The following is a 57,671-nucleotide window of genomic DNA, read 5'->3' as shown; positions in this document are numbered from 1 at the left end:
TAAGTCGTTATGGGTTGCCCATTCATGAAGCAACGGGGTAAACCGACCGAAAGTTATGAATTTTTAACAGGGTCCTCATGCTATTTTCTGCCAAACGGTTCAACTTTATACGTTAGCAGGTTTTGCACTGGAAGCTACTGGCGCTCAGTAGCTTCCAGTGCCAGCATCATAAAAAAATCCTATTTTCGCCATACGCCACTTCTTATATATGATTGATTATCAAGGCACTAAACAGACCCCATCACCGTTATCATTCATTACCATCCTCAATTTAGTTTTGTTAAAGCGTATTGGATTTTCAGTTTTAATGGCCGCTTTACGTCCGGCTGTTGCGATTGCCGCGAAGTTCATTCCAGTGAATGCGGCCCCAGCGTCTCTCCTCTCCAAAGCCAGTATTGTGGCCAAATCGGATGCAACGGCATCGAGCCAATTCCACCCTACTGCGGAAGTATTTTTTAAACCGACACTGGCTTTCGCGCCCGAACTCCCATTGCTCGATGTTAATTTTTGTGGGGAATGCTTACCGCTCGATCAATCCGACGTTGTAGATCGGTGGAAACACGTATTTACGCTGTTTCGCTCGCACACCAGTGACCTGGGCAACCTCCAGCAACGTGCCGATTCGTTTTTTCCATTAATCGATCCGATTCTGGCGAAATACGACATTCCTGATGATTTCCGCTACATCCCATTGGCCGAAAGTGCCCTCCGCCCCAAAGCCATCTCTCGGGTAGGCGCGGCTGGCTATTGGCAGCTTATGCCCGGTACGGCCCGTGATCTGGGTCTGAAAGTTAGTAAACGCGTAGATGAACGTTTCAATGTACAGAAAGCTACCGATGCAGCCTGCCGCTATTTACGGGCCCTATACACCCAATTAGGCTCCTGGTCGTTGGTAGCAGCTGCGTATAATGCAGGACCGGGCCTGATCAAAAATCAGCTTAAACGGTACGCCCATCGGGATTATTACCGCATGAACTTACCCCGCGAAACCCGCTACTATCTATACCGGGTGTTGTTATACAAGGAAGTTATGTCGCGCCCGAATGATTACTCCTCTTTTCTGTCACGAGCTTCCCAAACGGCTTACCGGGCCTGGCAACCAATTGGCTTTCAGCAGGCAGCTTAACCCGTCAGCATAAACTTTAGGGAATTGAGTAGTCGAAGCGCAACAACGTGTTGCGCTTCGACTACTTTTGCCAAAATAAAACCACGGCTCAACAAATCAGTTATATGGGTATAGGTAACCCTATGTTACTGACCAGCCTGCTTTTGGCATTAATCTAATTTCCACCAGTTGAATGCAATCGGACGCCAATAAATCCCAACAGGCTACTGGCCGGCCTGTCACTACACGAAAGCTAGACCAGCTTTTTTTAAATCTGGGTGATGTAGCCGCTTTCATAGGGCGCTTCTTTCAGGAGGTTTTTGTTCCACCCTATGAATTCAAGGAGATCATCCGCCAATGCTATGAGGTTGGCTATCGATCACTCCTGTTAATATCGACAACCGGATTCATTACCGGAATGGTTTTCACCAACCAGTCGCGCCCATCGCTTTCCGAATTTGGGGCTACTTCCTGGCTACCTTCCCTCATTGCCATCGCGGTTGTTCGGGCCCTGGGTCCGCTGGTAACCGCTCTGATAGCAGCCGGTAAAGTCGGGTCAAGCATCGGTGCTGAAATCGGCTCGATGAATGTTACCGAGCAGATCGATGCAATGGAAGTGTCGGGTACTAACCCGTTCAAATTTCTGGTTGTAAGCCGCGTGCTGGCCACCTCGTTTACGATTCCACTCCTGACGATGTACACGGTCTTTGTAGCGCTGATCGGTGCTTTTCTCAACGTAAACGTCAATGAACAAACGAGTTTCACCTCGTACATTCAGGAGGTTTTTGGAGCCATTACCTATCTCGATATTTTCTCGTCGGTTATCAAATCCATTGTGTTTGGCTTCACCATTGGCATGGTTGGCTGCTACAAAGGCTACCATTCCTCGAAAGGAACCGAAGGCGTTGGAAAGGCGGCAAACTCATCGGTAGTCACAGCCATGTTTCTGGTATTTATTGAAGAATTGCTCTCACTGCAAATCGTGAGCGCCATTCGGGGCAGTTAAACAATTTTGAATGAGTGAATGATTAAATGATTGAATCAAAACAGGCGTCAGCTATTCAATCATTCTATCATTCACGCATTCAATCATTACGTATATGAGCGAAAAGAAAAATGAACCCGTTATTGTGATCAAAGGGCTGAAAAAGTCGTTTGGCAGTTTGCACGTACTGCGTGGGGTTGATTTGGAGGTGAATAAAGGTGAAAACGTGGTGGTGCTGGGGCGGTCAGGAACGGGCAAATCGGTGTTGATCAAGATTATGGTCGGCCTGCTCAAGCCCGATGCCGGTAAAGTGATTATTCTGGGCGAAGACGTCGAAACCCTACACGGCAAAGAACTGGATGCGTTCCGGCAGAAAGTAGGATTTTCGTTCCAGAGCAGTGCCCTGTACGACAGCATGAGCATCCGCGAAAATCTGGAGTTTCCGCTGGTTCGAAACGTCCGGAACCTGAGCCGGGCAGAAATCGATAAGGCTGTCAAGAAAGCACTCGACGATGTTGGTCTGTCACAAACCATCGACCAGATGCCCGCCGAACTCTCGGGTGGACAGCGAAAACGGATCGGTATTGCCCGAACGCTGATCCTGAAACCGGAAATCATGCTGTACGACGAACCTACAGCAGGGCTGGACCCCATTACCAGCGTCGAAATCAACAACCTGATCAACGATGTGCAGGAGCGACTGGGAGCGACGTCCATCATCATTACCCACGACTTGACCTGTGCTAAAACGACTGGCGACCGAATAGCGATGCTGCTGGATGGCAAATTTGCACGGGTCGGTACATTTGACGAGGTATTTGCCGATAAAGACGAACGTATACAACAATTTTACGATTACAAGTTTGTGGATTGACCTTATTGCCTGAAGAATTAAAACATTTTGCAGGCTTCACCGATTACACTAACGCATATACTACACCACTTTCACTGACTCCACTTACTACTAGAAATGAGTACTGAATCGACAAAACGCTCCGTGGTCGTAGGCATCTTTGTCCTACTGGGCATAATTATTCTGATCGCGGGAATATTTGTACTGGGTGGCCAGCAAAAACGCTTTACCAGTACTGTTCGCCTGATTGCCCTTTTTAAAGATGTAGGCGGCCTGAAAAATGGCAATAACGTCTGGTTTTCAGGGGTAAAAATTGGCACGGTCAAGCGCATCAGCTTCGTAAGCAACTCGCAGGTAGAGGTCGACATGAACATCGAGGAAAGCTCCAAACAATTCATTCGGAAAGATGCGTCAGCTTCCATTAGCTCCGATGGACTTATCGGAAACAAAATCGTCGTGATTTCTGGGGGAACGACCCGCCAGCCTGAAGTTGAAGACGGCGACCGGCTTAAAACCACCGAAGCCCTGAGTTCCGATCAAATTATGGCGACCCTGCAGGAAAACAACAACAACCTCCTGAAAGTGACCAACGATTTTAAAGAACTGGTTGGCAACCTCCGACGCGGGAAAGGCACCGTTGGGGCCGTCCTGACCGATTCCATTGTAGCGGATAATTTCAAACGGGCCATGGTCAATCTGGAAAAAGCGTCGGATAATACGGTGCGGGTGACGGGGTCAGTGGCTCAATTTGCCGCGAAACTGAATACCAAAGGAACACTGGCCAATGAGTTAGTAACGGATACAACGGTATTTCGGCGACTGAGCCGGGCAGCTACCCGATTTGAATCGACGGTAGCGGCTGCCGACCAAAGCGTGGCTACGCTACGGCAAACATCGATTAACCTGAACCGGGCTTCGGATAAACTAAACAATACCAACAGCCCGCTGGGTATTCTGCTGACCGACAAGGAAACGGCAACCAATCTGCAGGTCACGCTTCGTAATTTGAGTAAGGGTACGGAATTACTGAACGAAGACCTTAAAGCCGCACAAAGCAACTTCCTGTTACGAGGCTTCTTTAAGAAGAAAGCGAAAGCTGAAGCCAAACAAAAAGCCGATAGTACTGCGGCTGCTACGCCAAAACCGTAAAGGTTTTTTTTGTCATTCCGCTCTTCGGGCGGAATGACAAAAAAAACCCTGGCAATCACCTCGACCAGGTGCACTTCTTTCCTTACCAAATAGGTCAGGCCCTACAATTCGTTCTGTACCGTACTGGCTCCGCTTACCCGCTGGGCAACAGCCGGTTTACCACGGTAGCGAACCGAACTGGCTCCACTGGCTTCAACGACCAGACTACTGCTAACGGTCACATTGGCTTTGCTGGCTCCCGACAGGCCCAGCCCTGCATTATCGACCGGATAATCGAACGCCTGTAAACTGGATGCGCCGGATAAATCGGCCGTCAGAAAGGTCCCTTTCCCATTCATTCGAAGCACCGAAGCCCCCGACAGATTAACCGTTGGGCGGGCCGCCTGTACGTCAAACTGCCCTTCAGACGCACCCGACAGCGTAACATCGAACCCATCCAGATTTGTAAACCCTGTGATTGTTGACCGAACAGCACCCGAAAAATCTACGCCACGGAGGCTAGGCATTGTAATGCGAAACGTTGTGGTATATTGACGATTCCGGGAAACGCGGTACTGAGCTTTGAGCGTGCCATTGCGCGTATACACATCCAGGTCATCCAGGTTTCGGCGGTCACCCTCAACAGTAATGCTGTAGGCAGGTCCCTGTTGAACCGTAATCACAAAAGCACTCCCCATATCCAGTCGGTCGAAATTGGTAAATCCATAGCTTTGCTGGGCACTCTGGTAAGGGCCAACATCTTCCCGAATTAAAGAACAGCCCGTTAATGAAAGCGAGAGAGCAACAAGGGTAATGGCTAAAAATTTTGAACGTGTCATGGTATACTTGTCGTTTTAAAAGTTTTCGGAACTAGTCAGGTTGTAATACTAGCTCCTTTGAAGGCATGACAGCCAGAGGGTCCATCACCCCTACGCAACGACAAAACTTTTTCTAAAAAATTGCATCGTGCCGCCTAACCGGGCAATAGGCTGAAGGTTTTAAAAGAACCGCAGGCCAACCTGGCATCCGATCCACCCCCAATGACGCGTATTTCTGAAGTTGGCTGGCTGATCCGACACCAGCAGGATTTCGGGTTGCAGCAGCGGAATTGGGCGGTTGTCGTTGCTGAAATACCAGTTGGCCGACGGTCCGAATGCCAACGCCAGATGGTTACCGAATCGAGTCTCAATTAGCGTGTTCAGCCGAATGTGATTGTTCCAGCCTTCCGGATAGGTTCTATCGAAATAAAACAGGTGCTGATCGATGAGTTCGAGATTGAATAAGGTAGCTTTCGACACCCGAAAGGCCGTTCCCAGACCATAACCGGCACTCAGCCGGGGGCTACCTATTCGGTCGAAACTGTGCCCGGCTGTCAGAATATTATACAACCGCTGGACACCCGTACGGAACGTCACATTCAGCAGATTGACCTCATTAGCGGCAATTTCAACACGCTTGTACCCTCCTTTCCGGACAAAGCTCAGCAGCCCAATCGGCACGCTCCCAACCGTGTCGGCCAGGTTTATCAACCCAATCTGTGGGCCGTTGGCCACTCGCTGGGCCACGTTCAGGACGCCACTGATCTGCAAGCCGCGCACCTCTCCCCGAGCCACGTTTACCAATCCGGCCAGTTGAATCCCATTGACTGATCGGCCCGATAGATTGATCAATCCGGCAACCTGCCCACCCTGAACTCCCTGATTCGCGTAATTGATTAACCCAGCCAGCTGGGCACCCGTAACTGACCGACCGGCGGTATTGATGAGGCCTGCCAACTGCGCCCCCTTCACCGTATGGTTGGTGTAGTTAATTAGACCAGCCGCCTGAACTCCGTCGACGTGGCCACCAATCACGTTGGCTAAACCAGCCGCCTGAAACCCATCGACATCCGTTCGAACCAGATTCATTAGTCCACCAACCTCAAACGCCCGAACCCCAAACGAATACCCCATGAGCATATTGACCGAAAATCGGTTGCTGATACGCCCACTCAACCGCCCATTGGTTCCCAGAAACGGCACAAACGACACCTGCCAGTCGCGGTAAAGCGTATCGCGGTTCAGGTTTATGTCGTGGATAGTCTGTTGCGCTGATACAAAAAATTTCGATATACCGGCCCACCCTTTATCGACCACCGACAGGGGTTGATGCGCCGTTGAATCGAGCATAGGTGCTGGCGCTTCGACCGAAACGGAAGCTAAAGGTGGCTCTGCGGAGCGCATGGTATCTTCCGTCACCCGAATCGGTAGGGTTTGAATCGACGACGGGGTTGTAGGCGGCAGGGGGGTCATACGGATATTGACGGCATGGGAAACCCGCGATCGGATCAGCACCGTTTCACCCAGATAAGCCTGTTTACGAACATCCAGACGTACGTTGGCAAGCCCGGTCGGTAACTGGAGCTTATAATAGCCAAATGGATTGCTGACCGTAGAGGCTAACGTTGTTTTTTCGAAAATACTGGCCCTGGCAATGCGTTCGCCAGTTTGCTCATCCAGAATATAGCCATCCAGCAGAAAACTCTTTGGAGCCGATTCTGGCGGATCGACACGGACCAGAATGATGTGGTTTCCCCGCGATTTAAACGTGACCCGATTCAGAAATACCCGGTTCAGTACCTCCCGAACCGGGGCATTCGTGAGCCGTAAGGTAATGGATGTGTTGCCATCAATCCGGGTTGGATCGTATGAAAACTCAAACCGCCCGGCCCGGCTGATTTGCCGAAGTGCATTGTCGAGCGTAGCGTTCCGAATATCTACTGAAATAACCCGGTCCAGTGGGGGTATCGTCTGCGCCGACAAGTGTAGGCTGATAAAGAAGCAAAAAAGAAAGTAACGCATTGGACTTACTAACAGTGGTTTAACGACAAGACAGCCATCTGGTCGCTTACCCCTATTCATCGGCACCCGGCACCGTCTAAAATAATCGACTTCCCTTCATGACGAACCTGTAAACCAAGCGTTTCGGCCGTTACGGCAACCACTTCATCGAGCGACATTTTATCGAAACGGGTTTTCAGACGGCAGTTGTCCAGCCGGGTACTGGCCAGTTGAACGTCGGCACTATAAAACTGATTGATGGTCTGCACTACCTTCACCAACGGTTCATTGTCGAACACCAGCAGGCCCGTTTTGTAGGCAAAGGCATTGGGAGCTAACTGCGCAGCCCGACGAATGGTATCGGTCTGTTCGTCGAAGGTAGCTTGCTGATCTTTTGTAAGCAGCAGTGCTTTGTTCCCGCTCGAAAACCGCACTTTACCCGTCTGGACGGCTACGCTGACATTATTATCATACGCCCGAACGCTGAACGATGTTCCCAGTACCTGTACCACCGTTGGGCGGGCCTGAATGCGAAACGGTCGGTCTGGATCGGGGGTTACGTCGAAAAACGCTTCCCCATTCAGGGTTACATCACGTCGTTCGTCGGCAAAAGCAGCCGGATAGGTCAGCGTAGAATGTCTGTTTAGTACAATTCGGGAGCCGTCGGGCAGCGTTTTTCGAAGTTGTCGGTCGCCCGTCACCAGCGTGACCGTATGGATAGCCGGATTATCGTGGCCCATATACCGGAATTGATACACCAACCAGCCCAGGCTCATCACCAATGCCAATACTGCCGCCACTCGATAGCTTGTCTGCCGCCAGAAACCGTCCGATTCTGTGCGCTGGCTGGGCAATGCCCTGACTGTGGGGGCATCTTCGGTACGTCCATCAATGATGCGCATTTTTTGTTGCACTGATTTCCAGGCGGCATCGGTATCCACGTTCTCTACCAACGAGGTACTTTTTCGCGATTTTCTGGACGAAGCAGGTGCTTGCTCCTGTTTGGCAGCATTCCAGATGCGTTCAAACTTGGCAAAATCATCATGCGATGGTTCAGAAATTCCCGCATTACGGCTGATGAGCCATTGTCGTACCCGCGCCGATTCGGCCGGATCAGTTTCACCTGCCAGAAACTTGCCCAGTAGGGCATCGTCGATGGGTTGTTGATCGGCCATGAGTTAAAGACAATAAGTAATGAATACCAGATTAGGCGTAATGGTCAGTACGGATACCAGGCCGGCTTCGTTTAGCCAGCGCACCGTATTCAGCAGCCACTGGCCATTACCCATACCAAGTGCCAGTACGATGGGCAGATACTCACTCAATTCGGTCCGTAAGATACGCAGGGCTTTGCCAATCTGATTCTCAACCGTTTTAATTGAAATGCCTAGTTGCTCTGCAATTTCGCCGTACCGAAGTTCTTCATAGCGGCTCAAGGTAAAGACCAGACGACACTGTTCGGGTAGTTTCTGAATCGCTCGCTGGATCTGATGGGCCAATTCCTCACCAATGACTCGTTGGGCGGGTGACTCGGCCATTTCTTCACCAACATGATGCACGTAATCGCGATGTTCGTCCCGGACAGCCGCGTGCTTAAGTCGATTCAGGCAGCGATTATGAACCGACCGATACAGATACGATTTGAGGGATACGGTGATTAGTAGCCCTTCGCGTTTTTCCCAAATAGCGAGAAACATCGCCTGGACTTCCTCTTCGGCTTCGTCGGGGTCGGGCAATAACTGACGGGCATAGCGACATAGCGACGCGTAATGCTGCCTGAAAATGGCCTCAAAGTCGCGCTCGCTACCGGCCCGGATAGCCGCAACGACATCCTCTTCGGTTGGTGGCACTGGTGTAGTATGGTAAATGACAGGTGACTGCAAAGCTATCATTTTCGGCAAACATCCGGTTGTTCATCTGTATGACAGTTAGCAGGCGGTCGACCCCTACGCTGTTTTAAAAAAAAATTTCAGTCCAATAGCTAGTAATTCTCGATCATTCATGCTCGGCAGTAGCCAGATAGGGTGTATACGGACCAGGATTCGATTCCGCTACAACAAATGGTTTTGCCCGATTGGCGGGGTAAAGCTGCTCCAGAAACCACTGAGCGGCATAATGATACCCTACAATCGCCAGTACAAACACCACCATGAACAGGTATTCCTGAAAAGGATGAGCAGCCTTCGCGAGTTGAAACAACAGGGCGATGGCCGGTGGATGGACCGACGAAGCGGAAGCCATCAGGGCAACGGCCAGTACCATCATACCCATCAATCCAAACAGAGTATTTCCCCAAAAAACATAGTCGAGTAAACCCAGATGCCCCACCAGTATGTAAGCCGCTAAAACCGTACGGGGTTGCGCAAAAGCCCCTTTCGGATTAGCAGCCAGCAGCATACAACTTGCCGCCAACGGAGGCACTAGCGACAAATGCTGCACCTTTAATGCAACCAGAAACAGGATTTCGATGCCAAGAATGTACAAGGCCCAGCGAATTGCGGTCTGCATAACGAGGGCGTTTAGGAATTCAATGGAACATACGCCGATGGCTTAGGCGATGGGCCGGACCGGATTGTTGACAACCACCAGAAAAACAGAAACCCACCAACTACCGTACCGAAGCTGATCAATACGACAACCGTTGGCGGCCGCAGCGCGATCAAGGCCCCGATATACTGAACAACGGTGGTGATGTACAGGAATTTGGCAATGGCCTCCCGCGTCAGGAAATTAATGATATAGGCCCCCAATGGAGCCATTAGGATAGCAACTGGAATGGCACACATCCAATACTGAAAGGTCATCGGCTGGAAATCATGCAAAACAAATACGTGCAGCAAAAAGCCAACGATCGTATGGATGGTCATGATTATAATGGATGTGGGCGTGGCGACCTTCTCACTGGTTGAGTAGTACAGCGTAAACAGGCAGAAGGTGAAAATATTTATCCCATCGCCGAAAATAGCCGTGATGACTCCCCCAACAAAGCCAAAGCCAACGATGCGCACCAGGTCAACGACCTTCAACGGCCCCAGCCCATTGGTGGTTACGCGGTCCGTTTTCCGATTGGCTAAATACAACGCAAACGCAAAACTCAACCACAACGACACAAAGAAAATCTTGGTCATGGGTCCACTGATCAGCGGCACAACGAAGAAAGCGCCAAACAGCAACCCAGGAATACCACCAATGGTTACGGTACGGATAGCGCGCCAATCGACCGGAATTTTCAGACTGATAATCAACAGACTGGCAGACGTCATCCCGATACTTTGTATGGCAAATGAAAAGTTACGGGCTACGGGTGGCGGAAGTTTGAGCAGCAACGTGAATACTGGAAACGCTACCGCTCCACCCCCTTCCGATGTGGCTCCGGCCACGAACGATCCAAAAAACATGGTGACAGGAGCGGCCCAATGGTCGTTGTAAAACGAAAAGCCGTTTTGGGTAATCATGTATATGAGCCAGATAGGCATCACCAGGGCGAAAAAGAGCAAGTAGGCGGTGGGTAACCTTTTCATAAACGAGGTAGTTTAATAGTCACCTAATTACCATTATCATGCCAAGCTTATTGTAAATACTCTATCTAAATTGATTTACAATAAAAAACCAATTTATTCACGGCGAATTGCCATGCCCAATACCGTTACCTGCTTGTAGAGGCACAGATGCTGTTTAACCAGATTCACGACCATGTCCAATCCTGATCTGTAACTTTTAGCACGCAGCATAGGGGTCAACGGCTCATCGGCTGTCAGGAAAGCGAACCATCGTTTTCCAAGCTGCTATGCAATTTCGCTCACCATTCACCTTACTGGCTATTTTTCTGCTCTCTTTTCCTCTGAATGCCCAGCCGCTAACCCAAACCATTCGGGGAACAGTTATCGATCAGAGTCTGCAAACACCTCTGCCCGGTGCCTCGGTCATTCTTCTCAACGCGTCGCCCATTAGAGGAACCAGTACCGATGCGACGGGCCAGTTTCAGCTTACGCAAGTACCCGTTGGTCGGCAAAGTCTGCAAATCAGCGTAGTTGGCTATAAAGTAGCTACGCTTCAAAACATAGCGGTCGATGCCGGAAAAGAGCTGGTCCTGAGCATTTCTCTCGAAGAAGCCGTTAGCCAGCTAGGCGAAATAACCGTAAAGCCAAGCACCGACAAAGACAAACCAATCAACGAAATGGCGACGGTATCGGCCCGGACGTTTTCGGTCGAAGAAACGCAGAAATTTGCGGCTGCCGTCAACGACCCGGCCCGTATGGCAACGGCCTATGCCGGTGTGGTCGGTGCCGACGATGGGGGCAATTACATCATTATCCGGGGCAACACGCCCAACGGACTGCTGTGGCGTATGGAAGGGGTCGAAATTCCGAATCCGAACCATTTTTCCAACCTGGGTACAGCGGGTGGGGGCATTTCGATCCTTAGCGCCCAGTTGCTGGCCAATTCGGATTTTCTGACCGGATCTTTTCCCGCTGAATACGGCAACGCGCTATCAGGGGTGTTTGACCTGCGCTTACGACGGGGCAATACCACCAAACGCGAATACACCATCCAGGCCGGTTTGCTCGGCATCGACCTGGCCGCCGAAGGCCCAATAGCAAAAGGATATGCGGGTTCGTTTCTGATCAATTACCGCTACTCTACCCTGGGCTTACTTTCGAAACTGGGGGTTAATATCGGTACAGGCGACCGGGTGTTTCAGGATCTGTCGTTCAATATCTACCTGCCTACCCGAAAGGCTGGAACATTTACGGTATTTGGCTTTGGTGGCCTCAGCAGCAGCAAAATCAATGCACCGGCCGATTCGGCAAAGTGGGAAAACGACTATGATCGGTATAACGAAGATTTCCGCTCCAATACGGGCGCGGCCGGCCTTACGCATTCGCTCCCCATTGGGCGGAAAGCCCTGCTAAAAACCGTGTTGCTGGCCTCGGGCTATGAAAATAGTTTTCGCAACGCGCTTTTGGAACCAGCCAACGGCTATGCCGCTTCTGAACGGAATGATGCCTCCTACACCATTCAAAAGCGGATTCTCTCGTCAACACTGACCTATAAACTCAACGCTCAGCACACCTTTCGGGCCGGATTGATCGGTACGCAACTGATTTACAATCTGCATCAAAAATCGTGGGAACCCGAACAACGTCGATTGCTAACGCGGGTGGAGGTTAGCGACCAAACGCAAACCGCACAGGCATTTGGCCAATGGAACTACCGGGCTTCGGAGCAACTGACAGTCAATGTGGGGATGCATTATCTCTATCTGGCCCTCAACGGAACCTCGGCCCTGGAGCCACGAGGTTCGATCCGATGGGCCTTTTCGTCTGATCAGTCCGTCAGTCTGGGGTATGGCCTACACAGCCAGATTCAGAATCCGGCCACCTATTTTATGATGCCGACCGATCCATCGGGTAATCCTGCCGGAATATCCAACCGGGCGTTGGGCTTTACCCGCTCGCATCAGTACGTGCTGGCGTATGATCGACGACTTAATCATCGACAAACGGACTCTCCGCTGCGGCTGAAACTGGAAACCTATTACCAGCATCTGTTCAATATTCCGGTGAGCGCCACGGAGAAAAACTCGTTTGCAATCATCAACCGATTTGATGGCTTTACCGACCAGGTACTGACCAACGCCGGACACGGGCGTAACTACGGGCTGGAACTGACGCTGGAGCAATTCCTGCTCAAAGCAGCATCGGGCAACAGCTACTATTTTCTGCTCTCATCATCGCTCTATAATTCCGACTATCAGGGGTCGGATGGTGTATGGCGCAGTACCCGCTGGAACGGGCGTTTTGCGCAAAGTTTGCTGGCCGGAAAGGAATGGGTATCGGGCTCCAGCGTGTTCGGGCTCAATCTGAAACTCAGCTACTATGGCGGCTACCGCGACACCCCTATCGATCTGGCCGAATCCAAACGCCTGGGCGAAACGGTTTACATCGAAAATCAGGCCTTTACCGAACAACTACCCGCCTATTTTCGTCCCGATATCCGGCTAAGCTGGAAGAAAAACCGTCCACACTCAACCCGTACCCTCTCGCTGGATGTACAGAATGCCATCAATCGTCAAAACATCTATGGACGCTACTATGACCCGTCCAGCGGTACGCTTAAAATCAGCTACGGAAGCGGTCTGATCCCAATTCTTAGCTATCGGGTGGTATTTTAAGGCCTGGAGCCAGCTATACCGGCAGTCGGATAATGAATTCGGTCCCTTCGCCTTCCTGGCTTTCGACCGTTAGTTCACCCCCATGCCCTTTGGCAATAATATCGAAACTCAGGCTCAAACCAAGCCCTGTCCCTTCGCCCGTAGGCTTTGAAGTAAAAAAAGGTTGAAAGATTTTCGATTTTATTGTTTCTGGAATCCCTGCACCATTGTCTTTCACGCGGATTTCAACGCATCCATTTTGCTGGCGCGTACTCACCCATAGGGTCGGTCGATAGTCGCCAGCGAATTGGGTGCGTTTCTGATGCATGGCATAAAACGAGTTGTTGAACAGGTTCAGCAATACCCGACCTACATCCTGAGCAACGAGTTGTACTATGCCCACATGATCACCAAAATCCGTTTCCAATTGACACGTGAACTCTTTGACTTTGTTTCGGTAGCCCTGAAAGGCCAGATGCAGATGTTCCTCGACCAGTTTATTCAAGGGCGTAGGGGCTTTTTCCCCCGTCGATGTCCGGGAGTGCTCCAGCATGCCCCGTACAATGGCATCGGCCCGTTTCCCATGATGATTGATTTTTTGGAGGTTCACCCGCAAATCCCCAATAATTTCTTCCGCATACTGTTTATCAGCGTCATTGAGTTGCTGGAAAGGACCTTGTCCTAATTCATCAATCAGTTCAGTGCTGACTTCGGAGAAATTAGTCACGAAATTCAGAGGGTTCTGAATTTCGTGGGCTATACCTGCCGTAAGTTCGCCTAAGCTCGCCAGCTTTTCGCGCTGAATTAGCTGATTCTGCGTGGCCTTCAATTCCGTCAGCGCGGTTTCCGCTTTTTGTCGCTGAATATTGATTTCATCCCGCTGCTGTTTCAGAATCACATTCGCTTTCTGCTTGATCCGGTTGTTACGGTAGAGTATAAACGCAATGGCTATGAAGGTGCCAATGGCCCCAATGAGCAGGTAAATGGTGATTCGAGTCCGGTATTTTTCTTCCAGCCGCTGCTCATCTTCATGCCTCATTTTCTCGTTAAACTCGATATTCTGAAAGTTTTTAATTTTTTCGGCATTAACCAGACTGTCTTTGGCTACGGTGGCAATTTTCAAATAGGCCATTGCCCGTCTCGGGTCTGTTGGCTCGTAGGTATCGGTCAGTAATGAGCTGGCTTTGATAATATTCAGTTGTAGGGCGCTTTGCTGCGCTACATTCAGCGATTGGGTAGCATAATAAATTGCCGAATCGCGCTGATTCATTTTTTTAAAGACGTCGGCCATTTCATAATACGTCTGGCTCAGTACGCGGGCATTTTGCAATGTTTTTCCATTTTCCACACTTAGTCTGAAATACCGCAGGGCTTCTTTGTATTTACCAAGCTGGCCGTACACATTACCCAGATTCATCAGTTCGGCCTGCTTATCGGCATTATTAAGCTTCACCGCTTCCTGATAAGCCATGGTCGTATACTTCAGGGCCGAATCCAATCGGCTTTGCGAAATGTAATCATAGCCCAGGTTAGTAATCGCTATTTGCTTTAAATCGTTGTCTTTCAGCTCTTCGGCCAGTACAAGAGCTTTTTGCAGATAGCGGATGGCCTGCGCCCAATTATTCTGTTCGATATACAGGTTACCCAGGTTATTATACGTTCGGGCCAAGGCGTCCTTATCCTGATTCGCTTCGGCAATGTTGATGGAGGCCAGATGCGCTTTTAAGGCCTGATCGTAATTACCCGTCAGGCGAAAAATGGTACCTATCCGGTTTTGAATCCGAGCCTCTCCCCGTGTATACCCAATGCGCTGGGCAATTCGTAACCCATCCCGGGCATATTGCATGGCATCAAATGGTTTTGAATACATCAGTACACGACCTAAGCGGTCGAGCGTCAGCACTTTGGTGGTATCGGGTATGGGCTGGTTCAGAAGATGTTGCAGACTATCGGCCAGGCTGATCTGGGCAATCGTTGGGTACGAAACGACTGACAAACCAATGAGCAGGAAAAGAGGCTTCATAGGGATATGAGTTGGCTAACAAATATATATATTCGTTGCACATTGATTATCAGCCGAAACGGCATAATCACATAATCTTCCTACCTTACCTCACTCGATGAAACGCATTGGTTTACTAGTCTTCTTTTGCTATTGTACGATAGCGGTTTTTGCCCAGATCCGTTTTCTGGGAACGAGTACGCCCGAGTTGAGCCATTCTGCCAATTTGCTGCCCAACCAACAACCCACTCCGTTACCCCGCCCACCGGCCAGCCAGCCACAACTTCATGTCGTTTATGTTGAAGAACAGAATGAGCTTGAATTGGCCCGCATCAACATGGAGAACGACAGCCTGCTGGCACAGGTCATCAATAAAATTGCCCGTGGACTGACCTATCAAATCCAGTACTGGCGGGTACCGAAAGAGCACTTTACCAGTCAGAACCTAAAAGAAACCGTTTCGTCTCTCCAAACAAATCCAAAGGATATTATCATCGTCTATTTTTCAGGTTATGGTATTGCCGCAACCGCCCCTAATGCTAACCTGGCCAACTGGCGACTGGACGATGTACCCGAACGGGGCTTCGCAGTCAGTGAACTGGAAAAATGGTTGAAAGCCCAAAAAGCACACCTTAGCCTGATTCTGGCCGATTATAAGACCGAAACAACCCTGAAAGAAGGAGCCATAGCTGGCACTGTAGTTTATACCGTTAATCTGGAACGGGAAATCCTCAAACGACTTTTCGTACAAAACTGTGGCATCGTCAAGTTTGGCAGTTCCTTAAATCCTAAATTTCGCTATCAGGGGAATGGAAATGCAGGTTCGTTGTTTACAAATGCCTTCAATAAAGCCTTTCTTACTATACTGGACAATACCCGGCCAGCAGAGCTTTCGACTGTATCGTTTCAGCAGGTGCAAGCCATTACGGACATATACATGCCCGATAACCGACAAAGCACGATTCTTGCTATAGCCCCCTGCAACGAACAACAAAAATTAGCCCGCAATCCAGCTATCCCCCCCCCCTCAGGCAATGCCTCGCAAGGGGCAACCTGGCAGGGCTTTCGAGTGGATGAGGAGAAGTATAATGCGCTGCTCCAGAAGCCCATACTCAAGTTGGGGAAGCCCATTCCTCCGTCCATCGACTTATCGAAGTATACGCCCCCGGTTGTCGATCAGGGCAATGAGGGGATGTGTGTGGCGGTTGCGATTGGCTATTATATGCGCTCGACGCTGGAAGCGATAAAACGTAACCTCACCGATAAAGCAGCGATACGTAAGCATAGTTTTTCGCCGTCGTATCTCTACAATTACATCAAAGATGCAGGGGACGGCAATTGCACATTTGGCGTTTTTGCAGAGAGCGCCTTCGACTTTTGTCAAAAATTTGGGTTGGCCAGTTTTGCGAGTTATCCCGATGTAAACGCCTGCCTTGGCCCTCCTTCTGCCAAACCGGCTCCCAACTCAAAACTACTTGACTATGTTAAACTGTTCAGCATTACCGACGACAAAACCGATAAAGTGTTGGCAACCAAGCAGGCTTTGGCGGAGCGTTCACCGGTTGTAATCGGCCTGGAGCTAACCCCTTCGATTGGCAATCTTTCGTTTAGTCGGCTCTTTTTCACCAAGCTCAAAAATTCCGTTATGCAACTCGTCTCGTCGGATACGGCTCCTCCTGCCAGCCAGTGGAACCCCGACGCATCAAATACGCTCGACTTTGGCCATGCCCTTTGCGTGGTCGGTTACGACGATAAGATGTTGGGAAAAGGGGCTTTCAAATTAATCAACAGTTGGGGGAAACACTGGGGCGATAACGGTTTCTTCTGGATCACCTATGAGAATTTTGCCCGCTTTGCCAAGTACGGTTATCAGGCATATTTACCTTCCACGAATGACGCCGTTGTTTTGTCGGCCGATGTTTCGCTCTACCATGCCCTTTCACCTACGACCCCGCTGGTCACTTCGATCACCCCATATGGCCGTTCTCTAAAAGGCTATACGGTTTCAAAACCACTTCCAACCGGCACCTCCTTACGGCTATCGATAAAGGCAACCACCCAGTCGTATCTATACGTGCTGGCGGCTAATTCAAAAGACAGTGTACAGACAACGCTCTTTCCGTCGGGTATGTATTCTCCACTTCTATCGGCCAATACCCTTGTCGATGTTACGAAAGATTCCTTATTGACCCTTTCCGGCGATCCCAGCACCGAGTATATGTTATTTATTTTCTCCAGCGAAAAACTAAATAACCTGGATGCCATCCGTCATCAGCTCCAAACGCAGACAGGAACCTTCCCCGAACGCGTAGGAGCCGTTTTTGGGAACATAAACCCGCTTCTTCAACGCAATAAACTGGCTTACAAATCGAAGAAAACCGGCTTCTTTTACTATTCAGACCCTTCCCTGAAAGGCCGACCCTACATCGTTCCCTTACTGTTAGCGATCAACCATGTAAACGCACTACGACCTTGACGACCGTTTACCCAACAGATAGCCGATAATCAGGCCGATTACTAAACCAATAACGATGGATACCAAATCGATCCCTGAAAAAGTGGCTCCTCCCGTATCCTTCCCAACGCCCCCACCATTTTTCACTTGTGCCATGCCAGTTGTGGCAACCGAAAGAATCGTAAAAACGGACGTAAAAAGTTTGTTCATGGTGGCTTTTGTTAAGAGGTTCGTTTGGGTAAATGTAACAAATAAGCCGTTAATGTACTGATTATTACCCGTAAAACTCATCAACAAAACAAACGCCGGAGAATTTACAGCACCAGATGGGCCGACTGCACTGGCTCACCATAAAAAACGGTGGCCTGTCGGTCGAAATCGTCGGTTGAGTCGGTAGTCAGAAACGTGCGCTGTCCGTACTGACTACACTGTGCTTCGATTTCGGGGTGACGTATCAGGTAGTCTGCCAGACTGTCGGCCACGATACCACCCTGGCTCAAAATGGTAGCGTGGGCAGGAGCATACTGACGGATTTTATCCAGCAATAGCGGGTAATGCGTACAGGCCAGCAGAATCGTGTCGATTTCGGGCGATTTAGCCAGCAGTCTGTCGATATGCTGTTTGACAAAATAATCGGCTCCGGGATGATCGTACTCCCCATTTTCGACCAGCGGCACCCACATCGGACAAGCTTCCTGAAACACGCTTAGCTTCGGGAAAAACTTTTCAATCTCCACCATATACGATTCCGACGTCACGGTTCCGCGCGTCGCCAGAATGCCGACGTTGCCTGTTTTTGAGTACTGGCCAATAACCTCAGTTGTGGGTCGAATTACGCCCAGCACCCGTCTGCCAGGCCCATCCAATCCGGGCGCTAATGTGGGTAAATCCAGTTGCTGGATATTCCGTAACGCCTTGGCCGAAGCCGTATTACAAGCCAGAATCACCAGTCGGCAACCCTGATCGAACAGATGCCGAACGCACTCTAGGGTATAATGGTAAACGGTTTCAAACGAGCGCGTACCATAGGGGGTTCGGGCGTTATCGCCCAGGTATACGTAATCGTATTGAGGGAGCTTTTTAACAATTTCGCGTAAGATGGTCAGGCCACCGTAGCCGGAATCAAATACGCCAATCGGTTGCGACGAAAGGGTCATTATCGGGTACTGGCTTTCTTTTTTGCTTCGGCCAGTAACCCATCCAACGCCTTTCGGGTATACACGGTTCCGCGCAGTATCACGGTGTTAATGGCCTGGGTAGCCACAATAGACTGCAATGGATTCTGGTCGAGTAATACAATATCGGCACTTTTACCGGCGGCAATGTCGCCATACAACGCCGTTTTCCCCAGAAATGCAGGACCAGGCAGAATGGCCGATTGCAGAGCCTGTAAGGGTGTTAAACCTGCCTTCACAAAATAACCAAGTTCATGATGGAGCCCTAAACCCGGATACACATATGAATTCAGAAAACCGGCATCCGTTCCGGCCATAATGGTCACACCCGCTTTGTGCAGCAGAGGCAACAAGGCGCTCGTTTTTTCATACAGTGCATGTCGCTCCGCAATGGCGTCTGGTCCATCGTTTGCGACCCGGCTCACCCGCCAGGCATAGGTATTTTTCAGCCCCTGACCAATGTATGAGAGGTATGTATCGCGCTGGTGATTGTCCTGATCCAGAAAAGCAATCATATGGCTAATGGTCAATGTAGGGACCACAATGGTTCCGCGCTGAGCCATCCGTCCATACACGGCCATAGCCGTTGCCTCGTCGAAACTCTGTGTAACCATGGGTGAGGCCACTCGGGCCGTAAGCGTACCGGCCCGCACTTTGTCGGCCACTTCCTTATCGCGCGACGAACCCGCTTTCAGCAGATAACTCAGATGTTCGACCGAGCCTAGTCCGGCCGAAGTCACCTCATCCATCGTTAGGGCAAATGGGACGTGGCCCGATGTTTTCATCCCCCGTTTTTTAGCTTCCTGCAAAATGTAGAGGTAGATATCCGGCTTGATGGCATTATCGGTAATCTTCACAAAATCGACTTTCAATCCTTGCAGTGAATCCAGCATCTTATCGACTTCGGCGGGTGTACTCACTTCAATATCACCTACCCAGCTTGATTTATAGCCTTCCAGTTTGGGTCCCGATGTAAACAGGGTCGGTCCTTCCAGCGTACCCTTTGCAATCTGGTCGCGCCAGGCCAGCACCGACGGACTCAGATCGGCAGCCGCATCGCGTATGGCCGTGATTCCATGCGCGATGTACAGCGGAAGCAGCGCCTTATTTTCGTCAATCAGCGTATCGCCCCCACCAAAGTGCACATGCATATCCCAAAGCCCCGGAATGATGTATTTACCCTTGGCGTCAATCACCGTTTTCGCCTGGAAATTACGTACCTGCGACTCATCGAACACACCAACAATCGTCTTGCCACGTGTAGCGATCAACTTCTTTGTCAATACATTACCCGTCCGCACATCGATCAAAGAACCCGACTTGATCAACACATCAACGTTCTGTTTCTGCGCTTGAGCGGTATTGGTGAGTATAATCAAAACAAGAAGGTTAATGATAAAGCGTCGCATCATGGGCATAGATTCGTTTAATAGAAAAGTTTATTACACAGAGATACACGGAGTAAAACAAAGATGCACAGAGGAGTTAAAGAGAAAAACCGTTGTGTATCTCTCTAATTTCTCTGTGCATCTCTGTACAATAACAACTAGCTTACCCCAACAATTCTCTACCCTGCGCCAGTGCGGCATCCAGGCCCGAACTATCCGAACCACCCGCCGTTGCAAAGAAGGGTTGACCTCCCCCACCGCCTTTGATGTTCTTTGCCAGTTCTTTCACCACCTGACCCGCATTCAGGTTTTTTCCCTGAATAAGCGAATCGGGCAGCATCACTGCCAGTTGAGGTTTACCGTTAATATCGGCCCCAAGTACGACTGCCAGATTATCCACTTTCGCTTTCAGATCGTAGGCCAGTTGTTTCAGGGCATCGGCCGAAGGTACGTCTACTTTCTCTACCAGTCGCGAATGCCCGTTGACGGTTTCAACCTTTTCCAGCAATTGATTTTTCAACTGCTGTACTTTTTCATTCTGTAGGGCTTCAACCTGCTTTTGCAACGCGCTTCGCTCTTCGAGTAATGCCTGAACAGCTTTCACCACATCTTTCGGGGCTTTGAGCAGTTCTTTCAACTCCGACACTACGGACATCTGCTCGTTGATCAGGGCTTCGGCACCTGCTGATGTTTTAGCCTCTACCCGACGCACCCCCGTCGAAACAGACCCTTCGCCCGTAAACTTGAACAGCCCGATATGGCCCGTTGCGGGTACGTGCGTCCCTCCACAGAGTTCGACTGAATAGCTGGGATCGAAGGTGATGACCCGCACAAAATCACCGTATTTCTCGCCAAACAGAGCCGTAGCGCCTAGTGCTTTGGCTTGTTCGATGGGTACGTTTCGCTTTTCGTCCAGCTTAATATCTTCCCGAATTTTCTCGTTTACGATTCGTTCTACTTCAGCCAGTTGTTCGTCGGTCACTTTGCTGAAGTGTGAGAAGTCGAAGCGGAGGGCGTCGGGGCCAACATAGGAGCCTTTCTGGGCAACGTGCGTACCCAGCACATCACGAAGGGCCGAATGCAGCAGGTGCGTAGCTGAGTGGTTGCTGGCAATGAGGCCACGGCGCGACGTATTGATGACGGCATAAACTGTATCGGCTTCGGTCAGCAAATCGTCGATACCGTCCGCATTCTGGACAATATGAATCACCAGATCATTTTCCTTTTTCGTATCGAGTACCGTCAGTGTACCGATCTGGTCAGAATCCTTGAACAGTTCAAGAACCCCCGTGTCGCCAATCTGTCCACCCGATTCGGCATAGAATGGGGTTTTATCCAGTACCACCTGAACCTGCGTTCCCTGTTTGTTCTGAATCTTCCGATACTTCACAATCTGGGCGTAAGTATCAGGCTGGTCATACCCGACAAACTCAACCTTACTGTCCAGTTCAGCCAGTTCGATCCAGTCGCCAGCCGACGAGGCCGCATCTTTCCGCGACCGGGCTTTCTGCTCCTGCAGGGCTTTCTCAAAACCTGCCTGATCGATTTGTAAGCCCTTTTCACGAGCAATCAACGCTGTTAAATCAGCCGGGAAGCCAAACGTGTCGTTCAGTTCAAAAACCGTTTCGCCCGGAATTTCTGTTTTTCCATCCGTAGTCAGTTGACCGATGATCTGATCCAGTCGGCCAAGTCCGGTTCCCAACGTCCGGAGGAAGGCGATTTCTTCTTCCCGGATCACCGTTGCAACAAAATCGCGCTGGGCGTTCAACTCGGGGAAAACGTCGGCAAACTGCATGGCCAGCGTGGGCACGAGTTTGGTCATGAACGGCTCCGTCAGGTTCAGGTACGAATACCCGTACCGGATGGCCCGGCGCAGAATCCGGCGGATCACATACCCTGCTTTAGCATTCGAGGGCACCAGTCCATCGGCAATGGCAAACGATACGGCCCGGATATGGTCGGCTATGACGCGCATAGCCACATCAGTCATGCTCGTACCAGCCTCATATTTTTTGCCCGACAGTTCTTCGATCACATGAATGGTCCCCGAAAACACATCGGTATCGTAGTTCGATTTTTTACCCTGAATCGCCATACACAACCGCTCAAAGCCCATACCTGTATCCACATGGCGGGCAGGCAATGGTTCCAGCGACCCATCGGCTTTCCGGTTGAACTGCATGAATACCAGGTTCCAGATTTCGACAACCTGAGGATGGTCGGCATTGACGAGTTCTTTTCCTGGCGTTTCGGCTACCTCTTCGGCCGAACGCAGATCAACGTGAATTTCTGAACAGGGGCCGCAGGGACCCGTATCACCCATTTCCCAGAAGTTGTCTTTCTTATTCCCGTAAATGATCCGGTCTTCGCCCACAATGGGTTTCCAGAGATCGAACGCTTCCTGATCGAAGGGAACGTTATCTTTTTGATCCCCCTGAAATACGGATACATATAGCCGATCTTTCGGCAGTTTATAAATTTCGGTCAGGAGTTCCCACGCCCATTCAATCGCTTCTTTTTTGAAATAGTCCCCGAACGACCAGTTGCCAAGCATCTCGAACATGGTGTGGTGATAGGTATCGAACCCTACATCTTCGAGGTCGTTGTGTTTACCCGACACACGCAGGCATTTCTGCGTATCGGCCACCCGCTTGGACGGGGGCGTACCATTGCCGAGGAAAAAATCTTTAAACTGCGCCATACCTGAGTTATTGAACATCAGCGTCGGGTCGTTTTTAGCAACAAGCGGAGCTGACGACACAATCAGGTGGCCTTTGGAATGGAAGAAGTCGAGAAAATGTCGACGTATTTCGTGGGAAGTCATCTGTTTAGTTAATGGCTTTAGGAGCGAGGAGCGAGCAGTGAGGAGCCAATCGGTCATGCCTTACCCGCCGGATGGCTCCTCACTGCTCACTCCTAACTACTAACTACTTTTTTGCAAAAATACGCCAAAACGTTGCAGGTTTGACGGAACGTCAGCAAGTTTGTCGAATGGAAGGTTCAGGTAAGCTTTATTACGGTATAAAAGAGGTGGCCGAGTTATTTGGCATCAATGCCTCCAAGCTACGCTACTACGAAAAGGAGTTCCCCACCCTACAACCCAAGAAAAACCGCTCTGGCGACCGGATTTATACGCAGGCCGACATCGACCATCTGACGGAAATTCTGGATCTGATCAACAATCAAAAATACACACTGCCGGGCGCCCGAGAGTTTCTGAAAGAACGGGAAAGCCGAAAGCAGGAAAACGCCCGCTACGTTGTCAAACTCAAAAAGCTCAAATCGTTTCTGGAGAAACTTCGGGATGGTATAGGAAGCGACGAGTGATTATTTCTGCCTAGCCCTCTTTTTCGCTACTTCTACAAAAAAATCCGAAGCTGTTCGGCTAGATCGAGGCTGGTTCAATAACCAGTTTTCCCAATCTTCCCTAGTCGGAAAGCGTTTTTTGAAATCAGCCATTGTAGTATCGGAAGCGAATTTCTCTTTCATGGGGCAAATATACTTGGATAAAACGGACTGTTTCTTCTCCGATTAATGTAAATGTAAATGCTAAAAATTTAGATTTCAAACTGAATCCAATCATATACTCAAACTCTTCAACCCGGTCAAAATCATCATAAAACGTTTGGGCATTATAAAATACTCCTTCAATCTCATCGGTCGTAATGCATTGGTTCTTCAGAGCATCCAGGTTTAAAATGAGTAGTCAAAATTGAATCGGGGAATATCCATCAAGGGTTGGCGAATTGGGTACTAGTCAACGAGCAAAACAAATTAGACGCGCAATAAGTATCCAAGTATCGGAATAATCTACAAAAAAGCAGATGTTTGTGGCCAAACAAGCCTATTGATTTGTGTCGACTGATACCCAGCATCAAATTGCCCTTACCCTTGTTCCAGGCATTGGCAGCATACTGATTCGTCAACTGATTAGCTACTGCGGGTCAGCCACTGATGTTTTCCAATCCCCTCCGGCCCGATTACTGAAAATTCCGGGCATTGGAGAGGCTACCGCCCGATCTATTCGAAAACCGGATTCACTTACCGAAGCCGAACGGATCATAAATCGACTGGAGACCTTAGGCGCTTCGGCACTTTTTTACACCGATAAAGCCTATCCTACCCGACTCAAAACCCTTTACGACGCCCCAGCCCTACTCTATGTTCAGGGTGCAGGTGATCTGAATGCTACTCGAACCATCGGCCTGGTGGGTACCCGGCAGGCTACCGAATACGGCCGACGGATTACCAACGACATGATTGAAGCACTACTTCCGTATGGTGTCAACGTAATCAGTGGTCTGGCCTATGGCATCGATATAGCCGCACATCGCGCCAGCCTGGTCCACGGTTTACCAACATTTGGTGTAATGGCCAGCGGTATCGATATCATTTACCCAAATGTGCATCAGAAAACAGCTCAGGAAATGCTCATACAGGGAGGCTTACTCACGGAGAGTCCACCGGGTACAAAACCCGATGCCCATCTGTTTCCAGCTCGCAACCGAATCATTGCCGGCTTGAGCGATGCTGTCGTTGTGGTTGAAGCTGCCGCCAAAGGTGGGGCTCTGATTACGGCCGAATATGCAAATAATTATCACCGCGAAGTATTTGCCGTACCGGGTCAACTAAATCAGACATTCTCGGCAGGCTGTAATAAGCTGATCCGGGAAAATAAAGCCCAGATTTACACGAACCCCAAAGACCTGATCGAAGCGCTTAACTGGGATCAGCCCCAAACTCAACCTTCCAAACAGATTTTTACCCACTCAGGCACTTCATTACCTCTGGATATTACCGACGAGGAAAGTCAAATTCTTGCTCTGCTACGTCAGGCATCAGATGTTCATATCGATGAGCTAAGCTGGAAGAGCCAGGTTCCTATGGGACGGCTGGCTTCCCTGTTGCTCAACCTCGAATTTAGAGGATTTGTCCGCTCACTCCCTGGGAAAAAGTACGCTTTGGTCTATGTGTAATCATACCTGGTGCTTATTTTTCCAGACGACGCGTACACCGTTGCAGTTGTCCATTGCTTTCAGCATAGCCAATAGGCTCGAAAGGCCTGATCATCATCAATTTATACCATTTACCTGCATAGTACAACGTAATATGTATATTTTGTCTATAAAAAAGAAAGATTATCTACATATACATGACCTATTTTATCAATTAACATTAGATCATAATTTATAGTACCTACCGTAAAATTAATTTATTGTTTTTTGACGCAAAAAACAGAAAGCTTAAGCCTCCTTTTTGTTTACAATATCGAGATTTCATAACCATAACAACTATCTTTACAAACCAATATAGCCTTATCTATTAATTCCACTGGCAGGCGTTGTACGCATATGAAAAAAGTATACCATGTTTTAGTGATCGAAGATGACTCGTTTATTCGGAAGGTACTGCGGCAAACCTTGAAAGATGATTTTGACGTAACCACCACCGAAAACGGGATGGAAGGTATGGCCTGGCTGGAAGAGGGACATCCTGTCGATATCATTCTGTCGGATATACAAATGCCGCATATGGATGGCAAAAACCTGATCGGCATGCTCAGAGCCAGTCCGGTTTTCCAGAAACTGCCCATCATAATCTTATCCACCTACGCCGATAGCGACACCCGAATCGCCTGCCTCAAACTGGGTGCTGATGATTATATCATCAAACCATTTAACCCCATGGAGGTAAAAACCAAGATTATGACTGTTTTACGCCGGATAGAAGCCAATAGCGTAGGACAGCCCAATGCCGATTGATAAGAACCTGTCTGACAACAAATCATGAAGGCTGTTAGTGACAATACACAACCCTTTAGGGTGCTATATGTTGACAACGATGACCGACGTGTAAAATCGTTTCAGCGAGCATTCCCGTCGCCTATCGAGGTTATCGGTGTGGCAGATGGCTGGTCGGCTATTTCGTATCTGGATGATTCCGAAGCGGTCGACCTGATTCTGTACAATGATGATTTAAATACAAGGGGGTTTATGAACGCCTATAAGGCGAAGCAAAGCCGAACCAAAATTCCCATTATTTTACTCACGGATCAGGAGCGAATCGACCTGACAGCGGCTCCTTATCATGGGTTTGTGATCGACGCGTTTCCGCAGAACTACTCGGAGGCCGCTCTGCAAATTCGGTTGAATTACCTGATTCAAAAACGGGATTATCAGCGGAATGGCCGGGTATTGCACAAGCCGGTTTCAGTCCGTATGCCCGTGGGTAAACGCATTTTCGATATTCTGCTCTCGTTTACCATTCTAACCCTGATTTCGCCTATACTGCTTATTGTAGCCGTGCTCATCAAGCTCGACTCCAAAGGACCTGTTTTTTACAGTTCGAAACGGGTGGGCATGGGCTTCAGGATCTTCGACATGTACAAGTTTCGCACCATGAGTACGGGTGCCGACAAGTTACTGGCCGGTATGGCCTCGCAGAACATGTACAATAAGGTAGCGGAGGAAAAACCAGCCGACGAATTGTGCGAAGAATGTAAACTGGCCAATACCCCCTGTCAGCGCCCACTCTACCTGGACCAGAAGCAGATCTGCGAACTTCAGTACCAACGCGAGCAGAAGGCGAAAGCCATGTTTAGTAAGTTTAAGGAAGACCCCCGTGTGACCAAACTGGGTAAAGTCCTTCGAAATACAAGCATCGACGAACTACCCCAATTGTTTAATATCCTGAAGGGGGATATGTCGTTTGTGGGCAACCGTCCACTTCCGGTATACGAAGCCGAAAAGCTGACCAATATCGGCTATGCCCGTCGGTTTGCCGCTCCAGCCGGACTGACCGGGCTGTGGCAGGTAACCAAACGGGGCAAGGCGAAAGTATCGGATCTGGAACGTATTCAGTTGGATGTGCTGTATGCCAAACGGTACTCTTTCCGTACAGACTTAATTATTTTGCTGAGAACCTTAAAAGCGGTATGGCAGAAGGAGAATGTGTAGAATCAAGGCCGCTGATTTCGCTGATTACGATCAATTACAATCAGGCGGCAGTAACCTGCGATCTGTTGGAATCGACACGGGCGTTGACCTACCCACGCTACGAAATCATTGTCGTGAACAATGGATCGAAGGATGATCTTGCCGAACGAATTACAAAGGGCAACTATCCCCACGTAAACTACATCGAGAGTCCCGAAAATCTGGGTTTTTCAGGAGGTAATAATCTGGGAATTCAGCATGCTCAAGGTGATTATTACTTTCTGCTCAACAACGATACCATCGTTACTCCGGATTTACTCGAACAGTTACTGGTTCCCTTTACGGAGAATCCAGCCGTTGGCGTTGTCTGCCCAAAGATTCGCTATTACGACCAGCCCACCATCATCCAGTATGCCGGATATCACCCTCTGAATGAATATACCGGACGTACCTGGGCAATCGGTCTTATGGAACCCGATCAGGGACAACACGATAAGCCCGGTCCCACCTGGTTTGCACACGGAGCCGCCATGCTCGTCAGCCGGGCGGTACTGGAGCGCGCGGGCTCACTCGACGATAGTTTTTTCCTGTATTACGAAGAGCTGGACTGGTCGGCACGGATACGCCGGGCTGGCTTTACTATTTATTACCAGCCACAGGCGCTGATTTACCATCGCGAGTCGATGAGTGTTGGCAAGATGAATCCAATGAAGGTGTACTACCATACCCGGAATCGACTCTGGTTTATGCGCCGGAACGTCGGGGGATTCCCGCTAATGGTTTTTTATCTATATTTTTTCTGTATTGCTCTCCCCAAAGCCCTAACCCAATATACGTTGCGATGGCAGCCAGCTTACCTTAAAGCCATAAAGGATGCCATCTTCTGGAATTTTACCCACACACCTAATCCAACTATCCCCGCACCGCTGCCAGCCGTCGTTGCGGGCTAATTACATTATTCGAATGGAAATACTGATGTTGATTTGTATCGGACTTGTGGTCTATACATATCTGGGTTATGGGATACTGGTCTGGTTAATGATTCGGCTCCGTCCACGGCGACCACCTGTTGCCAGTTTGTCGGAAGCGTATTTGCCGGATGTAACCCTGATTGTACCAGCCTACAACGAACTCGATTGCCTGCCCGCCAAGGTAGCCAACTCACTGGGGCAATCGTACCCACGAGAGCACATCCACTTTCTCTTTGTTACCGAAGGCTCAACCGATGGCTCGGACGAGTACCTCCGTGCCAATTACGGAGATGCCATATCCATTCTGGGCGGAACCGAACGGCGGGGTAAGGTGGCCGCGATGAACATGGCCATGCAGCAGATCAAAACGCCTATCGTGATCTTTACCGATGCCAATACGCAGTTGAACCTGGATGCCGTCAGCAATATTGTCCGGCATTTTCGGGACCCGAAGGTAGGCGCGGTTGCCGGAGAAAAACGAATCCAGACTACCGACAGCGAATCGGCTGCGGGTTCGGGCGAAGGCATCTACTGGAAATACGAATCGCAGTTGAAACGCTGGGATGCCGAACTACATACGATTGTGGGGGCTGCCGGGGAGCTATTTGCCGTTCGGACGGAACTCTATGAGCCGGTGTCGCCCAACACCATTCTGGACGATTTTATGATTTCGCTGCTCATTGCCGGACGAGGCTACCGGGTTGCCTATGAGCCCGATGCCTATGCCCTTGAGCGCCCATCTTTTTCAATCATCGACGAACAGAAACGAAAAATACGCATTGCTGCTGGTGGCTTTCAGTCAATTGTGTGGTTAAAGCATCTGCTCAACCCGTTTCGATATGGCATACTTACGTTCGAGTATGTATCCCATCGGGTCATGCGCTGGGCCGTTACGCCGATTTGTCTGCCCATCATCTTTCTACTGAACGCGGGATTGGCTCTTCGAGACGGGTGGACCTCCGTTTGGGGCTGGCTGTTTATCGCTCAAATTTTATTTTACGGTGCCGCCTGGCTGGGCTATACGTTGGAAAAACGACAAATACGCTGGAAAGCCGCTTTCGTTCCCTTCTATTTTACATTTATGAATATCTGTGCACTTGCAGGATTGGTTCGCTATTTGCGGGGTAACCAATCTGGTACCTGGGAGAAAGTGCGCAGGGCCAATGCAGTAGACGCACTTACGTAATTGACCCGATAGTTTCTCACTCGTTATGGCGCAGTCGGTATTTTCGCTGAACAGTCCTTCATCTGGCCAAATATGGCTATATAGCCTCCTGGGGGGGCTATATACGGTCGGTGTTGGGTATCTGATCAGCAAAATGGGACCAGTGGGTGGGGTTATGGCCCTGATCGCTCCAATTGCCCTGCTTACGGTCATCATGGTCTTCAAAGAGCCCAAATTCGGCCTGTTCCTGTATTTACAACTTAGTTTTCTGATTGGCTGGTCACGATTCCTTAATGTTTCTATCCCAATCGGGTTGATAATTGACGGCGTACTGGCTCTGACGCTCTTCAGTTTATTCGTGAACGGCCCACGAATGGAATGGCATCGACTACGCAGCCCAACATTTGTATTGATTGCCATCTGGTTTACCTATACCGTTATAGAACTGCTCAATCCCGAAGCCCCTTATCGTCCGGCCTGGTTCTTTCATGTCCGGCCTTTTTCTATGCATTGGTTCATGGCGGGGCTGGCGGTACTGGTTTTGCCCATTACCATTCGCGACATCAAAATTCTGGTGTATTCGTGGCTGGGATGGTCGCTGCTGGCGGCCTTATGGGGGTTTAAACAACAGTATCTGGGGCTGGAACCTGCCGAGCAATACTGGCTCAGTCAGGGAAACAATGCCCTTACGCATGTGTTGTTCGGGCAGCTCCGAAGTTTTTCGTTCTATTCCGATGCCGCTCAGTTCGGGGGCGAAATGGCGGGAGCAACGCTGGTAGCACTGATTTATAGCTTTGAGGAAAAAAAACTGACGCACAAGCTCTTTTTTCTAGCGCTGGGGCTCACGTATTTCTGGGGCTATGCGGTTTCGGGTACGCGTAGTGCGCTGTTTGTGATGCTGGCCGGGTTTCCCTTTTATCTGCTGCTGAAGCGGGATTTCCCCAAGCTGATTATCGGGGCCATGCTGGCTATCCCGCTTGTTCTGCTTCTGCTATATACGAGCGTGGGAAGTTCCAACTATCAGGTGCAACGGATGCGTTCGGCTCTTACCCCCATGAACGACCCGTCGTTTATCCTGCGGCTGCAAAATCAGGAAAAGCTCAAACGATACTTATCCCAATATCCTTTCGGTGCGGGTATTGGCACCTCCACCGATATGGGTGCCCGGTTTTCTCCCTGGCACTGGGCCGCTCAGACGCCCCCCGATAGCTGGTATGTCGAACTCTGGATCGAGACGGGACAGGTCGGGCTTACCATGTATCTGATGATGGTTGCGGGCTTAGTCCTTATTGGTGTGTACCGAGTCTGGCAATTAAAAGACCCCTGGCTGGTGAAAGTGATGTATGCTTTTCTGGCGGAGTTTGTCGGTATAGCCGTAATGGGCTACTCGAACCCAGTGATGGGGCAGTTCCCGACCGACAGCATGATTTTTATGACGACGATCCTGTTTACAACCTGTTACCGCTGGGATACACCTGTTATCGGGGCCAATCCTGATCCTGATGCAGTCCTGTATTCAACCCCCACGCCCGACACCTATGAAACAGTTTGATAGCATTGTCTGTATTTCGCAAACCTCCTGGAAGGGTGATTTCCAGAAGGCTGTGGTCCAGCTCATGACCGAGTTATCGGCCCGGCATCGGGTCCTTTTTGTGGATTATCTCTACACCATCAAAGACCTGATTACGGGCCGTAAAGAGGTGTCGAACAAAGATTTGTTGTTTGGCGATCCGTTAACCAAAATTGACAATCAGGGGGGCGAAGATCTGTATGTATGGTCGCCACCGATCATTCTGCCAATCAACTGGATGGATGCCCCGGCTCATGATCGGTTTCTACAGTGGAATATCAATCGGCTGGTAGGGCAGTTACAAACGGTGTTAAAAAAACTGGGGATGCATCGTCCACTGGTCATTAACGCCTATAATCCGGTTATTGGTGTGCCGATGCTCGGAAAACTCAACGAATGCGCAACGCTCTATTATTGTTTCGACGAAATCTCGGCAGCCGGTGAGTGGATGAGTAAGCATGGCACCCGTTTCGAGGAAGCTTATCTCCGGCGGGTCGATGCTGTAGTAACCACTTCCGAAACCCTGCGTCAGGATAAGTCTACCGTACAGCCGCAGACGTTTTGCGTCAAGAACGGCGCCAATTTCGACCTGTTCAACCAGGCACGGCTCTTGGCTCAGCAACACCCCCCCCAAAAGCCAGTGGTTGGGTACCTGGGCTCTGCCGACAACCGGGTCAACATCGACATTATGGAACACTGCGCCCGCACCATGCCGGACGTAGACTTTCAATTCATAGGCGAAGTGCACGAACCCTTGCTAACCCAGCGGCTGGCGCACTTTCAAAACGTAACCTTTATACCGCCCCATCAACCCGCCGAACTACCCCCTTTATTGGCACAACTTAGCGTGGGGATAATTCCGTTCGTCTGCAATCGGCACACGTATACGATCTACCCACTCAAAATCAACGAGTATCTGGCGGCAGGCCTATCCGTTGTGTCGACGCCCTTTTCCATACTGGACGATTTCGATGGGGTGATCGAACTGGCCGATACACCCGAACAATTTGCTCAGGCGATTCGGCGGGCGCTGGCCGATACCAGCCCCCAACGGATACAGCAACGGGTAGCTATGGCCCAGCGCAACGCCTGGCCAGAACGGGCGCGTGAATTCGAAGCGGTGATCCAGCAGATGCCCAAAGCCTGGCGACAGGAACAACCCGCTTAACCTTACCTCAACGTTTATCCATCGATTTTTCCAGGATTTCCAACTAGCATGAGATTACACACAATAAACCGATTGAAGCAGCCGCTCTTGTCCCTTGCCGGTACGGTGATTTTGGGGATGATAGTCTATACTGCCGGTTATGGTCAGGGTAATCCACCAACCACACCTACAGGAACCCAGCCAGCCTCTACTCCATCGGCCGCTGTTACTGCCGACAGCATGACCTTCGATTTCAATCAGGACATTTCGGTTCAGCTTATCCCCTTTGAGGATATGTTTAAGCTGGCGCTGGCCTATTCACCAACCATCAAGTTTGAAGCAGCCGTAGCGGCTGGCTCGCAGGCATCGTACAACCTCTCAAAAGTGCAGATTCTGCAAAACCTGACAGGCTACGCCAACTACTCATCGGGCAATCAGGCTATTCTCTCAACAGGCACGAATGCCAGCGATCAGTTGGCGCAGATTTCGAACGGTTATCGGTACGGAGTCAATGTGGCCTTCAGTATCCACGAACTGTTTGGCAGGCCCCAGCAGATCAGGCTGGCCAAAGCCAACTACGACGCTACGGTTGAGCGCAAACGGCTCGCCGAAATTCAGTTGCGACGCGATCTGTTCAACCTATACCAGGATCTGCTGCTCTCACAGAAGATCTTACAGATTCGCCTGCGGGATGATCAGGCATCGCTGGCAGCCTATCGGATTGCCGAAGTTGAGCTTCAGAAAGGGAAAATTGCTCCCGAGGCTCACGCATTTAACAGCAACCGATATGCGGAAACCCGAGCGACGGTCGAACAGGCCAAGACGTCGTTCATTAAAGCAATTTATGCACTCGAACTGTTCGTTGGTGTGCCGATTCGTCAACTGAAACGTATGTAAGCTATGACTTTCCAGGAACTTGGGCGGCTTTTGAAGCAGCATCTCATTTGGTTTATTGTATTTCCCTGCCTGGGAGCCGGAGCCGTTTATTATTTCATGCGGAATGAGGTTAAAACGTACAAAACCAAGGCTACACTCTATACAGGTTTTACGTCGGGGTATCGGCTCAATTCGGCACGCGAGGGCTTTCAGGTCGATTACTCGGGGATTAGCAACGCTTTCGACAATGTACTGACAACGCTTAATTCGAACCAGACCCTATATCAGGTTGGGCTTCGCTTACTGACGCAGCATCTGTACCTGACCAAACCGACCGAACGCCAACTCTCGACAACCAGTTTTCAGAAGTTGCAGCAGACCATCCCAGCCAGTCTGCGCCAGTCGCTGACGAAGACGGGGAATCTGGACTCGACCCGCAATCAGCTTGACCGACTGGCTCAGAGTTCTACCGATAATCCCGTTCGGACGTTGCTGGCCAAAGCAGGGAATGATTATTCAGCCGAAACCATTGGCAAAAAGCTCAAAGCATCCCGCCGGGCCGCCAGCGATATGCTGGACATGGAATATGAAGCGGATGATCCGGCCATTGCCCAGCAAACCCTGGAACTGGCCGTTATGGAACTGAACGAACGATATACCAGTCTGAAACGGGGCGAAACGGCCCCTGTCTTGAGCTATTACGAATCGAATGTGAAATCGGCCAAGCAAAAGCTGGACCAGGCCGAATCCAAGCTACGGGCCTTCAACGTGGCCCATAACGTCCTCAATTTTGAAGACGAAATAAAGACCCGCTCAACCACGCGCGAAGCACTGGTCGATGAATACAACAAGGAGGTGATGGCCACCAAAGCTGCCAAAGCCGCTACGGATGCCCTCAACCAACGGATGTCGGGGGGAGGAAATCTGCTAAAAATAAACACCCAGCTGACCGACAAACAAGCCGAACTGACAGCGGCCGAATCGCAGTTGATCAATGCCCGTGCCAATGGACAGCCTCAATCCGTTCTGGACACCTATCAGGCTAAAATCAACCAGCTTTCAAACGAACTGAAACAGATTGCCCAGAATTATTTTGCCGCCGACAATACGACCGAATCGGTCCCCAAACTAAAGCTGGTGAACGAATGGCTGGATAAGGTGCTGGAATACGAAGGCGCGGCTGCCCGGATGGACATCGTCAAGAAACGACTGGATGAATACCAGGCCGAATCGTCAGCTTACCCCCCGCTCGAATCGGAACAGAGGCAGTTAACGCGGGATCTGGATGTTGCAGAAAAAGAATACCTGGCACTGGTTCAGTCACTGAACGAAGCCCAGACGCATAACCAGGATATTTCACTGAAAGGGGCGTTGTCGGTACTCGATCCGCCCGTATTTCCCCTGGCTCCACAAGCCCCGAAGAAACTACTTTTTATGGCCATTGCTGCCGGAGCAGGTCTAGTGATTGCCTTGTTGCTGGCGGCCTTTCGGGCCTGGGCCGACAAACGGATCAATTCGCTATCGCAGGCCGAACAGCGCCTTGGCAGCCCCATTATTGCGCTGTTTCCAAGCGTCAAAAAGTTTGCAGCCAACTCAAAGGCCAGTCGGGCGGCTACCAGTATGTTTGAGCAACTGGCCAATGCCATTAACATTACCATTGAGCAGCGGAGTAATCCCTCCTACCCACCGATTATCACCCTGTTCAGCACGCGCAGCAAGCAGGGAAAAACCTGGTTTGCCCACGGACTTGCCCGCATCTATGCGGAATCCGGTGAACAGGTGGCCTATTATTATCCGCAACTGGCAACTACAGACCAGAAGTTCGAACAGGAAGGCATCCATTTCTTCCCCTACGAACTACATCCCAATTTTATGAACATCCGCGAACCGGAAGATCTGCTGACGGGCGACGATGCCATGATTGTTACCCGTTTCGATAAGGTCATTCTGGAATTACCCCCCCTGGTAAGTAGTTCTATTCCTCTGCATCTGGTGGGTAAGAGCGCCGTTTCGCTGATGGTTTTAACGCTTCATACGTTATGGGGCCGTCGGGATAAGCAGTTATTTGCCCTTTACCTTAAAGCGGCCCGACAACCCGTACTGGTAGCCCTTAATAAAGTAGAAGAAAGTAATCTGGATGCCCCAAGTCTCAACGACATCAAGCAAGGATTACCCCGTACGCAAAACGGACCGGGCATTCCAGGCCAATCTTCCAAAAATCCAAAGCTCCTTAACCAATAGTTGATATGAGTCATAAGCAACAGGCTATCAGTGGGGGTAAGTGGATGAGCATTTCCACAGCGCTGTCGACTCTGTTTCAGTTTGGACAGGTGGCCGTGTTGGCGCGACTGCTGGAGCCATCGGTCTTTGGCATTGTAAGCGTCAGTACGCTCCTGATCGCCTTCTTTAACATTTTTGCGAACCTGGGCTTTTCCAATTCCATCATCTACAAGCAGGAAGACGACCAGCAGGTACTCTCCACCATTTACCTGTTGAACCTGATTCTGGGGCTAGTCATTGGGGTTGTCGTTTTTTTTAGCTGGCCGCTGGTAGCTGCCTATTACAAAGAACCGCGCCTGGAGTCAGTCATCAAGCTATCGTCACTGTACTTTATCATCGTGTATGTAGGGCAGATTTACCTGTTCCTGCTCCAGAAAGAGTTGCAGTTCAAGGCCGTAGCCACCATCGATATGACGGGCACGGTTATCGGTACGGGTACAACGATCCTGCTGGCCTACAATGGCTTTGCCGAACTGGCCCTGATATATGGACAACTGGCTCAGCAAACGGCCAAATCGGTACTCCAGATGATTTTTGGAAGTACCTACTTCAAGCCTACTCTTACCTTCAATCTGGCCCTCATCAAAGATCACCTGCGGTTTGGGCTTTACAACGTAGGCGATGGCCTGGTTGGATTCATTCAGGCCAATTCTGACAATATTCTGGTAGGGGGTTTATTGGGCGTAAAGCCACTGGGGTATTATACCCTGGCTTCTCAGTTAGCGGTTTTTCCGATCTCACGACTCAATCCCATCGTGCTTCAGGTAGCCTACCCAATTCTGGCCCGGTTAAAAGGTGACACGGATGAGCTAAAAAAATCGTACCTGACCATTCTGGATCTGCTAAGCTATGTCAATTTGCCCTTACTGGCCGGCTTATTCATTACCGCCGACAGTGTAGTTCCGCTCTTCTATGGCCCGGGCTGGGAGCCTACCATCCTGCTCATCCGCATTTTTGTCTTTGTCAGCATTTTCACTTTCCTGAGCAATCCGCTGTTTACCCTTGCCTTTTCGAAAGGCAAACCCAAGCTGCTCTTTCAGCTCAATGTGGCGACGCTGTTCATCAAAATTCCGCTCGTTTATATCCTCGCGCAGTACTGGGGTGTTGTGGGCATTGCCGTTGCCTTTATGCTGGCTACACTGGCCAATATGCTGCTCAACTTTCGAATCGTTCACTCGCTGATTGGTCCGTTCTTAACCGAATTCGCGCAGGCGATTGCGAAGCCCATATTCTTTTGTTTGCTGATGGTTGGGGCGATCTCCATCTATAAATCGTTTTTCGACACCATTAGTGTACCGCATACCATCGTGCAAATCGGCATAGGGGCGCTGATCTATATTGGGCTAACCCTTCGCTACAGATTTCCGCTTGCTGAATTAAAAACGCTTGGAAAGGCAGTTTGACCCCGAAACTTGACATTGATCCTATGGAACGGCTTATTTTAAAATCATTGTATGTAGTGGCCTGGCTGCGATACCCGAAGCTCCGAAAGGACCTGCGGTATTTTGTTCGGGATAATTACTACTGCAAACTGGTGCAAGGCCGTTATGCCATCCGGGATTATGCCCTGAAAAAGAAATACAAAGTCATCAGCTATCAGGGCGAATTCGACCAGGAAATCCGCTATGTACTGCCCTTTGCCTATTGGCACCATCTGAACGGAACTCTGAAAAAAACCATCTCCGCCAGCAATACGAAAGAGTTTTATTTTTTCAGTCCTGATCACGAAGAACGGTTTACGAAGCGCATCTGGACCGAATCGTATGCCCATTACGACGTTCCGAATATGACGCACAGCTATACCTACAGCTTTCGCAAGTGGGTGCAGGTGCCCTACAAGACGCACTACCAGAACGATGTTTTCGTGTTCGACAAGCCGATTCTGGTCATAGCCAATAAGTACAACATCGAGTGGGACCAGCCGCCCATCAACTATCTGGACATTCCCACCCTCGACCAGATCATCAAGACCTACGGTTCGAAATACCAGATCATTTACAATCGCCCTCTCCCAACTCAGATCGTTGGCGACAATAGTGAAACGATGTCGCTTAATGAACATAGCTGGCTGCGGGAAACCCACCCCACTGTATTGCTGATGGATGATTTGTTTGCCAGGTATCACCCATCGGTCGTGAACAATTACAACCACCTGCAACTCATGATCTACGCCAACTGCAGCCACTTCATTTCGATGCATGGGGGTACAGCCGCGTTAGCCAGTTGTTTTGGCGGAACCAATATCATTCTGTCGAATCCCAACTGGGGGCATGAGCATGCTTTTCAGGAATACAAGACGCTGTTTCCCAGGCTGTCGGGCGCAACGATCCTGCACGCCCGCGACCGGGAGGAGCTATTGACCCATTTGAGCACGAGTTACTGATTTTCAGGGCATTTCAGTGTTGATCTCCCCCGCTTCTGAACAGCAGGGGGTAGGGTGAGGTCAGCCGTTATCACCCATTTTTTTACAAGTTACCACCGTTCCCTCTTTTAACTAAATGCACTCATTACAATGATTATCAGCAGAGTAACCAGCGGCTTAGGTAATCAGCTTTTTCAGTATGCGGCAGCCCGTAGCCTTTCGCTGAGAAATAAGACGGCGTTTTACGTCGACCTGAGTTATTACTTGTATGAGTACCCAGACGATACATCCCGGTCGTTCAAGCTGGGCTTCTTTTCGGTGCCCTACCGTATCCTTCAGGAATCGCCCGTCGAATATCTGTCGAAGTCCACAAAGCTATTTCCAAACCGTAGTTTGCGGCCTTTTTTTCTATTTCTGAAAGAGAAGCAGTTTCATTTTGACCCGACCATTTTACAAGCTCATGCCGGGTGCGTCATCATGGAGGGCTTCTGGCAGTCGGAATGTTACTTTCGGGATCATGCGGAGATCATTCGTCGTGAATTACAATTGAGCAAAAGCCCCAGCTCTGAATTTGAAGGGTATCATCAGCAGATTCAGGCAACGCCCGTTCCCGTATCCGTCCACGTCCGGCGGGGCGATTACGTCAACCATCCCGAGTTCAGCAAAACGTTTGGTTTTATCGGGCTCGACTACTACAAAACAGCCATTCGCCACCTGACGAAAACCATCAAAAACCCTCATTTTTATGTCTTTAGCGACGATAAAGAGTGGGCCCGAGCGAACCTGCCCTTACCCACCGATAGTGTTTTTGTAACGAACACGGGGCCAAGTGGCGATGTAGCGGATCTGGTTCTGATGAGTACATGTCATCATCATATCATTGCCAACAGCTCATTCAGTTGGTGGGGTGCCTGGCTCAATCCCAATCCCGACAAACTGGTGATTACCCCTAAACTCTGGTATAAAAACCAACCCACCTGGAATACCAAGGACCTGCTTCCGCCGACCTGGGTATCCCTCTGACCAAACCCCCTCTACCAACCTCCCAAGACTACGATGAAAGTTTTTATCGATCACCAGAAGTTTACGACCCAGAAGTATGGCGGAATCAGCCGGTACTTCGCCAACATAATCGAAGGCATCAAACAGAGCGATTCCATCACGTATCAGCTCGGAGTTTTACATGCCAAAAATCACTACATAAAAAATGAGCCATTGGCACTTAAAGGTGCCCTGAGTGATAAGATTTTAAGCCGGAGCGAGAAAGCCGACTATATGCTGAATCAGTATTACTGCGAACGGCTGCTGGGCAAATCGGAATTTGATGTGTTTCATCCCACCTACTACGACCCCTACTTTTTTAAACAGCTTAAAAAACCATTGGTCGTCACGATTCACGACCTTACCTATGAGCGGTTACCTGAATATTTCTGGGCTAAAGATCCGCTTACTTACCAGAAACGACTGAACATTGAACGGGCCGATGCAATTATCGCCATTTCGAACACGACCCGGAACGACCTGCTCCATTTTTTCGATGTCGACCCGGCCAAAGTTTCGGTGATTTACCACGGCATCGACATTGAGACACCCCTTCAATTTGCCCCCATCGCCAACCTACCCGAGCGGTATGTCCTTTTTGTCGGCGACCGAAGTGGCTATAAAAACTTTTACCTGTTCATGAACGCCATTAAACCACTGCTCCTCGGCGATCCAGGCTTACAGGTCATTCTGACGGGTGGGGGCCGAATCGAAATCGCCGACGAAGAGTTTCTGAAACGACTGGCGCTTACAGACCGGGTTCGACACATCAACGCGACCGATGAGCAGCTTAATTCCCTGTACCGGAACGCCCAACTGTTTGTATATCCATCGCTATACGAAGGATTTGGCTTACCTATTCTGGAAGCCTATAAAGCCGGTTGCCCTATTCTGCTGAGCGATACGGAATGTTTTCGGGAGGTGGCCGACGACGCAGCTGTTTTTTTTAAAGCAACTGACCAAGACGACCTGACCAGCAAGCTTTCCAGCACTCTGGCCAACACCGAACTGAGAGCGGATCTGGTGAAAAGAGGCACAAAGCGACTGGCCGATTTTCCCCTGAAAAAATCCATCGACGCTACACTCGATGTCTATAAATCACTGGCCTGATCATACATCCTAAACCTTACGCAGCATGCGGTTTCGAGCGGTTGATACATTTCGGGGAATGGCTGCCATCCTGGTTATTTTTTTCCACCTGCAGCACTTGTCCATCCTGAAGGGGAATGATTTTGTTGCTAAAAGCGACATTTTTGTCGATTTCTTTTTTGTGCTGTCGGGCTTTGTCATGACGCACAGCAACTATGCCAAAATCACGGATATTTCGAGCATCAGACCGTTTGCTATCAAACGATTCAAACGGCTTTACCCGCTCCATCTGTTCACCCTGATACTGGTTCTGCTATTCGAGCTTTTCCGCTTTGGCGTGGATCGGTATGTGGTCAGGTTATCGAACCCGGTTTTTGGTCCCGACAAATCGTTTGTTTCGCTTCTGGCCAACCTGACTCTTACCCAGTCGCTGAACCTGTTTGACAGTACAACCTGGAACGGTCCAAGCTGGAGTATCAGTGTCGAATTTTACACCTACCTGCTTTGGGCATTGTGTCTGGTCGTTTTTCGGAAGAATTTATGGGTTATGTGCACCCTTTGCTTCGGTCTGATTGCCTGGTTCATTGTTCAGCATCAGGGCAATATCATTTACAATTACGACTACGGCTTTATCCGTTGTTTCTATAGTTTTCTGCTTGGTATGCTCACCTATCGATTGAGTCGACGCTGGCAATCGGCAGGTGTCCCGTGGCTCTTTTCAATCGCAGAAATGCTCCTGCTGGGTATTACGCTAGTGGCTGTAAGCCGGTTTCAACATGCCGAAAGCTGGATGATGCCGTTCCTGTTCGCCCTGATGATCCTGGTATTTTCGCAGGAGAAAGGCCGGATTTCGGGCATACTGGCGAGTGATCGTCTGGAATTTCTTGGTAAGCTTTCCTATTCGTACTACCTCAACCACATGGTAGTTCTGAACGTGCTGGACCTGGTCATTTTCCGGGTCATTAAAGTGCCCGCTACTCCGCTGGGCGAATGGTCGTATGTGCTCCTCTGCCTGATCGGTGTGCATCTGCTATCGTTGTTTACGTATCGGTATGTCGAACTGATTCTGCAAACAACACCACCGAGCCGAGTCCCCCGATCAATCCCCCAACCCTCGTCGGCCGGGTGATGGCTGTACCTATATGATACCATCTTCTGACATGCCTAACTGATTTGTATTATGAACCTGCTAAACGCCCCAGACTGGATCAACCAATTTAATTTCCCCTATAAATCGTTCGAAGACATTCCGCAATCGGTATTCGATGCGATCAACAAAGACCTTGATGCAATTCAGAAGCCAGACCCTCTGGTGAGTATTGTTGTGCCAGCCTGGAACGAGGAGGTAAATATTCTCCGCAGTATTGCTTCACTGGCCAAACAGAAAACGAGCATCCCCGTCGAGATTCTGGTGGTGAACAACAACTCAACCGACAATACGCAGAAAACGCTCGACAGCCTGCATATTCGATCCGTCTTTCAGCCGATACAGGGCTGGGGCCCTGCCCGGCAAATGGGCCTGGAGCAGGCTCGGGGCAAATACCTGCTTACCGCCGACTCCGACGGTCTGTATCCTCCAGACTGGACCAATGAACTGATGGCCGTTCTCCAGCAACCCGGTGTCGTTTGTGTATACGGTCGGTATTCGTTCATTCCTTCGCCCGGTTTTCCCCGCTGGAAACTCACCATGCTCGAAACCATGAAGGATACCATTGCCGAACTACGGCATCTGAAGCGACCCCATCTGAACGCCTATGGCATCAGCCTGGGCTACGTGCGCGAATATGCCCTGAAAGTTGGCTATGTGATGCACAAAATCCGGGGCGAAGACGGACGGATGTGTTTCGACCTGATGAACTATGGTACGGTGAAACAGGTAAAATCCCGAAAGGCACGGGTCTGGACAGGCACGCGTACCCTCGAAAAAGACGGCAGTTTCTCACGCACGGTCTGGCTGAAAGTTGGCATCGAGCTACGTCGATTTCGCAGCCTGTTCGTCCCTCAGGCTCCGCACGATACCAAAACCTCAACGAACAACTAGTTTCTAAGCGCTTATGGCTGCGCCCCAGTCCGTTTTCTGCTGGATGATTCTCCTGCTACTGGTACTGGCAACGGGTACACGCGGCCAGGCCCAATGCAGCCAGGGGGCTATCATTTGCGAAACATTTGGAGCCGGTACCCGGGGCGCTTTGCCCGCTGGAGAGACAAAATTCACCTACAACCCCATAGCCTGCCCCGAAGATGGCGAATACAATGTGATGGATACGGTATCGGGAAGTTGCCACGGACAAGCCTGGCATTACATAGCTGAGGATCATACCGCCGGAGATGTTCGGGGCAATATGTTCGTGGTCAATGCCGCTTACCTGCCCAGTGAGTTTTACAGTCAGACCGTTACGGGCTTGTGCCCAGGCATAACTTACGAGTTTTCGCTCTGGGCATTAAACCTGAATAAAGTCATGCAACCCGGTGCCTGTGACGGCTATAGCCTGCGTAATCCGATCATTGTGATGCGGATCGAACAGACCGACGGCACACTCATCCGCGAGGTTGTTCAGTCGGCTATTCCTCGAACGCCCTCACCAACCTGGGTTCAACTGACCATGCAATTTAGCATCCAGACTAACGTAAATGACATCGTGGTGAAGCTGGTCAATCAGGGGCTGGGTGGGTGCGGTAACGACCTGATTATCGACGATATTGGCTTTCGACCTGTTCACCCGGCTCTGTCCATCCAGTTTGCCAATTCGACGGGGGATCAGCTCACTGCCTGTGCCTATAGTGCTGTAACGCTAGAAGTCGGCTCGGCTACAGGCTACCCTAACCCGGTGTATTTATGGCAGCAGAGCCGCGACAATGTAAACTGGACAGCCGTACCGGGTGCAGGCCAAGCGAGCTATACCATCAATCCGGTTCGGGCTGGCCGTACCTACTACCGCCTTCATAACACCCAGCCAATCAACGAGGCTGCTGTAGGGCGATCGCAATGTTCGGCCGAGTCGAATGTACTGATTGTCGATGGCACCCCCGTAGCCACTGTCGATTTAGGGCCACCCTTCATCCTGTGTGAGGGGGCGTCCGTTGTATTCAACGTTCCTGACACCCTATCCTCCAATGCGGGATTCGTTTGGTCAGATCAGAGTACCAGCCGGAGCCTGACCGTAAAAACAGCAGGTATTTACTGGCTCGAAACAACGCTCAACAACTGTCCGTACCGCGATTCGGTTACCGTAATCGTTCAGAACTGCCACCTGGAAGATACGTACGTACCCGATGCATTTACCCCCAACGGCGACTCGATGAACGATCAGCTTCAGATTCGCCATGCCGGAACCTTTCTGACCTATCAGTTCCGAATCTACGATCGGTGGGGCAATTTGATTTTTGTCAGTAAGGACCCCGAAAATGCCTGGGATGGCACCTACCGGAATCAGCCCTGCGAAACCGGTTCGTATGCCTGGACTTTTGACTATAGTATACGATCCATAAGCCGCGAAGAACGCCATGTCGCCAAAAGTGGCTGGGTATTGTTAATCCGATGAATATCCAGACCCAGAACTATGTACATCCGCATACATTACTTTCATGAAAAAAAACTACGACTTTCCTAATGTTACCCTTCTGGTCACTCACTACAACCGCAGTCAGTCGCTGGAGAATCTTTTACAAACCTTCCGCCAGCTCGATTGCCACTTTGGCGATATCGTCGTATCGGATGATGGCAGTAAAACAGAGCATCAGGCTTATCTGAAAACCCTACAGGCCAAATTTGGCTATCAATTAATTACTACTCCTGTCAATAAAGGTTTAGGTAACAACATCAATAAGGGCCAGGAAGCGGTCCGAACCGCCTATACCCTGTATGTACAGGAAGACTTTGAACCCACCCCCCTATTTCCTGATCGGCTTGTCGAGTCACTGGCCATCCTCGATCGTGAGCCTCAGTTCGATATTATCCGATACTATGCATATATCCGCTATCCATTTCTGAAGCCTTACAATGAAGGTTTCTCAGAAATGTATATGCCTGCCTGGTCGCTGAACTATAAAAAACTATACGAGTACAGCGACCACCCCCACCTCCGTCGAAGCTCGTTTTTGCAGAAGTTCGGTCGGTATGTAGAAGGTATCCACCCCGACCAAACGGAGTACCGAATGAGTATTGCTTTTATCCAGAAAGGCGGAAAAGGATTATTCTTCAACAAGTTCACCGAGTTATTTTACCAAAAAAATAGCCAGGAGGAGCCCAGTACGATCAGCCGTAAATTCTGGACTTTCAGTAAAAACCCGGCGATTGCCACTATCCGCTACCTGTACCGACTCATTAAAATTAACTACGACATTCACTTCTTACGGGTTTAATACAGGCGAAGGCTGGCTATTCTGCTTTTCGACGACGCCATATTCCTGCCACACCTCGTTCGAAACGGGGCATCATAAACGCGGCCAGCCGAATACTGGGATCAGAAATCTCGACAGAGAAGGTTTGCAATAAGGCATTCAGAACGATCACGAAATTCAATTCTGCCAGATGCTGACCGATGCATTTCCGGGGGCCAGTCAGAAATGGGATGTAGGTAAAGGGCACAGATGGTTCCTGCTGCCAGCGACTGGGTTCGAACTGATCGGGGTTTTGCCAGAAATCGGGATGATGATGCAGGGCATGCAGCAAAATCAGCGTTTCCTGCCCTTTAGGTATCGTTACACCATCAACGGACATTGACTCACCAAATCGGCGGGCAACGCCCATTGTGGCCGGATAAACCCGCAAAACTTCTTTCATAAACTGAATGGTATTGGGTAACACCCGGAAATCATCGCGGGTAGGATAGCCACGTTCACCTGTCACGGCCCGAAGTTCGTTGCGGAGAGATTCGACCAGGGCGGGGCGTTGGCTGAGTTCATAAAAAGCCCCTGTCAACACATGATCCAGGGCATTGTAGGCCCCATACAGATGGTTTACTTCATCGGCTATTTCCGCCACTGAAAAGCCTGCTTCCTGCAAACGGTGTATCCAGTTCAACCCTCTCGAATCCCCTTTTTGTCGTTGATGTACCAACGACTGAACCTGTGCGTGGAGCTGCCGTTTTTTACGATTCCGCTGCCAGTGTGACCTCACAAAGCGGGGCAACCGGGCAAATTGCCGTTTCCCCATGCCAAAATCGTCGAGCCGAGTACGGCTGTCCATGTAATGAAACTTGAAATCGACCAGCGCACGGCCCAGCTCATGAACACCTGGCTCGTCGGGGTCAAGCCCACAGCCTACCTTCAGAAACAACGCGCTATTCAGGTTAACCAGTAGGGCATACAAATCCTCGAAGGGCTGATTTTCTGACCAGTGTGTTACATGCTGAACAACCTGCTGGTGCATACATTCGGCATATGAATCGACATTCGCTTTCGTGAACACAGGCATTACAGCCCGCAGTCGTTTCTCCCAGGCATCCCCATCCATAAACAGAAGTCCAGGTGCTATCGGAATCATCCAGGAAGCGTATTTGTACACACTGGATCGACGCTGTGTATGCGTACGGTCCATCAACAGGGCTTCCACAAGTCGGGGGTCGCAGGTAACCAGATTCCCCTGATACAGAAAACTTTTCCCGTATCTCTGGGTCAGCATTACCCAGGCTTTTTCCCGATGCTGCTCAAGCAGGTGCTGGGCTTCGGCCACAACAGGGCCAGGGGGTATACCCGTCCGGTTCGTTTTCATCCCTACGTATGTGCCGTGAGTTGAGCCGCTACCGGACCCGCAAAACGGGGAATCAAGTAAGGCAATATGGACAGGTTGCCTGAAAGTACCCGTACATTGAACCGTTGCAACAGGGCATTCAGCGTGATCACAAAATGTAGTTCGGCCAGGTGCCTTCCAATGCATTGCCGGGGGCCAGTCAGAAACGGAATGTACGCCCGGGGTTCACGCAAGGGGTGACTCCAGCGGTCGGGGTCGAAAGAGGCTGGATTATCCCAGAAATCGGGATGAAAATGAAGCGCCTGAATCAGAATCATAACTTCACGGTTCTTCGGCAAATAAGCCTTCCCCGCAGCAAGAGGCTCCCCAGTTCGTCGCAGCACCGCAGCTGCCACAGGATAATACCGGAATACCTCTTTCATAAAATTCGTTGTATCGGGCAAATGAGCCAAATCAGCGCGGGTAGGATACAACCGATGCTCAAGTACCTGATTTAGTTCGTTCCGGATACGTGCCGCCCACTCAGGCCGTCGACTTAGCTCCACCAGTCCACAGGTGATCACATAATCGATCGCGTTGAAAGCCCCGTAAATATGATTCAGTTCATCGGTGATCTGCGGAAGCGAAAAGCCCGCCTTATTCAGTAAATTGAACCAGTCCTGCCCCTTACTGCCCGCTTGCTGCCGCTGTTGCATAATCTGACTGACCACCTGATTCAACCCCTGAATCCGTTTCTTTAACTCGTATCGTTCGCGAAGAAAGGCGGGGATAATCCGTAGCTGATCGATCGAAAACCCAAACTCATCCAGCCGGGCGCGGGTAGTCATGGTCTGTCGTTTATAGGTCATCAGTATTTCCCCAAATTGCTGCGTCAGAGGGTCGGAGAGCTCAAGTCCGTAGCCTATCCGCAGCACAACCTGCAACCCCACTTGCGTGATCGATTCGAATAAATCGGGAAGCCTATCTCCTGGCTTCCAGTCAGCCAGACAACTGACCACGGTTTCATGCATACGACCAGCATACGAATCGACCGTCGATTTTGTAAATACGGGCATCACGGCCTGCACATGTTTGTGCCATTCTTCCCCTTCCATAAACAATACACCCGGCGCTCCCGGAATGAGCCGCGACATCAGTTTATACCCTTCCGAACGATGCTGGGTATGTGACCGCTGCATCAGCATGGTCTGAATCACTTCCGGATCGCAGGTAGCCAGTCCGCCCTGATAGCCGAAACTGTTCCCATATTTCAGCACTAAATCTACCCACCCCTGCTGTGGATTCGCGTGGATCAGTCGCTTTGCGTCGCGGGCACTGGGACCTTTAGCAATACTGGTCATGCTTTTTCTGTAGGTTACGGCTTACGAGTGAACCAATCAACTCGGCAACGTCAAAAATGGCCCGGTGCGCTTCTGTAGCCGCTCGTTGCTGATAAACCGGGTTCGTGATGATCTGCTGAATAGCCGGAACAATCTCGCCAACATGCCGGGCCAGAATACCTACCTGATGGGCCACCAGCCAGGCCTCGTTGCCACGCTGCACTGGGCGCATCCCTTTACTCTTTAAAGCGATCAGTGGTGTTTTCGTAATCAACGCTTCGGTGATGGTCATGGCCCCCGGTTTTCCAATCGCGAAGTCGGCCAGGTGCAGATACTGTATTGGGGTCTCCGTCTGATACCCCAGCACCCGTTTTCGATAGGGTGTTTTCAGGTTCTGGATGGCGTTAAAAACGACTTCATTTCGACCACACAGAAAAATCAAATTGACGCGGAGGTCTGCCTGGGCAACGGCTTCGGCAATGGTTTTGAGATGGATGCAACCCTGCCCCCCAAATGAAATGACCCCCGTAGGCCAATCGGGGTTTAGGCCCAACCGGGCCCGTTCGGCTCGTTGTTCCAAAACAGGCGTTTCATAACACAAAGGATCGACGACCATGCCTGCCACCCGATAGTTTTGGCTATCTGGTACGCCAGCCTTCCGGGCCTGCTGGTATAGCCGATCGGTGCCATTCAGATAATACTGTTCAACGCGGGGGGTAAACCAGTAACGAGGCTTTACTTCCTCAAAATCAACCGGAATGGTTATGCAGACAGCCGATGGATTGACCAGACGAACGCTAGCATACAGTGCCGGATTGTACATGGGTGTTACCGATATGACCACGTCGGGAGGGGTTTCCTGCCAGAATGTGCTCAGTTGCCGGATACCCTCTTTCCCCAACAGATCATGAAAAAGCAGCGACAGGTTGATCTGTCCCCCCAGATCAAAAACCTTGTCCCGCTTAAGCTGTCGGTTGAACCGATCGATACCGTAGCGGGCAATTTTCCCAAACCGTTTATGCTGATCAAACAGGTCTACGATATTGACCAGTCGGACAGACCAGTCGGTATAGCACCTATCCAGCGCCCGTTTCAGGCCCACAGCAGCCGACCGATGACCAGAAGCGGCATCAAAATAGACAACTACAACGTGTTTCATAAATCACTTTCTCGTGTCGGATAACACCATCAGACGGATTTAGTCGGCTATGGCGTAGAGCGTATAAATATTCATGAGTCGATTTCTGCTGTAAAACCTCGTATAAAGCAGGGATAGGCTCGAAGGCAAGTAGCTTCAAATTGGGGTAGGTCTGCGTCAGGAAAATGGAGTACAAACCAATGTTTGCCCCTACATCGAACACACAGTCGCCATCGGCCAGCCGGATTCCGTGCTGCTGGCAGGATTGCATGACGAAAATCTCATGATACAGCACATCGGCTTCGGTCCTGTTCAGCGCGGCCACACGTAAGCCATTGGGCAATTGAACCTGTTTCATTGTCAATACGTCACCGATTAAAGGCCAATTCAGTAGTGCGCTCCGACTGTTTTTCGGTAATTAGCCAGTCGCCATTTTTCGGATTTCGCTGAAGTTCAGGCAGGTTTTCTTCACCAATGTCGGTAAACTGCTGGCTCATAAACGGAATCAATTCTAAAAAACCCGGCAAGCCATTGCCCGACTGAGCAACCGAAATTTTCAAAAACAGACGAAACTTACGGGCCTGAAAAACAAGGGTATCGAACCAGAACAGCCCCAGATAATAAAAGCTCCGCTCCGGCTCAAACGATTCAAGGTACTGGACCGCTTTAGCGGGATTATTGAACACGTCTGTATAAACACCCTGCCCCTGCCCGATCAGATCGTGCGTAAACAGGCAAAGCTGGAAATATTCGCTTACCACAAGCCGGGGTTTCGCTGTTCCAAGAAAATGCGGTTCAAGCTTGGTGAGCAAGGCTATGCTGAGTCGACTGAGTATCTGTTGAAATTCAAGTAGTTCCTGCCAGGTGTACCGAGTTCGCAAGTGCGCTACCGTTTGGGGCATCGTGGCCCAGTCCAAACGGCTTTCATTGGCCAGTGGTATAAAATCGTTCCAGAAATCAGCCAGACTGGTTTGCAAATCAGCTGCTATGTGCGTCCAGATCTCATCGGCCTGGGCCTGTTGTACACAGGTCTGCAAGGTCTGAATACGCGGGGCCCGGCGTTTCCAGTGGATCGCATCGGGGTGAAACAATTCCGGAGGCAGATACCGTTGCTTCCAGATTCGATCATCCCGTCTGGTTGGAGGCTGGTGAGTTCCGGCAAATGTACGGGTCCACCAGCGCCCCGTTTCCCGTCGCTCGGCCAGTGTAGTTGGCTGAAACCGATAAAACGTAATTCGTACGGCCGCTGGGGGCGCTCCTACCGGAAAAGGACATTCCCGAAACAGAGTCCGTACCATCGGCTCATCCTCCAATAACCGTTGCACCAGCAATTGTACCCCACTCACTGGCGAGAAATCGTATGGGTTACCACACCCTAGGGTCGACCACCCAAAGTTGGCATCGTTCGAACCAAAAGATTCGTAGAAAATACCATGATCGAGCCGGGGATGATACGGAGCTACATACCGGGGTGGACTTGTTTCGGTCGTAGTCATATACCGATAGGTATACGGATGCCAGGTATGCCCGTCCTGCGTGCCTTCAATAACGGGGACCCATCGAATGGGTGGACTACTGGTCGGCGGAAAAACACCGTAGGCATGCACCACCCGAAAGCGGTTCAGTATCCGATAAAAGCGCAATACCGCCTGAACAATCGGAACCTGAATTCGAATGAATACCGGCCAGTGCATCCAGGTGTGGGTACACCAACTGTTGAACGGCAAATTGATCAATCCCCCTATGGCCAGCATCACCAGCACCCCATGCGTAGCCAGGTTGCCCGTTATCATGCCCCATGTGGTATTCCAGATCGACGACTGGGTATCCAGCAGGGTTAAACAGAGTACCGTCGTCAGCAGATTGAAGAAGCCAAAATTGCTCACCAACTGAATACCCACCATAAGACAGGCCGTAAACAGAGCGACTACCAGCCGGATATCGCCGGAAATGAAAACCCCGAACGGCAGTACGATTTCGGTTGTAAACACGACCAGTACCACTACCTGAAACACCCATTTCGGCAATCGGTACATGTACCAGCCCAGGTAAGCAGGTAAGGGGATATTAATCAGAAAGTTATGAAAATACCCCCGGTCCCGTAAACTGCCGCCTATGAATTTATACTTACCAAACCCAAATAGCACCCGGAAAAATAACCAGCGATACGACCAGGCCACAAAAGGCAAGGGTAAACTGGTTGCTGCCACGGTTGGCAGGGTCGGCAGACTGGGTAGAAACAGGCCCAGAAATCCCGCTTCCAGCAACAGGCAATCCCAGGGATACGTGAAGCCCAGCGCCTGATCGAATGAAAGGTAGATGAGCCAGCAAATCAGTAAGGCTGGTCCGGCCATAGGGCCGCCATACACGACCAGCAAAGCCGCAGCCGCCCCCAGCCCAATCAACCCCCGCATGAATCGATCGCTACAGCTAATCCATAGCAGCGATGGAAAATACAACCAATGCCGCCAGCCGGGATAATCCTGCTGGATATGGGCTAATTTCTGCTCGATCGGTGAGATACCCCGACGGCCAGCCAAGGGCAGTACCTGATGGTATAACTGACTGATGGCAACAAAAAACACAAAACCTAACCCACGGCCAAACACACCCCAGACCAGCTCAGGAGCCGGTAGCTCAACAAAACCCAGTAGTGTTGACACGACGTTGGACGATGAAATAAGGGATTAATAATGACGCTCCAGCACGTACCAGCTAAACGCTCTCAGTCTGATTTTCACATCTGAATCCGGGAAGAGGTTGTCCAGTGTTTGCCAGGCCTCCTCAACCAGACTTTCGGCCTGCTGCTTACAGGCTTCGATGGCCCCGCAGGCTTCCAGTGTATCAATCACCTGCCCAATGATGTCAGGATCGGTGGGTTTCTGACGGATGGTTTCCCACAAATCGCGACGGGCAGGCCAACCCAGTGTACCTAAGGCTTTGGCGACGGGTAACGTGATTTTGCCACAGGTAATGTCTTCGCCCCGACTCTTCAGATTATTCTCAAACCCTCTCAGATTCAACACATCGTCAATAATCTGGAAGGCCAGCCCCATCGATTCAAAAAACTGGCCCAACACCCTCGCCTGTTCGGATGTACCATCGCCCATGATGGCTCCTAACTGCGCCAGCGAGCTCACCGGAGCAGCCGACTTCAACCGATGCACGGCTAAAATGCGCTCTTCCAGCAAGGCGCCCCGTCCATAGCCGACCACTTCGGGCATGAGGGCTTCAAATCCATCAATGTCGATGGCCTGACCCGCGTGAGCCGCCCGCATGGTTTCGAAATACAGGGTATACAGTTTAAGCTTCTTGGCATCGGACAGGGAGGAATCGACCAGCAACTCGCCCAGAAAGTAACAGGCATTGCCCGCGTTGATGGCCGTAGCCTGTCCATAGAGCATATGGCACGATGGACCACCCCGTCGAATAACTGACTCATCCTGAACATCGTCGACAATGAGTGACCCCGTATGCAGCAATTCGGGCCAGGCCAGCCAGTTCATGTATTGCTGCGAATTTCCGCCTACCAGATCCAGGCAAGCCAGCGCAGCATAGGATCGCCAGGATTTCCCACCCCGATCGATCATTTCCCGGATGGGCTTCAGCAATACCCGGCTATATTGTACCGGATCGAGCCCATCAATGAAGTGCGGATTTCCACTACCTGCCACCATCCTTTTCAGTTGCTCATCGGTAGGTGACAGCGGCAACAGGGCTTCGATTGATTTTCGGGTTTGTTTCGTAACGGCTTTAAAAAAGTCGGTCAGCTTTTCTTTCAGCCCAAACCCACTTCGTTCCACGTAGCCTGTTCCTACAATCGGTTCACCGGCAAACGAGCCGTTGATCGAAACCCGCCCCTCCCAGAATGCCCGCTTGGAAATAATGGTGTTGAACTCCTGAGCCGGAAAAGCAGCCTCGGCAAACAGGCTGATCTTGGCTTCTGGAATGGTCAACTGCCACGAAGTCGGGTAATCGGTAAAGGTTCGGGAACTGGTCCAGCTTTTCAACGGCTGGAAGATAAAGTCATCGTACTGGCGGGCCTTCCCCTGTGGATCAATCAATACAATCCAGCGCCCACATCCGGCTCCGTCGGCATTGTTATCAAACAAATCATAGGCACTGATCTGGTATCCGTTGACGAGCTGAACCGAAATCCAGTTCCAGGCAATTTTATGTTCAATTTTCGCTTCGGGGGCATCGTTGGTCGGTTTGCCAAATTCGTGATCGTACCAGCCACTGGCACTAGCCACCTCAATGGTCTGCCCCTCAATCTGCAGGGAACCGTCTACACGGCAATTCGGCATAAAATAGTAGAACATATCCTCCCCGGCCGTACCCCGCACTACCCCATCGTCGCCATGCCGAACGGGAGCCGTTTGCGGATGAAAGGTCAAGGTTGCCCCGACTTCTTTATCAGCCCGTAAGAGGGTCAACAAATAGCTTCCATCTGCCTGCTTCTCAAACTGGTTGCCATCATAATCGAGAAACAGACGCTCTTCACTCACCTGCGCTTCTTTGCTGAGGAGCCGATCTGGTAAAGGCACATTACCTTTCACCAGCACTTCCCGCAGAGCCCGCTGCAACAACGGATCGGTCGTATCCTCGCCTTTGTCGATGGTGTTTAACCCAATTTTAGGAGCAACCGGATCAACCAGCGAGTCCGTGTAATACTGTTGCGTACTGACATCACTAATTGCCCAGGTCAGCGAATGCGCGTAGTGATACTGCTGGGTTTGTTCATCCCGGCCAATAGCCATGCGGAAGAACGAAGCGAACAGCGAACATTGCCGATGATCGGCCAGGGTTAAATGGCTATTCACATACCACCATTCGATGGTTGAGGATGCATGCGGGCAGTCATGGATTTGTAAATCGATCGGTCCTAACGCGGGCCAGTCAGTCGGATACAGATGTGAAGCTAATTCAGGAGCGGTAGTAGAGATTGTTTTGTCAGAGTGAGACGTTTTAGGCGAAACCATACAGGGTTAAATGAGGATGGTTGAAAGTCGTTTTAAAGCCGTAAAGAGATTGGCAATTCAAGAAAATGTAAATGAATAACTATTGCACTCTAGTAACTTACCAAATAATTCAGCAACCTTTTTGCCATCGACAGTATAATCAATGGCAAAAGCTAATCACTAAAATAACTTATTTTAACATACCTCTCACATCACAAGGAAACTTATCATTATTAGTTTTCACTTTAAGTATTTTTACATACTAAAAATCATACAAATGAGGTTATTTTATATAAATAACGCTGGATTTTAGCCAGCAGACAGAGCCGTCTGACCAAATCCAGCGTCGTAAAAATACTTACAGTAATACAGGACTATTGCACGCGCAATACCTTATGCTGAACGCGTTCGCCATCCTGCTTCACTTCCAGAATATATACCCCAACCGCCAGTTGGGTCAGGTCTAATTTTTCGGAGAATCGGTCGCCCGTTTTATGGATTTGAGTCGTCTGATGAACCCGGCCCTGGCCAGCATCAAACAATGTCACATCGAGGGGGGAGTTGCTGATGCGTTCAACATCGATGCTCACATAACTTGCCGTCGGATTGGGGTAAACACGGATCGATTCGGCCAGGCTTTTTTCTTCCGTGTTCAGGCTGGCAGCTACCCGTGCATTAGGAGCCGCTGTACCGGCCATTACAAACATTGGGGTTTCGGTTACGGTCAGTTGGAGTTTGCCCTGATTCGTACTTACCGTTTGTAACTCCATGTCGTTAACGCCCACTTTTGGCCGATAAATCTGCGCCTGAGTAGCCGACCCTAAATCCAGCGTATAGGTTGCCGTACGGCCAATTTCGTCGGGCACAACCAGCACATAGGCCGATTTCCCATCTTTCTCGTACCGATCAACAAATGGATCACGGGCAAGTGTTTCCTTGTAGGTGTATTCGCCAAATAGCTTTTTGGTCTGATACAGATAATCGGCGGCAGGCCGACGGGTCAGGTTATCGCCATTCGCCAGCCCCGACGTGCCGAACATGCCCCCTGATCCGTTGTCGTCGTAGAGCTGATAGAAGAACAGCTTCTCGATGCCTTCGCGGGCATAGAGCAACGCCGTCCGTAAAATCCAGTCTCCCTGCGTTTCGAGCGCCGACTTGGTACCGATCGGAATCGCACGGAGCGGGCTTCCCTGGTTTACATCATAACCAGCCTCGGTTATCCAGACGGGCATATCATACGATTGCAAATGTGCTGTTTTCCGGAAGTCCTGAGCGATTTTATTGATCGGTGCTACTTCAGGAGCCGCTCCCCGCGTCGAGTTGCCACTCTGCGACGAGGATGTATTATCGGCATACATGTGGTAGTTGATGATGTCCCAGCACAGGTTAACGGTACCATCTGGATTGTAGCCCCGGTACTGCTTGCACCAGTCGATCATACCTTTTACGTAATCGGAACCGGCCGAAGCTGAGGCCAGCCCCCCAATCACTACCTTCACCGATGGGTCAGCATTTTTTACCCCAACACCGGGCCCCATGGTGTTTTTATGTCCATCATAGAACGCCGACAGGTTGGCAGCATATTCACGAGCCGTCTGATAGGCTTTCCGGCCTTTCCACCACTTGTCACGCTCGTTGTCGCATTCGATGTATTTGATCAGCCCAAGACCAATTTTGAGGCTATTGGGCGTATCACCCGTCCAGCGTGGGGTTGTATTGACACTCAGCAAAGCGGGGTTAACGTTCGGGTTGCTGCCATACCGGGCCATGTACTGAAAGCCAACCTTCGCCTGCTCGATGTACGAATTCGGGTCCGTGAAATCTTTGCCATACCGAACCGGCACATTTTCAGCATCGCGCTGGTCGCTGGGATACGTATTCACCATCCAGTCGGGCAAAGTTTTCAGGCAGGCCAGAACCTCTATCCCTTCCGCCTTACAGCGTTCGTAGATGGCATCATAGTTCCAGCCTCCGCTCAGCGTTGGGTTGTATGAATAGTCGCCCTGGTTAGATTCCAGCTTATTCCAGTCCATATAATGGCGAATGCCCGTAAAGCTTTTCACCACGTTCATTTTCGCTTCGTTGATCTGCCAGGGTGAGTTGCCATCCTCAAAATTCCATTCGTAGGCATTTACACCCAGCATATCTTTTAGCTTCACAGCTTTGACAGGTGCGGGTGTCTGAGTTTGGGTCGATGGCGTGTAGGCCCCATATACTTCCATTTCTGTGGGGAAAGCCCCATAGGTATTGATGACCAGATAACGGGCATTGCTTACCGGCACGTCGAGCTTGAATTTCGCATCGCCGGAGGTTGTCCGATCGGGATAAGGCCCCACCCAGGCTGCGTATTGATCGCCTGTGAAGGTAGCGATAGGAATCCGCTGCCACTGATCGGTAATGATCGACACCGTCATTGGGTTATCGGTAAAGACCCCCGTAAAATCGAAGAATTTTATACCCTGGATGGTCATCGACTCACCTGGCAGAAGCGGGTAGTAGGCATCATAATTGGCCAGAACCTTGCCCCACCCCGTTTCTACGTTTACATCGGTAATGCCATCGAACAAGCCATCAAGACCATTACTCACGTTATTGAGCTGATACCACCGCTTCGGATCGATGGGTATTTTCTGACCCAGCGTGACTGTCGGAGCGGTTACGGTAATGGTCTGGGTCACATTAGCAGCCGCCTGGAACGAAGCCGACGCAGTTTGTGAGGCCGTTATAACGGCGGTACCGGCACCGGCAACCGACGCTTTCCATACTCCGCCGGCATTCGACACCGCCACAACAGACGGATTAGACGACGTAAAGGTGATGGGTGTTTCGGTATTGGTACTCGTTGCGGTCAGGTTGAAATCGGGATCACCAACGGCTTTGTTGGGTAAGGCCGAAAAGGTTATGACGGCCGGGTTTGTTACCGTCCCTCCCTGGATTACATTGAACCAGTTAAAATTCCAGGTACCCGGATTCGTATAGATGCGTACCACCTGACTTCCTGCCGACAAAGTTGCGGTGGTGCTGATGGTCATCCAGTTTTGCCAGCCACCCGTACGGGGCACGTCAACACTACCGAGTGTGGTTCCGTCTTCCGACTTAATAAAAATTACGCCATTTCCGTAGCTATTGGCCACCCGAAACTGGAACGTGTAGACCCCAGCCGACGGCACATTAACATTATAGTCCATCCAGTCGCCATCGTCGATATAACCCAGATTCTGCCCACCGCCATCGTCGGAGGTAGTTTCGGGCCGCACATCGGTAGCGACATCAAAACTTTCGGCTTCAATCTTTGCAGGCAGGTTCCGACTTCCCGACGCTTCGAACCAGTTCAGATTCCAGTTGCCTTTCACAACATACAACCGAAGCGTTTGGCTACCCGCCGTCAGACGAACCGTAGCGCCAAGGGTTTGCCAGCTTTGCAATCCACCCGTACGGGGTACATCCACCGATTTCAGTACCGTACCATCGGCCTTGCGAAGTTCAAATTTGGCGCCATCGCCCCAGCCATTGGCCACCCGGAATCGGAACGAATACACACCGTCATGATCCACACTCACCGCATAGTCCATCCAGTCGCCATCATCAATACTACTAACGTTTAATGCTCCTGTAGCATCGGCCGTCGTCTCGGTCTGAACGCCCTGCATGGCGGTATAATCTTCAGCTTCCAGATGACCAGGAATCGAGTTCCCGTTTCGAATGACATTGAACCAGTTGAAATTCCAGGTCCCCGGATTTGTGTAAATGCGTATCACCTGACTTCCTGCTGATAAATTAACAGTCGTACTGATGGTTACCCAATTCTGCCAGCCATAGGTCCGTGGTACATTCACGCTTCCAAGCGTAGTGCCATCTTCGGTTTTAATAAAAATTACGCCATTTCCATAGCTGTTGGCTACCCGAAACTGGAACGTGTACTCCCCTGCCGACGCTACATTGACGTTATAATCCATCCAGTCGCCGTCGTCGATATAGCCCAGATTCTGCCCACCCCCTTCATCAGAGGTTGGTTCGGGCCGTACGTCACTGGCCACATCAAACGTTTCGGCTTCAATTTTACCCGGTAAATTCCGGCTTGCGGAGGCTTCGAACCAGTTGAAATTCCAACTCCCCCGTACAATGTACACCCGCAATGTCTGGCTCCCTGCCGTCAGGTGTACTGTAGCCCCAATAGTTTGCCAGCTTTGCAGCCCGCCCGTACGGGGTACATTCACTGACTTCAGTACGGTACCATCGGCTTTGCGGAGTTCGAACTTCGCATCGTCGACCCAACCATTAGCCACCCGGAATCGAAAAGAATATACGCCTGTTTGCGGAACGCTCACCGGATAGTCCATCCAGTCGCCATCGTCCATATTACCAATATTCTGTCCACCGCCCTCATCGGAGGTCGCTTCGGGCTGGACTCCCTGCATGGCACTGTAATTTTCTGCTTCAACGTGCCCCGGCAGAGCGACTTCGCTCACCTGACGATTGAAGAGAAGATAGCTGTATGCATCGAATGTGCGGCTTAAAAAAGACGTGATGCCTCCGGGTCTTGAAAGCACCGCTGTTGTTACCGTTAACAGAGATAGACAGACGAGAAGTAGAGTTTTTTTCATGTGGGAAGGTTGATTTTATTTAACGTATTACGGGAGGATTTAATAAATTGAACAAGTTGATGGTCAGGACGTAAGCTTAACGAAATGACAAACCGCTAAAATACGATATATTTTTCATATATCAACCCCAAAATAACCTCTTTGTTATTACCACAAAATCAAACATTCACTATTTAAGTAGTCTGCGAAAAATAGTTTGCATTATTTTCTAACTTGCCCTCATGGGCCGAGTAAACACCCCGGGTCTAACCGATACCCAACGGATCGAGTTAGAACGTGAACTGAAAACTAACAACAGCCATAGCTTTCGGATGCGCTGCCAAGCCATCCTGCTCAAAGCGGCTGGCCGTAAATCGAAAGATGTTGCCCAGATTGTGGGTATGTGCCATGTAAGTGTGAACAGTTGGCTGAAACGCTTTAAAACCGATGGACTCCAAGGACTAAAAACTAAACCAGG

General features: G+C 50.3%; 44 protein-coding genes (1 of these 44 running past the window's edge). 25 read left to right on the top strand and 19 right to left on the bottom strand.

Annotation, left to right across the window (positions count from 1 at the left end):
* Window position 1, bottom strand: partial view of a CvfB family protein gene (locus B153_RS0117480; RefSeq protein ID WP_020598033.1) — a 1-nt sliver only. It extends 851 nt beyond the left edge of the window; a 1-nt sliver of its 852-nt coding sequence is all that appears in the window; the start codon is cut by the window's left edge — 1 of its three bases falls inside, at window position 1; the stop codon falls past the left edge of the window.
* Window positions 2–307: 306 nt separating this feature from the next.
* On the opposite strand from B153_RS0117480, the gene B153_RS0117475 reads away from it, so the two are divergent.
* The 4 genes from B153_RS0117475 to B153_RS0117460 all read left to right on the top strand — a co-directional run bounded on the left by B153_RS0117475 (window position 308) and on the right by B153_RS0117460 (window position 4,092).
* Entirely contained in the window at window positions 308–1,126 is an 819-nt protein-coding gene (locus B153_RS0117475; protein WP_040761626.1) for a lytic transglycosylase domain-containing protein, read from the top strand.
* A 172-nt stretch (window positions 1,127–1,298) separates the two neighbouring features.
* Window positions 1,299–2,111, top strand: coding sequence for an MlaE family ABC transporter permease (locus B153_RS0117470; RefSeq protein WP_020598031.1), 813 nt, complete (start codon window positions 1,299–1,301; stop codon window positions 2,109–2,111).
* A gap of 94 nt (window positions 2,112–2,205) precedes the next feature.
* Complete coding sequence (locus B153_RS0117465; protein ID WP_020598030.1) at window positions 2,206–2,964, top strand: ABC transporter ATP-binding protein; 759 nt, start codon at window positions 2,206–2,208, stop codon at window positions 2,962–2,964.
* 96 nt (window positions 2,965–3,060) lie between these two features.
* Window positions 3,061–4,092 (top strand): MlaD family protein, encoded by a 1,032-nt coding sequence (locus B153_RS0117460; RefSeq protein ID WP_020598029.1) that lies wholly within the window; start codon window positions 3,061–3,063, stop codon window positions 4,090–4,092.
* A 101-nt stretch (window positions 4,093–4,193) separates the two neighbouring features.
* Here the strand turns inward: B153_RS0117460 and B153_RS0117455 are convergent, their stop codons facing one another.
* The 6 genes from B153_RS0117455 to B153_RS0117430 all read right to left on the bottom strand — a co-directional run bounded on the left by B153_RS0117455 (window position 4,194) and on the right by B153_RS0117430 (window position 10,411).
* Entirely contained in the window at window positions 4,194–4,910 is a 717-nt protein-coding gene (locus tag B153_RS0117455; protein WP_020598028.1) for a head GIN domain-containing protein, read from the bottom strand.
* Between the two features lie 159 nt (window positions 4,911–5,069).
* A complete protein-coding gene (locus B153_RS0117450; RefSeq protein WP_020598027.1) occupies window positions 5,070–6,911 on the bottom strand; it encodes an STN and carboxypeptidase regulatory-like domain-containing protein in 1,842 nt (613 codons plus the stop codon).
* Between the two features lie 56 nt (window positions 6,912–6,967).
* Complete coding sequence (locus tag B153_RS0117445) at window positions 6,968–8,065, bottom strand: FecR family protein (protein ID WP_020598026.1); 1,098 nt, start codon at window positions 8,063–8,065, stop codon at window positions 6,968–6,970.
* Between the two features lie 3 nt (window positions 8,066–8,068).
* Window positions 8,069–8,740: an RNA polymerase sigma-70 factor gene (locus B153_RS35375; protein ID WP_245564900.1), complete on the bottom strand. Its 672-nt coding sequence runs from the start codon at window positions 8,738–8,740 to the stop codon at window positions 8,069–8,071.
* 145 nt (window positions 8,741–8,885) lie between these two features.
* Window positions 8,886–9,398 carry an HPP family protein gene (locus B153_RS0117435; RefSeq protein WP_020598024.1) on the bottom strand — a complete coding sequence of 171 codons (513 nt, stop codon included), beginning with the start codon at window positions 9,396–9,398 and terminating at the stop codon, window positions 8,886–8,888.
* An 11-nt stretch (window positions 9,399–9,409) separates the two neighbouring features.
* Window positions 9,410–10,411 carry a sulfite exporter TauE/SafE family protein gene (locus B153_RS0117430; RefSeq protein ID WP_020598023.1) on the bottom strand — a complete coding sequence of 334 codons (1,002 nt, stop codon included), beginning with the start codon at window positions 10,409–10,411 and terminating at the stop codon, window positions 9,410–9,412.
* A gap of 266 nt (window positions 10,412–10,677) precedes the next feature.
* On the opposite strand from B153_RS0117430, the gene B153_RS0117425 reads away from it, so the two are divergent.
* Window positions 10,678–13,065, top strand: coding sequence for a TonB-dependent receptor (locus tag B153_RS0117425; RefSeq protein WP_020598022.1), 2,388 nt, complete (start codon window positions 10,678–10,680; stop codon window positions 13,063–13,065).
* A 13-nt stretch (window positions 13,066–13,078) separates the two neighbouring features.
* Here B153_RS0117425 and B153_RS0117420 read toward each other — a convergent pair whose 3' ends face one another.
* A complete protein-coding gene (locus B153_RS0117420) occupies window positions 13,079–15,067 on the bottom strand; it encodes a tetratricopeptide repeat-containing sensor histidine kinase (protein WP_020598021.1) in 1,989 nt (662 codons plus the stop codon).
* A gap of 97 nt (window positions 15,068–15,164) precedes the next feature.
* Between B153_RS0117420 and B153_RS0117415 the strand changes: the two genes are divergently transcribed.
* Window positions 15,165–17,522 carry a C1 family peptidase gene (locus B153_RS0117415; RefSeq protein WP_020598020.1) on the top strand — a complete coding sequence of 786 codons (2,358 nt, stop codon included), beginning with the start codon at window positions 15,165–15,167 and terminating at the stop codon, window positions 17,520–17,522.
* Here the strand turns inward: B153_RS0117415 and B153_RS0117410 are convergent.
* The 4 genes from B153_RS0117410 to alaS all read right to left on the bottom strand — a co-directional run bounded on the left by B153_RS0117410 (window position 17,511) and on the right by alaS (window position 22,888).
* Window positions 17,511–17,711, bottom strand: a complete 201-nt coding sequence (locus B153_RS0117410) for a hypothetical protein (RefSeq protein ID WP_157634733.1) — start codon at window positions 17,709–17,711, stop codon at window positions 17,511–17,513. The genes B153_RS0117415 and B153_RS0117410 overlap by 12 nt on opposite strands.
* 104 nt (window positions 17,712–17,815) lie before the next feature.
* Complete coding sequence (gene murI, locus B153_RS0117405) at window positions 17,816–18,658, bottom strand: glutamate racemase (protein WP_020598018.1); 843 nt, start codon at window positions 18,656–18,658, stop codon at window positions 17,816–17,818.
* The gene (locus tag B153_RS0117400) at window positions 18,658–20,088 is read right to left on the bottom strand and encodes an amidohydrolase family protein (protein WP_026262235.1); all 1,431 of its coding nucleotides are present in this window, start codon (window positions 20,086–20,088) and stop codon (window positions 18,658–18,660) included. The genes murI and B153_RS0117400 overlap by 1 nt, the downstream gene beginning before the upstream one ends.
* Window positions 20,089–20,227: 139 nt before the next feature.
* Window positions 20,228–22,888, bottom strand: coding sequence for an alanine--tRNA ligase (alaS, locus tag B153_RS0117395; RefSeq protein WP_020598016.1), 2,661 nt, complete (start codon window positions 22,886–22,888; stop codon window positions 20,228–20,230).
* Window positions 22,889–23,055: 167 nt separating this feature from the next.
* Here alaS and B153_RS0117390 point away from each other — a divergent pair, with 167 nt between their 5' ends.
* The 18 genes from B153_RS0117390 to B153_RS0117300 all read left to right on the top strand — a co-directional run bounded on the left by B153_RS0117390 (window position 23,056) and on the right by B153_RS0117300 (window position 43,862).
* Window positions 23,056–23,391, top strand: a complete 336-nt coding sequence (locus B153_RS0117390) for a MerR family transcriptional regulator (protein WP_020598015.1) — start codon at window positions 23,056–23,058, stop codon at window positions 23,389–23,391.
* Window positions 23,392–23,918: 527 nt separating this feature from the next.
* A complete protein-coding gene (dprA, locus tag B153_RS0117380; protein WP_020598013.1) occupies window positions 23,919–25,040 on the top strand; it encodes a DNA-processing protein DprA in 1,122 nt (373 codons plus the stop codon).
* Window positions 25,041–25,415: 375 nt separating this feature from the next.
* Window positions 25,416–25,826, top strand: coding sequence for a response regulator (locus tag B153_RS0117375; RefSeq protein WP_020598012.1), 411 nt, complete (start codon window positions 25,416–25,418; stop codon window positions 25,824–25,826).
* A 24-nt stretch (window positions 25,827–25,850) separates the two neighbouring features.
* Entirely contained in the window at window positions 25,851–27,020 is a 1,170-nt protein-coding gene (locus B153_RS38705) for a sugar transferase (protein WP_020598011.1), read from the top strand.
* A complete protein-coding gene (locus B153_RS0117365; RefSeq protein WP_020598010.1) occupies window positions 26,999–27,949 on the top strand; it encodes a glycosyltransferase family 2 protein in 951 nt (316 codons plus the stop codon). The genes B153_RS38705 and B153_RS0117365 overlap by 22 nt, the downstream gene beginning before the upstream one ends.
* Window positions 27,950–27,962: 13 nt before the next feature.
* Window positions 27,963–29,156 (top strand): glycosyltransferase family 2 protein, encoded by a 1,194-nt coding sequence (locus B153_RS0117360; protein WP_026262234.1) that lies wholly within the window; start codon window positions 27,963–27,965, stop codon window positions 29,154–29,156.
* Between the two features lie 25 nt (window positions 29,157–29,181).
* Window positions 29,182–30,687 (top strand): O-antigen ligase family protein, encoded by a 1,506-nt coding sequence (locus B153_RS0117355; RefSeq protein WP_020598008.1) that lies wholly within the window; start codon window positions 29,182–29,184, stop codon window positions 30,685–30,687.
* The gene (locus tag B153_RS0117350; RefSeq protein ID WP_020598007.1) at window positions 30,674–31,873 is read left to right on the top strand and encodes a glycosyltransferase; all 1,200 of its coding nucleotides are present in this window, start codon (window positions 30,674–30,676) and stop codon (window positions 31,871–31,873) included. Before B153_RS0117355 ends, B153_RS0117350 begins: the two co-directional genes overlap by 14 nt.
* A gap of 48 nt (window positions 31,874–31,921) precedes the next feature.
* Window positions 31,922–32,749 carry a TolC family protein gene (locus B153_RS0117345; RefSeq protein WP_040761615.1) on the top strand — a complete coding sequence of 276 codons (828 nt, stop codon included), beginning with the start codon at window positions 31,922–31,924 and terminating at the stop codon, window positions 32,747–32,749.
* A 3-nt stretch (window positions 32,750–32,752) separates the two neighbouring features.
* Window positions 32,753–34,969: a GumC family protein gene (locus tag B153_RS0117340; RefSeq protein WP_020598005.1), complete on the top strand. Its 2,217-nt coding sequence runs from the start codon at window positions 32,753–32,755 to the stop codon at window positions 34,967–34,969.
* A gap of 5 nt (window positions 34,970–34,974) precedes the next feature.
* Window positions 34,975–36,411 carry an MOP flippase family protein gene (locus B153_RS0117335; protein ID WP_020598004.1) on the top strand — a complete coding sequence of 479 codons (1,437 nt, stop codon included), beginning with the start codon at window positions 34,975–34,977 and terminating at the stop codon, window positions 36,409–36,411.
* Window positions 36,412–36,434: 23 nt separating this feature from the next.
* Complete coding sequence (locus B153_RS0117330) at window positions 36,435–37,391, top strand: hypothetical protein (protein WP_026262233.1); 957 nt, start codon at window positions 36,435–36,437, stop codon at window positions 37,389–37,391.
* A gap of 129 nt (window positions 37,392–37,520) precedes the next feature.
* Window positions 37,521–38,393, top strand: a complete 873-nt coding sequence (locus B153_RS0117325; protein ID WP_020598002.1) for an alpha-1,2-fucosyltransferase — start codon at window positions 37,521–37,523, stop codon at window positions 38,391–38,393.
* A gap of 33 nt (window positions 38,394–38,426) precedes the next feature.
* The gene (locus B153_RS0117320) at window positions 38,427–39,521 is read left to right on the top strand and encodes a glycosyltransferase family 4 protein (RefSeq protein ID WP_020598001.1); all 1,095 of its coding nucleotides are present in this window, start codon (window positions 38,427–38,429) and stop codon (window positions 39,519–39,521) included.
* 25 nt (window positions 39,522–39,546) lie between these two features.
* Entirely contained in the window at window positions 39,547–40,629 is a 1,083-nt protein-coding gene (locus B153_RS0117315; RefSeq protein ID WP_020598000.1) for an acyltransferase family protein, read from the top strand.
* Between the two features lie 51 nt (window positions 40,630–40,680).
* Window positions 40,681–41,541: a glycosyltransferase family 2 protein gene (locus tag B153_RS0117310; protein ID WP_020597999.1), complete on the top strand. Its 861-nt coding sequence runs from the start codon at window positions 40,681–40,683 to the stop codon at window positions 41,539–41,541.
* A 13-nt stretch (window positions 41,542–41,554) separates the two neighbouring features.
* Window positions 41,555–43,042 carry a T9SS type B sorting domain-containing protein gene (locus B153_RS0117305; RefSeq protein WP_020597998.1) on the top strand — a complete coding sequence of 496 codons (1,488 nt, stop codon included), beginning with the start codon at window positions 41,555–41,557 and terminating at the stop codon, window positions 43,040–43,042.
* 43 nt (window positions 43,043–43,085) lie between these two features.
* Window positions 43,086–43,862, top strand: a complete 777-nt coding sequence (locus B153_RS0117300) for a glycosyltransferase family 2 protein (RefSeq protein WP_020597997.1) — start codon at window positions 43,086–43,088, stop codon at window positions 43,860–43,862.
* 16 nt (window positions 43,863–43,878) lie between these two features.
* Here B153_RS0117300 and B153_RS0117295 read toward each other — a convergent pair whose 3' ends face one another.
* From B153_RS0117295 to B153_RS0117265, 7 genes are all read right to left on the bottom strand, one after another.
* Entirely contained in the window at window positions 43,879–45,213 is a 1,335-nt protein-coding gene (locus tag B153_RS0117295; RefSeq protein ID WP_020597996.1) for a cytochrome P450, read from the bottom strand.
* 2 nt (window positions 45,214–45,215) lie between these two features.
* Window positions 45,216–46,532, bottom strand: coding sequence for a cytochrome P450 (locus tag B153_RS0117290; protein WP_020597995.1), 1,317 nt, complete (start codon window positions 46,530–46,532; stop codon window positions 45,216–45,218).
* A complete protein-coding gene (locus tag B153_RS0117285) occupies window positions 46,516–47,670 on the bottom strand; it encodes an MGDG synthase family glycosyltransferase (protein ID WP_020597994.1) in 1,155 nt (384 codons plus the stop codon). The genes B153_RS0117290 and B153_RS0117285 overlap by 17 nt, the downstream gene beginning before the upstream one ends.
* Window positions 47,642–48,007 carry a class I SAM-dependent methyltransferase gene (locus B153_RS0117280; RefSeq protein ID WP_020597993.1) on the bottom strand — a complete coding sequence of 122 codons (366 nt, stop codon included), beginning with the start codon at window positions 48,005–48,007 and terminating at the stop codon, window positions 47,642–47,644. The genes B153_RS0117285 and B153_RS0117280 overlap by 29 nt, the downstream gene beginning before the upstream one ends.
* 10 nt (window positions 48,008–48,017) lie before the next feature.
* Window positions 48,018–50,312, bottom strand: a complete 2,295-nt coding sequence (locus B153_RS0117275; protein WP_020597992.1) for a lipase maturation factor family protein — start codon at window positions 50,310–50,312, stop codon at window positions 48,018–48,020.
* A 24-nt stretch (window positions 50,313–50,336) separates the two neighbouring features.
* A complete protein-coding gene (locus tag B153_RS0117270; protein ID WP_026262232.1) occupies window positions 50,337–52,631 on the bottom strand; it encodes a polyprenyl synthetase family protein in 2,295 nt (764 codons plus the stop codon).
* A 353-nt stretch (window positions 52,632–52,984) separates the two neighbouring features.
* Window positions 52,985–57,214, bottom strand: a complete 4,230-nt coding sequence (locus tag B153_RS0117265) for a carbohydrate-binding protein (RefSeq protein ID WP_020597990.1) — start codon at window positions 57,212–57,214, stop codon at window positions 52,985–52,987.
* A gap of 221 nt (window positions 57,215–57,435) precedes the next feature.
* On the opposite strand from B153_RS0117265, the gene B153_RS0117260 reads away from it, so the two are divergent.
* Window positions 57,436–57,671: helix-turn-helix domain-containing protein (locus B153_RS0117260; protein ID WP_020597989.1), on the top strand; the 236-nt coding region annotated here is incomplete at its 3' end.

The sequence above is a fragment of the Spirosoma panaciterrae DSM 21099 genome (assembly GCF_000374025.1).
In the GTDB taxonomy this organism is placed as follows: domain Bacteria; phylum Bacteroidota; class Bacteroidia; order Cytophagales; family Spirosomataceae; genus Spirosoma; species Spirosoma panaciterrae.
The sequence above is the reverse complement of the archived record's forward strand: the minus strand, read 5'-3'. Positions and strand labels throughout refer to the sequence as shown.

Coding starts and splice junctions, on each gene's coding strand:
- B153_RS0117335 (WP_020598004.1), top strand. CDS start 34,975: ATGAGTCATAAGCAACAGGCTATCAGTGGGGGTAAGTGGATGAGCATT.
- B153_RS0117430 (WP_020598023.1), bottom strand. CDS start 10,411: ATGAAAAGGTTACCCACCGCCTACTTGCTCTTTTTCGCCCTGGTGATG.
- B153_RS0117465 (WP_020598030.1), top strand. CDS start 2,206: ATGAGCGAAAAGAAAAATGAACCCGTTATTGTGATCAAAGGGCTGAAA.
- B153_RS0117340 (WP_020598005.1), top strand. CDS start 32,753: ATGACTTTCCAGGAACTTGGGCGGCTTTTGAAGCAGCATCTCATTTGG.
- alaS (WP_020598016.1), bottom strand. CDS start 22,888: ATGACTTCCCACGAAATACGTCGACATTTTCTCGACTTCTTCCATTCC.
- B153_RS0117355 (WP_020598008.1), top strand. CDS start 29,182: ATGGCGCAGTCGGTATTTTCGCTGAACAGTCCTTCATCTGGCCAAATA.
- B153_RS0117310 (WP_020597999.1), top strand. CDS start 40,681: ATGAACCTGCTAAACGCCCCAGACTGGATCAACCAATTTAATTTCCCC.
- B153_RS0117400 (WP_026262235.1), bottom strand. CDS start 20,088: ATGATGCGACGCTTTATCATTAACCTTCTTGTTTTGATTATACTCACC.
- B153_RS0117470 (WP_020598031.1), top strand. CDS start 1,299: ATGCAATCGGACGCCAATAAATCCCAACAGGCTACTGGCCGGCCTGTC.
- B153_RS0117410 (WP_157634733.1), bottom strand. CDS start 17,711: ATGAACAAACTTTTTACGTCCGTTTTTACGATTCTTTCGGTTGCCACA.
- B153_RS0117285 (WP_020597994.1), bottom strand. CDS start 47,670: ATGAAACACGTTGTAGTTGTCTATTTTGATGCCGCTTCTGGTCATCGG.
- B153_RS0117320 (WP_020598001.1), top strand. CDS start 38,427: ATGAAAGTTTTTATCGATCACCAGAAGTTTACGACCCAGAAGTATGGC.
- B153_RS0117315 (WP_020598000.1), top strand. CDS start 39,547: ATGCGGTTTCGAGCGGTTGATACATTTCGGGGAATGGCTGCCATCCTG.
- murI (WP_020598018.1), bottom strand. CDS start 18,658: ATGACCCTTTCGTCGCAACCGATTGGCGTATTTGATTCCGGCTACGGT.
- B153_RS0117375 (WP_020598012.1), top strand. CDS start 25,416: ATGAAAAAAGTATACCATGTTTTAGTGATCGAAGATGACTCGTTTATT.
- B153_RS0117350 (WP_020598007.1), top strand. CDS start 30,674: ATGAAACAGTTTGATAGCATTGTCTGTATTTCGCAAACCTCCTGGAAG.
- B153_RS0117475 (WP_040761626.1), top strand. CDS start 308: ATGGCCGCTTTACGTCCGGCTGTTGCGATTGCCGCGAAGTTCATTCCA.
- B153_RS0117300 (WP_020597997.1), top strand. CDS start 43,086: ATGAAAAAAAACTACGACTTTCCTAATGTTACCCTTCTGGTCACTCAC.
- B153_RS0117325 (WP_020598002.1), top strand. CDS start 37,521: ATGATTATCAGCAGAGTAACCAGCGGCTTAGGTAATCAGCTTTTTCAG.
- B153_RS0117360 (WP_026262234.1), top strand. CDS start 27,963: ATGGAAATACTGATGTTGATTTGTATCGGACTTGTGGTCTATACATAT.
- B153_RS0117445 (WP_020598026.1), bottom strand. CDS start 8,065: ATGGCCGATCAACAACCCATCGACGATGCCCTACTGGGCAAGTTTCTG.
- B153_RS0117390 (WP_020598015.1), top strand. CDS start 23,056: ATGGAAGGTTCAGGTAAGCTTTATTACGGTATAAAAGAGGTGGCCGAG.
- B153_RS0117450 (WP_020598027.1), bottom strand. CDS start 6,911: ATGCGTTACTTTCTTTTTTGCTTCTTTATCAGCCTACACTTGTCGGCG.
- B153_RS38705 (WP_020598011.1), top strand. CDS start 25,851: ATGAAGGCTGTTAGTGACAATACACAACCCTTTAGGGTGCTATATGTT.
- B153_RS0117420 (WP_020598021.1), bottom strand. CDS start 15,067: ATGAAGCCTCTTTTCCTGCTCATTGGTTTGTCAGTCGTTTCGTACCCA.
- B153_RS0117455 (WP_020598028.1), bottom strand. CDS start 4,910: ATGACACGTTCAAAATTTTTAGCCATTACCCTTGTTGCTCTCTCGCTT.
- B153_RS0117330 (WP_026262233.1), top strand. CDS start 36,435: ATGGAACGGCTTATTTTAAAATCATTGTATGTAGTGGCCTGGCTGCGA.
- B153_RS0117305 (WP_020597998.1), top strand. CDS start 41,555: ATGGCTGCGCCCCAGTCCGTTTTCTGCTGGATGATTCTCCTGCTACTG.
- B153_RS0117425 (WP_020598022.1), top strand. CDS start 10,678: ATGCAATTTCGCTCACCATTCACCTTACTGGCTATTTTTCTGCTCTCT.
- B153_RS0117345 (WP_040761615.1), top strand. CDS start 31,922: ATGAGATTACACACAATAAACCGATTGAAGCAGCCGCTCTTGTCCCTT.
- B153_RS0117295 (WP_020597996.1), bottom strand. CDS start 45,213: ATGAAAACGAACCGGACGGGTATACCCCCTGGCCCTGTTGTGGCCGAA.
- B153_RS0117460 (WP_020598029.1), top strand. CDS start 3,061: ATGAGTACTGAATCGACAAAACGCTCCGTGGTCGTAGGCATCTTTGTC.
- B153_RS0117435 (WP_020598024.1), bottom strand. CDS start 9,398: ATGCAGACCGCAATTCGCTGGGCCTTGTACATTCTTGGCATCGAAATC.
- B153_RS0117415 (WP_020598020.1), top strand. CDS start 15,165: ATGAAACGCATTGGTTTACTAGTCTTCTTTTGCTATTGTACGATAGCG.
- B153_RS0117280 (WP_020597993.1), bottom strand. CDS start 48,007: ATGAAACAGGTTCAATTGCCCAATGGCTTACGTGTGGCCGCGCTGAAC.
- B153_RS0117290 (WP_020597995.1), bottom strand. CDS start 46,532: ATGACCAGTATTGCTAAAGGTCCCAGTGCCCGCGACGCAAAGCGACTG.
- B153_RS0117265 (WP_020597990.1), bottom strand. CDS start 57,214: ATGAAAAAAACTCTACTTCTCGTCTGTCTATCTCTGTTAACGGTAACA.
- B153_RS0117270 (WP_026262232.1), bottom strand. CDS start 52,631: ATGGTTTCGCCTAAAACGTCTCACTCTGACAAAACAATCTCTACTACC.
- B153_RS0117365 (WP_020598010.1), top strand. CDS start 26,999: ATGGCAGAAGGAGAATGTGTAGAATCAAGGCCGCTGATTTCGCTGATT.